The following is a 52457-nucleotide window of genomic DNA, read 5'->3' as shown; positions in this document are numbered from 1 at the left end:
CGACGATGGTCTCGCGGATGCGGTCGCCGGCATCGAACCACTGGACGTGCTCGCCCTGCGTGACGCCCTCGCGTTTCACCCAGTCGAGACCCGTCGCGAGGTTCTTCCGGTGGTTCGTGAGCAGCGTTCTGGCCTCGTCGAGCGCCCCGCCGCGGTCGCCGCGACAGACCGCAAGCCCGACGTCGGCCCGCTCGTAGCGCGCGGTCGCGTTGAGCAGCGTCGCAAACTCGCTTGCGTCGCGCAGCTCCGTGCCCTCCTGTTCACCTGTGAGCGTGTAGGTCGTCCCGACGAGGTCGTCGATGCGGTTCGCGGGGACGCCGCGCGCGACCGCCCGCTGCAACAGCGCGCTCGCCACTTCCTGTCGCTCGTCGCTCGTCAAATCGACCCAGCGCCGCCAGCCCCTATCACTTTCGAGGTCGATGTCGAGGTCCGAGAGAAGGCCGACCGCGCCGCGCTCGCTGCCCGAGATGCCGGGAATCCGGACGTCGTTGGCGTATTCGAGGAGTTTCGGCAGCGGACGGCTCTGCTTGCCGTAGAGCGCGAGGTCGGTCGTCTCGGCGAGCACACCCGCTTCGACGCCCTCGGCGACGATCTCTCGATTTGCGCCGACGAGTTCACCGCTTGAGTCTTGCATGTCGCCGACCGCGCCGACGACCGCCAGCGCCGCCAGATCGCGGTTGTCCGCTTGCGGTTCGTCGCTTCGCTCCCCTCCGCTCGCTCTCTCCGAGGCACGTAGCGCCTCGCTACCCAACGCCCGCGCGAGGACGTAGGTGGTTCCGGCTCCCGATAGCTCGGTCGCGCCGTTGAGTCCCTCAAGCAGGGGGTTCAGGTGGAACTCGGTCTCGGCGTCGGCCGGCTGGTGGTGGTCGGCGATGACCGGCGTGAACGCGCCCGCCGCCTCGTGGTCGGTGATGATATCGAGCTGGCCGCTGCCGAAATCGGTGAAGAGCACGGTATCGAAATCCGTCTCGGCGATGCGTTCGAGTGCGTCGTCGTCGAGCTGTTTCTCGAACACAGTTTCAAAGCGGATGTCGGCGCGAGAGAGCGCCTCGGCGGCGATGGCCGCGCTCGTCAGTCCGTCGGCGTCGATGTGCGAGGCGAGCAGCACCCGCTCGGCGCGAGCGAGGCGCTCGGCGCAGGCCATCGCGCGCGCGTCGAGCGCTGGAATCGGTCCACCCATCGTCGTCGGGTACGGCACAATCGTGTTTAAACCTCCGGACCGAGCTGTGGACACGCAAAATTCGACTGGCGGCCGTGCGCGCGGTCACGCCTCCGGCGCGACTCGTGCAAGGTCTGCGCGAGCTCAGCGAGTGCAGGCTCGTCAGAGTGGTTCGGAAGACGCTACGCGTCTTCTGTCATCACGGAAAAGCTTCGCTCTTCCGGACGACTTCGCTCTGACGGTGGATGAGCGAACGAGCGAAGTCGTTCGAAAGGCGCGCAGCGCCTTTCGTGATGACGAGACGCCGGAGGCGTCTCGAACCACGAACGAGCGAATCGGCTGGGGAGGGTGTGGCCGCCGCGGTGCGTGGCGGTCGTCCGCGGTTTCACTACGAACGAAACGGTGGCAAGACCCGCCCGCTGAATCGCGATGCAGTCGATCTCGTCGCCTACTCCGACAACTGCCCGACGGTCTCGCGCGCGAGCGTCTCGAACGAGGCGGTTTCTGGGACGACGTCGACGCTGATGCCCTCGCGCTCGGCGGTCGTCCGCGTCGGCTCGCCGATGGCACCCACGACCGCGCCGTTCAGCCCGGCGACGGCGGCCTCGCGCACGCCCCGCTCGACGGCGGCCGCGAGGAAGTTTTCGACCGTGAGCGAGGAGGTGAACAGCGCGCCCGCGAGATCGCCGCTCGCCGCCAGCGCGGCCGACTTCCCTGTCTCGGGCGGGCGGCGCAGCTCGTAGAGGACCGTTTCGTGAACGTACGCACCGGCGCGTTCGAGCCCGTCGGTGAGCGTCGGCGAGCCGTGCGTGCTCCGGGCGACCTCACAGCGTGCGCCCGCGATCTCGTCTTCGAGGTCGGCGACCAGTCCCGTCGAGGAGAACTCAGCCGGCACGCGGTCGACCTCGTAGCCCGCCGCGCGCAGCGCCGCCGCCGTGGCGTCGCCGATGGCACACAGCACGCCATCGGACTGCCAGCCCGCTGCCGCGGCGATCTCGACGCCGGTTTTGCTCGTGAGCACGGTGTAGTCGGCGTCGGTCCGCGGCGTCTCGCCCGTGGCTTCGACCGCGAGCATCGGGTCGAGAACCGGCTCGACGCCGAGCGATGCGAGCAGCTCGCCCGCGCGTTCGAGGCGCTCGTCGTCCGGCCGGAAGGCGGCGACGTTCATCACTCGGCCTCCCGGAGCTGTTCGCGCTCGCCAACGACCTGTCCGATGACCGTGACCGCGGGCGGTTCGATATCTTCGCGCTCGGCGACATCGACGATGGTTTCGAGCGTTCCCGTCGCCACCCGCTGGTCGGGTCGGCTCGCGCGCTCGACGAGCGCGACCGGGGTTTCACCACTCATCCCTGCCTTCCGCAGCGCTGCGGTGTAATCGGGGAGCTTGCCGACACCCATCAGGACGACGATGGTACCTCCGGTGGCGGCGAGCGCGTCCCAGTCCACGGCCGATTCCGCTTTCGTGGGGTCCTCGTGACCGGTGACGAACGACACGGTCGAGGCGTGTTCGCGGTGGGTCGTGGGAATACCGGCGAGTGCGGGCGCGGCGAGTGCCGAGGTGACGCCAGGCACGACCTCGAAATCGACGCCGTGGGCGGCGAGGTGGGCCATCTCTTCGCCACCGCGGCCGAAGACGAACGGGTCGCCACCCTTCAATCGCACCACCTGCTTTCCGTCGTTGGCGAGTTCGACCAGCCGCTCGTTGGTGTACTCCTGACTGGTGCGGTCGCCGCCGGCGCGCTTGCCGACGTCCTCGCGTTTGTCCTCGGGAATCGTATCGAGGATATCGGGACCCGGCAGTTTGTCGTGGAGCACCACGTCGGCCGCGTCGATGCGCCGGCGCGCCTTTATCGTGAGGAGTTCGGGGTCGCCCGGACCGCTGCCGACGAGGGACACAGTACTATTCATTCGGCTCGTTTCGCCTCCCCCTCGGTCTCGCGGGCCTGTGCGATGAGGTCGGCCGCGCCTTCCTCGGCGAGGTCGGCGGCGAACTCGCTGGCGGCCTCGGGATGGCGCTCGACGGGAAGGTCCCGCGTCGCGCTCACCTCCTCACGACCGTCCTCGCTCAGCACGCGGACTGCCGTGTGGACGTACTCGCCTTGGACGACCGCGTACGCGCCCATCGGGGCGACGCAGCCACCGCCGAGTTCCTCCAGAATCACGCGCTCGACGGTCGTCTCGACGCGCGTGCGTGGGTGGTCGATTGCTTCGTTGACCGTCCCGGCGAGCGCGCCGTCGGGGGCAGTCACCGCGAGCGCGCCCTGTCCGGGGGCCGGGACGAATCTCTCGGGAGGGAGTTCCTGCATATCGAGTCCGCGCTTCAATCCTGTGCGTTCGAGTCCCGCCGCCGCGAGCACGATGGCATCGAACTCTTCATCCACTTCGCGTTCGAGCGCTCGCCGCTCGATTTCGCGCAGGTCGTCGAACCACTCCTGTGGCGTGCGCTCGAACTCGTCATCACCCTCCTCGTCGGCTTCCATCCGTTTTTCGTGCTCGCGCTGGCGATGCGGTGCGAGGAGTTTCTCGATGCGGGTATCGACGTTGCCCCTGAGCGGTTCGATATTCAGGTCGGAGCGGGCGGCGAGCGCCTCGGCCTTCCGCCGGAGGCTCGACGTGCCGACGGTCGCGCCCTCCGGGAGTTCTTCGAACCTCGTGCCGTCGGGTGTGACGAGCACGTCGCCCGGGGTCGCCCGTTCTGGCACGCCCGCGACGACCAGTTCGTCCATGCCTTCGGTCGGAACGTCCTTCATCGAGTGAACGGCGGCGTCGCAGTCACCATTCAGAACCTCCTCGTCGAGCGCGCGAACGAACGCCCCCGTTTTTCCGAGGCGATGGATGAGTTCGTCGCGTATCTGGTCGCCGGTGGTCTCGACTTCGACGAGTTCGACCGTCCGACGGCGCGATTCGAGACGCTCCTTGACGCCGGCGGCCTGCCGGCGCGCGAGGTCCGACCCCCGCGTCGCCAGCCTGATGGCTCCCTCGTGTGTGCTCATGCCCACACTCGGGTGGCTGGGTTCATACCCCCTTCGAGAGGCGGCTCGCGCATCGGGGCCATCGGTGAACTGGCTGCCGGCGCTGCCGCCGGCCGGCGGCGGTTGCGGTGCGGTGGCTGCGCGGTTGCGGTTCCTCGGTGGATGAAGGGCGAGCGAACGAAGTGAGCGAGGGCTTCTGCGGTGCGGTTGCGGAAAGTGTAGCATCCGCGCGAACGGAGTGAGCGCGGTTCGCCGCTCGCGCGGTTTGCGAGCGGGAAGTTTTTAGCGTAGCTTTTTGCGAGGAGTGGTTCGCGCGAAGCGCGAACCCGACGAAGTAAAAAGGTACTACCACGGCTCGCTCTTCAGGCCGGCGCGGTAGGCGACGACGTTCGCGGTGACGTGAAACAGCGGCGTCAGGACGAGGACCACTGCGAGCACGCCGGGCGTGAACGTCGCGGTGAACCACGCGGTGGCGGCGAGTGCGGTGAGCGCAAGCGCACCCAACAGGAAGTCGAGTTGGTCGAGACCCGGAAACGCGGCCCCGCGCGAGCGACCCGTGCGCCGCTTGAGAAAGGAGGCGAGGGTGTCGCCGAGTATCGCCCCGAGGGGAAGTGCGACGATGGCGGCTGGCGGAAACGTCGGCAGCACCAGCCCGGTCGCGGTCACGACTGCGGGGGCGATACCGTTGAGGGCAAGCGCGAGCGTTATCCCGGCGAGCGTGCCGGCGGCCGCCCCGCGCCACGTCTTGCCGTCACCGAGGACGCGCGCGTCCTCGAGCGTTCGCCCGGCGTCGATGGGTCGACCACCACCCAAAAGCACGGCGGCGTTGTTCGGGACGTACGCCGGCAGCATCGTCCATATCGCGACGGCGACCGTCTCGACGAGAGTCACGGGTGGAATTCGACACGGGGCGGTCTTAATCGTCCGGTTTCGCCGCGCGAACGACAGTTCTTTGCCACCGTCGGCAAAAGTTGCGCGCATGATTCCGCCGATTGCGAGCCGGTTCGTCGCCGGCGAGACCGAGCGCGACGTCCTCGCACACGCCCGTGCGCTCGACGCCGAGGGTATCAATAGCATCTGTAATCTCCTCGGCGAGCACTACGACAGCCCCGAACCGGCCGCCGAGGACCGCGAGGCCTACTGTTCGCTCATCGAGGGCATCGGCGAGGCGGGTCTCGATGCTTCGGTCTCGGTCAAACCCTCACAGCTCGGTCTCGGCGTCTCCGAGGAGTGCTTTCGCGCGAACCTCGAACGTGTCGTCGAGCGGGCGGCCGAACACGGGGCGTTCGTCTGGCTCGACATGGAGGACCACACCACGACCGACGCGACCCTCGACGCCTACACCGACCACGTCGACGAGTACGAGGACCTCGGCGTCTGCGTGCAGGCGAACCTCAAGCGCACGCCAGAGGACCTCCATCGGTTGGCCGACCATGCGGGGAAGGTGCGGCTCGTGAAGGGGGCCTACGACGAACCCGCCGAGGTCGCCCATCGGGAGAAATCGCGCGTCGACGAGGCCTACCGGGAGTGTCTGGACGTCATGTTCGCGGAGTTCGACGGCGGCATCGCGGTCGGTAGCCACGACCCCACGATGGTCGAGTATGCCAAAGACCTCCACGACACCCACGGCACCGATTTCGAGATACAGATGCTGATGGGCGTCCGCGAGGACGCCCAACGCGACCTCGCCGAACAGTACGAGGTCCACCAGTACGTACCCTACGGCGACCGGTGGTTTGCGTATTTCTATCGCCGGATGCTGGAGCGCCGGGAGAACCTCCTCTTTGGGCTGCGCGCGCTGGTCGGTCGGTAGGTCGTCTCGACCCGCACGGGGCGACGGGCGTGCTCGGTCCCCGAGTTCGCCGGCAGTATGATAACGCTCGGGGAAATCATACGAGCCAATGGTCTCGTGGAAGCGCGATGCAACCCGTGGACTGGTCGTACTCGTGCCCATCATCGTCACCCTCTACGTGCTCGCCTTTATCTACAACACCATCGCCAGCCTGCCCTTCATCGAGGGCATCCAGCCGGCCATCGTCCGCGTGCCGCTCACGCTCGTGGTGTTCGCCCTGCTGGTCTTCGGCGTCGGCTACCTGATGCGCACCGCGAGCGGCCCGCTCGTGGAGGGGGCCATCGACGACGTGATGAACAGTCTGCCGGGGCTGCGGGTGGTCTACAACGCCTCGAAGATGGCGGTCGAAACCGCGGTCACGGGCACCGCAGACCTCCAAACGCCCGTGAAACTCGAAACGTGGAACGGCCTGCGGATGACGGCGTTCAAGACCGGCAAGCGAACCGACGACGGCCGCGACGTGCTCTTTTTGCCGACCGCCCCGAACATCACCACCGGGTTCGTCGTCGAGGTCGCGCCCGAGGAGTACGAGGAGACCGACGAGCGCGTCGAGGACGCCCTCACACGGGTCCTCAGCGCCGGGTTCGGCGAAACCAACGACACAGGCGTCCCTATCGACGTCGACGACGAACCGTTGTATCGCCGGCAGGAATCGCGCTGAAGCGATGATTCACACCGAACGGCAACAAAGCGCTGTCGCACCGTTTATCCCCTCTCCATTCGACCCGAGTGCATGACCGAGACGGAACTCATTACGGCGCTGCGGGACGCAGATGCGGTCGAGTTCGGCGAGTTCGAACTCTCTCATGGGGGTACGAGCGACTACTACGTCGACAAGTACCGCTTCGAGACCGACCCGGGCTGTCTCTCGCTCATCGCCCAGTCGTTCGCGGCACGGCTCGACGACGAGACCCTCGCGGGCGTCGCGCTCGGGGCAGTGCCCTTGGTGGCCGTGACGAGCGTCGAAACCGGCTCGCCCTACGTCATCGCCAGAAAGGAGAAAAAGGAGTACGGCACGGGCAACCGCATCGAGGGCGACTTCGAGGACGGCGAGCCGGTGGTCGTCATCGAGGACATCGCCACCACAGGAAAAAGCGCGCTCGATGCGGTCGAAGCGCTCCGCGAGGCGGGGGCAAGCGTCGAGCGCGTGCTCGTCGTCGTCGACCGCGAGGAGGGCGCACGCGAGACCCTCGCCGAGGCGGACGTCGAACTCGATGCGCTGGTCACCGCCACCGAACTGCTCGCCGACGAGTGAGTGCCCGCGACGCCAATCGCAAGCGATTCAACCGATGGGATACCCTGAACGCGTATGGCTTCGCTTCCGCCGCGGCGCTGGCTGCTCCGTGGGGCGCTCGCGCTCGCCGTCGGCGCGTTGGTGCTCGCGGCGGCCGTCTCGGCGGCCACCTACGAACCGACGAACCTCGGTCCCGGAACGGTCGACTCGCCCGCAAACGGCTCGACGGTCGTGAGCGTACAGGGGTTCCATTTCCAAGGAATCGGTAACGGAAAGAAACCGGCCCGGCTCGTCTCTGCGGGCCCGCGCGGAACAACCGACTGGGTACACAACGGCTCCGAGCAGGGTGCACGCTGGTTCTACGATGTCGACCCGCTGTCGAACGGCAACCTGCTCGTGACCTCCACGGTACCGGGCGACACCGTGGTGTACGAATTCGACCCGGAAAACCGCACCCGCGTCTGGAGCCAGCGATTCGACGCCGAGGACACCCACGACGTGGACCTCATCAACGGCGACCAGCTGCTAGTGGCGAACATGCGTCGGACGAACGATTCGGGGGTTCCGAACGACCGGCTGTTCGTCTACGACCGCAGCGAGGACCGAATCGTCTGGGAGTGGACGTTCCGAAAACACTTCCCGGAATCGACCGACGGTGGCTACTCCGCGGATTGGTCGCACGTCAACGACGTCGACAAGGTCGGTGAGGGCAAATACCTCGCCTCGCCGCGGAACTTCGACCAAGCCATCGTCGTCGACCGCGCGAGCGGGAACGTCACGATGCGCCTCGGCAGCGACGGCAACCATTCACGACTGTTCGAACAGCACAACCCCGACTACCTCGAAGGTCCCAACGGCACGCCCACGATACTGGTGGCCGACTCCGAAAACGACCGCGTGGTCGAGTACGCACGGACGGGTCCCGGCGAGTGGAATCGGACGTGGGAACTCTCCGGTGGGTTCAACTGGCCGCGCGACGCCGACCGCCTTCCCAACGGCAACACCCTGATTACGGACACGCTGAACCAGCGCGTGCTCGAAGTCACGCCGAGGGGAGAGGTCGTCTGGGAATATTACGCGCCGTGGGCACCCTACGACAGCGAGCGCCCGAGCGCCGCCAACACGTCCGTGAGTCAGAACGCCTCGGTCGGTGGCTCACACGGTCCGACGGTCGCCGAGATGAACGCCACGGGCAGCTACACCCTCTCGGGCAGTTCCGAGAGCGGTCTCGCCACCCAAACGAGCTTTTCGACGTGGGTCGCGGCGACCGCGGCGGGCACGCCCGTCCAAGACATCGTCCAGCCGGCCGCCGAGCGCTACTCCCATATCGTCCCGTTCGTCCGCCCGGTCTGGCTGTCGAGTTGGGCCTTCGCGGCGCTCGTCGGCGCGCTCGCCCTCGCGCTCGTCTGGGCGCTCGGCGAAATCATCTATCAGCGCCGCCACATCCGCCGGCGGGTCGGACGGACACTTCCCTGAGCGGTTCTGTGTGCTTCCCACACTATCGTGGCGTTCTTGAGGCTCGCACCCGTACCATCGGTGATGTCGAACCTCGAACTCTACGAGCTCGAAGGCTGTCCGTACTGTGCGAAAGTGAAGGACAAACTCGCCGACCTCGACCTCGACTACGAATCGCACATGGTGCCGAGTTCCCACGACGAACGCACCGAAGTCGAGGCGGTCAGCGGCCAAACCGGTGTGCCGGTGCTCGTCGACCCCGACCACGGCGTCGATGGCATGAACGAATCCGACGACATCGTCGCCTACCTCGACGAGACCTACGGCGACGCCGCGGCCTGAGGAAAACGGCTCTTTCGTTGTCCTGCTCGTCGATAGCGCCGCTTCTCAGTCGAAGTAGCCTTCGTCTTCCAGACCGGCCATGACGTCGTCGACGAGCGGGTCGACGTCCTCGTAGGGGAACTCCTGCCGGCCGCCGGCCTGTGAGTTGAGTTCCATCGCGGTGAAGCTCACGTCGCCGGACTCGAAGGTGGTCGATGGCCCGTTGGGAAGTGCCGGCACGAGGTCCATCGGACTCGATACGGGGTAGTCCGCGCCCTCGAAGCCGTCGTGGAGTTGCTGTCTGATTTCGTCTTTGTCGGACATCGCAGGCGGATAGTGGTGCCTTCGAGCCGTAGCTCTGTGGCCGCTCATACGGTGGGATTTATAACTATTCGCGCGCGCCGTCCATAACTCGCCGGTCGCCTTACTCAAGAAAACAGCTGTTCCATCAGCTTGGCTTCGGCCTTGCGGAGGTGCTCGTCGACCGTCGACCCCGAGAGGTCGAGCGCGGCCGCGATGTCGGCGTGGGTCGTTTCCCGGGGGATTTCGTAGTAACCCAGCCCGAAGGCCGTCTCGATGACCTCGCGCTGACGGTCGGTGAGCGCGGCCACCAGCAATTCGTCGGTTTCGCCGTCGCCCAGCCGCTCGACCGAACAGGTCGTCCCATCGGGGAGGCACTCCATCGCACGCTTGACCATCGCGGACGTGCCGATGACACTCAGGCGTAGTCCGCGAGCGGTGACCGCGACCGGCGGGTCGACGAGCAACCCCTGTTCGAGGAAGCACCGCTCGAACGTCTCTAGAACGCCGTCGACGCGGAGATACAGCTCGAACGTTCCCTCGTGGTCACCGATAACGTCGTAGTCGAGCACGTCCGAGCGCTCGTCGAGCACCCCAGAGAGGGTGGTTTCGTCGCCCCGTAGCCGGTAACAGAGCAGGCTCGTCCCTCCGTGGCTCTGGATATGGCTCAACGACTCCCGACTGCACTCCGGCGTGTCGGCGAGCGCGTCGTCGACGGGGTGGACGAGTCCGCGTCCCGGTCGGAGCGAGAGCGTGAATCGTCGGACGTGCGTTTCCCCCGCGGTCGATTGCCGCACGGGTCAGTTGTACGCGCTCTGTCCGGTGAGTTCCTTCCCGACGATGAGCTTCTGGATCTCGGTGGTGCCGTCGGGGATGGTCATGACGCGGGCGTCGCGGTAGTAGCGTTCGAGTCGGTTTTCGGTCTTCAGGCCCTCGCCGCCGTAGACCTGCAGTGCATCGTCGGTCACGTCCTTGCAGGTCTCTGCGGTGTAGCCCTTCGCCAGCGAGGACATCAGACGGGCGTCCTCGCTGCCGTCTTCGAGTAGCTCCGCCGCGCGCCGCGAGAGCTGGCGGGAGGTTTCGAGACCGGCCTTCATGTCGTAGAGCTTCTCGGTGACGAGTTGGTGTTCGGCGATGGGCTTGCCGAAGGTCTCGCGGTCGGTCGCCCGCTCCATCGCGGCGTCGAAGGCGGCCTGCATGATGCCGACGGACATGAACGACATCCCCGTGCGCATGAACGAAAAGGTCGCGTTCAGCGGTTTCTGGTCGAAAAATAACTGTGTGACGCTCTCGGGGAACGGCACGATGTCGTTCATGTCGTTGCCCGCCATGATGGCGTTCGAGAACATGTTCGAGAGTCGGTTGCCCTCGGGTACGCGCACGTCCTCGAAACTGATGCGGGCGTTCGAGACGCCCTTCCAGCCCATCTTGTCGAGTTCGCGCGTCTCGAAGGAGTTGTTCTCCCTGTCGACCATGAACATGTCCGAGGCCCCCGTCGAGTCGTCGTGGGCGACCACGAGCACGCAGTCGGCGTAGTGGGCGTTGCCGACCCACGTCTTCTCGCCGCTGATGAGGAACTCGTCGCCGTCCTTTTTCGCGACGGTGTTCGGTCGGGCCGTGTCGCTGCCACCCTCGGGTTCGGTGACTGCAAGCGCCGACAGGCAGTCGCCGTCTTCGAGTTTCGGCAACATCGCCTCGCGGGTCTGCTCGGAGGCGAACTGGACGAACAGGGCAGGAAACGACATCATCACGCCCACCAGCAGGCTCGGCCACGTGTAGCTGATTTCCTCGGCGGCGATGGTGAAGTTCCAGACGTCGCCGAAGAAGTTGGGCGCGGTCTCGGGGTCGAAACCGACGCCGAGTTCGTTCAGGTCGCTGATGTAGCCCATCAGTTCCTCTCTGTCCATCGGACCATCCCTGTCCGATTCGTCGACGATTGGGTCGATGGTGTCGTCGAGGTACTCCCGAAGGTCCCCGCGAAACGCCCGCTGCTCGTCGGTTAGCTCCATCTCACTCGGGCACCTGTTCGGAGAGGCTGTTCATGATGGGCGCGAGCTTCGTGCCCTTCTGCACAGGCCCGTCCATCTCGTACTGTTGCTGCATGAACCCTTGAATGGGGTCCACATTCCCAGTAATGAGGCCCACCAAGACGTCGGCGGGACCGGTGATGGTGATGTCGGCGTCGTCGAGTTGGCCCGCCCCGCCGGTGATGAGTTCCTCTTCTTTCTTGACTTCGAGGTGGCCCTCCATCGGGCAGTCGTCGGCCTCGAAATTGGTGGTGATATCCTCGTTGATCTGCTCTTTGACCTCGGGGTTCTGTTCGACCATCACGCGCATCCCCGACCAGAGTAGCTCCTGGAACTGGTCGGCGGTCTCGGGGTTCTCCGAGACAAACGAGGCGATGTCCATCTCCTCCATGCGCCCAAGAATGCTGGCCATCACCTGTGGGTGCTCGCGCACGAGCTCGTCGGTCTGGCCCTCCATATCGGCGAGGATTTCCGGAAGGTCGTCTTCGAGTTGGTCTTGGTCCTGTTCGAGCGAGTCCTCGATTCGCTGGATGAGTTGGTCGTCTGGCATTGGGTGGTCCGTGTCGGCGTCGCGGCCGACGTGTTACCGGGAATGGACGGGATGGCAATGGGCTTGCTTCGCCGTATAACTGGGTGTTTATGTACTACGGGGGAGCCGCGGGTCAGAAGAGAAACCGCGATTCGGTATCGGCGGCGATGTCGGTCAGCCGCACGGCGGCGTCGGAATACTGAAGGATTTTCTGCATATCTCCGTCGAGGTCCATCACGCCGCCCATGAGCTGGTCGATGATGCCCGCCTCGCCGCCGACGAGGTCCTTCCAGTCGTCGTACTCGCCGGTGATGACGAACCCGTATCCCCGTTCGTCGAGGCTCGTGATGACGTCGACCCCCCGGCACTCGGTGTCGTAGAGGTCGATGTACGCGTACACGGTGTCGCCGTCGACGATGTACTGGTCGACCTGCTCGATGAGGTCGACCAGCAGCGGCGGGACCTCTACTTCGAGTGCGGGCCACATCCAGTCGGCGATGTCGTCGAGCGATACCGCCATCAACTCGTCGTGGGCGGCCTCGCGGACGTCGCCGTCGCGGGCTTCGATGGCCGATTTGACGTCGTCGGGTGCGGCCGTGACGATGTCGTCTATCCGCTCGTCCGGGAGGCCCTCGAACGTCTCGTCTATCAGGTCGACGATCTCCCCGGGAAGGTCGGCGACCGTTCGTTCGGCGAGCGGCACATCGGTAATGTGAAAGATGAACGCGCCGTCGAAGTCGACCCCCCAGCCCTCGCTTTCGGCGGCGTACTCCTCGTCGGCATTGATCGCCTCGTGGTACTGCTGGAGCCACGGCTCGGTCGGAAAGAACTGCTCGGTTGCGTATCCTTGGATACTCATAGTTGTCTGACCCGTTCGCGGCGTCGTCACCGACACCACGGTGGCGTGTTGTGAGTTGGCATCTATCGCAATCAGCGTACTGCCGCCCATTACAGCCTATACATAAGAACCGTCCCCGCGCCATACCAGTATAAATAGCCGGCTATCGGGGCACCAATGCTTATCCCCGAGGGTATGATGCTCCCGACATACAGCATGACGGAGTGGTTCCCATCGCGCGAGTGGCTCGCCGCGTACCGGACGGCGCTGAACGACAACGAGCGGTATCGAGACGCCAGCGAGGGCTGGGGTGTCGATTTCGCGGGGGATTTCGTCTTCGAAATCACCGACGTTCCGACCGAAACCACCGTCGAGGACCTCCCCGAGGAGCTCTCCGACGACCTTCGTGAAAACCTCCAGTCGCTGTCCGGCGAGCGCGTCGAGGACCTCCTCGCCGACGCGCCATCGGCGCTCGAAGACCGACTGGCCGACCAGCAGGGCGACGACCACGACCGCCTCGTCGCGGCGGTGCTACAGATGCCCATCGCCGAGGCCCCTGCCGTAACGTTCCCGGCGCTCCGCGAGGAGTTCCCCGACGACCTCGATGACCTGCTCGACCAACTGGAGCAGTACCTCCACGACGACACCATCCATGCGTACATCGACCTCTACGACGGCGAGTGCCGCGAGACCGAGGTGCTTGCCGACCCGGGCGCGCGCGACCCCGGCTTCCGTATCGCTGGACCGTACGAAAACTGGAAGGACCTCCTGGAGGGTGCGGACGTGATGGAATCCATCTTTTCCGAGGACCTCGAACTCGACGGCTCGACGACCACGATTTTGCCCTACAGCGAGGCCGCACAGGAGTTGGGCGATACCGCTGGCCGAGTCGAGAGCCGGTATCTATTTTAAACACCGCGTATAGCAGGAACAACCGTCATACTTGTTCCCCGTTGTGTGTGGGTATGGCACAGCCAGCCGAACCGACCTACACCGGCCAGCGCATCGATACCGGGGACAAGTGGTATCAGCTGTTCCAGAAAGGCGTCGAGCTGGGAACGTGGAACGTCGAGAAGCTGTTCGACGAAATCGGCTTCGAGCAGGACAAAGAGACGTGGAAGTCACTCGAACCGAACGAGCGCGACCAGATTCGCTATTTGCTTTCGGGATTCCTCGACGGCGAGACCGAAGTCGCCGGCGACGCCGCCACGAACCTCTCGCGGGCGATGGGTGCCGATTGCTTGGAGGGCAACCGACAGAAGGAGATGTACATGACGATGCTCACGCTGACCGAGCACAAGCACACCCAGTTCCTCGATATCTACATGAACGAGGTGATGGACGACCAGGACAACTACACCGAACTCGACCCGCGGCGCGGAACGCGCGTCCCAATCGTCCAGACGACAGGACTGGGCGAGGTGTTCGAACACCAAGGACTCCTGACCGCCAAAGCCGCCCAGACGAAGGACCCGGTCGACATCGCTCGCGCGGCGACCAACTATCACATGAACGTCGAGGGCATCCTCGCGCGGGTCGGCTCCACGGCGATAAGCCGACTGCCCGAGCGGGCGAATCTTCCCCTCTTGAACTACGCCTTCAAGTTCGTCAGCACCGACGAGGGCCGCCACATCACCCACGGCGTCGAACTGTTGAAGGAACTCTTAGAAAAGGAACGCGCCGGCGAACCGGCCTATCAGGGCGTCGAGGCGGGCATCGTGAACACGCTCTACGAGGACGTTCCGTATATGGCCGACTTCGCGTACATGTACACCGACGCGGTGGGTGACCCGCTCGACCTCGACATCGACTCGACGCTGCTGCGCGGCGGGAACCTCATCGACGGGATGTACAACGAGACGCTCGGCTGTGACGTCGATTACATGCAGGTCATGGACCGCGTGAGCGACCGCTACGAGGAGATCACCGAGTGGGACCTCGACGCCCGGCTCGAAGCCCAGCAGGCCCACTACCAGCAAAAACGTGGCGTCGCCGCCGACGGGGGTGACGACTGATGGCCAAAGACCGCGAACTCCGCGAACTCGCCCGCGGCGCGTCGTTCACCGCGAGCGACGAGGAGGTCGAGGAGGCCATCGCCGAGGCCGCCGAGGAACTCGACGAGAGCGAGGAGGAAATCCGGGACAATGTCGCCTACATCATGGATTCGAGCTTCGAGGAGGAGGGCGTCAGCACCTCGTTCAACGAGATGATCAGCGGCGCAAGCCTCGACGACGACAGCAGTAGCACGGGCGACCCGCGCCTCGAAGCGCTTGAGATGTACAAACTCCGCCAACGCGTGTGAGCCACGAAGTCACCATCGAGTTCGACGGCGAAACCCACGAACTCGACGTGGACGACGAGGAATACGTCCTCGATGCCGGACTCGACGCCGGACTCGACCTGCCCTACTCCTGTCGGGAGGGCAACTGTACCACCTGTACCGGCAAGCTACTGGAGGGCGAGGTCGACCAGAGCGACGGGATGGCCCTCGACAAGGAGGACAGAGAGGAGGGGTACGTGCTCCTGTGCAGCGCGAATCCACGAAGCGAGTGTCACGTCCGGGCCGGCGATGAAATTCAGGAGGAACTGCTCGGACTCGACCTGTTCTGAGAAACTGTCAAATATATAGTCCCGGGCGGATTCGAACCGCCGTCAATGGCTCCAAAGGCCATTATGATTGGCCGCTACACCACGGGACTGCGCTCACTTCGTTCGCTTGTCCCGTGAGCCTCGCCTCACTACGTTCGGCGAGACACCACGGACTGCGCGTCACGATACCGCCGGAGCACACTTGAACGCTTCGAGAGTCCGGTCAGTCGGCAGCGCCGGTTTCGGCGTCGAGCAGCGCGCAGACGTCCTCGTCCGGTGCAAAGCAATCGGGACACTGCGGCTCGCGGTCGATGATGGTGTCGAGGCGCTCGGCGACCGTTTCGTCGATGACGCCCTCCAACTGTGCGGCCTCGGCACGAAACTCCTCGACGTCGAGGACTTCGACCAGGAAGCGCTCGATGATGCAGTAGGTCTGGAGCGACTCGCGTGCCCGCGCGATGCCCTCGTCGGTGAGCGTCACGCCCTTGTATTTCTCGTGGTCGGCAAGCCCGCGGTCTTCGAGCTTGCCGATCATCTCGTTTGCGCTTGCCGGACTCACGTCGAGGCTCTCGGCCAACCGCCCCGTGGCCGCCGGGCCGTTCTCGACCTGCTGGAGGAGATAGATGGCCTTCAGATACTGCTCTGCGGTGTTCACGGCGACCGCCTCCTGTGGTCGTCGTCGTGAGCCAGTCGAAGCGTCGCTTCGACGCTGTTCACGCGAATCCCTCCGGGATGAGCGCGGGGAGGAAGCACACGAAGCGTGCGACGATATTCATATGGACCACCCCGGACGGGAGCGATGCTGTGGAGCACTCATTCGCGTGCCTCCATCAGTCGCGTGACGTCCTCGACGCCATCGGCTTCCTCCTTGCGGATGGTCGAGAGGATATCGACGAGCCGGTCGCGGTCGATACCGAACGTCGCGGAACTCGCCTCGACCGCGGCGATGAGGTCGTCGTAGAACTTGTAGGCAGTCTCTTCGTTGCACAGTTGGTCGTAGAGAATCCCGTCGGTGTCGCGGTCGCGTTCGTAGTGGTCGGCGACGAGCGGCTCGATCTGCTCGAAGGGGATCTGCTCGGCGTCGAGGTCGTCGATGAGCGCCGCCAGCCGGTCGCGGTGGTCGGCCGATTCCTCGGCTGCGTGTCGCAGCAGCGCCTCGATGTCGGTATCGAGGTCCGCGCCGACGGACTGGTGGTGTTGGTGGGCGCGCGCCTCGACGACCTCCTCCAAAACCATGCCGATCTGGAGCAGGCGGGCGAGCTGGTGGTCGGAAGCCACCGGCTGGCTGACGCTCACGGAACACTCCCGAGCATAGTGCGGTCGAAAACCGACGCTTCGTTGGTGTCCATATCCAGACTGGGGAATCCAACCCCTTAAGCGATTACTCCCGTAGACGCACCGCCACGAGGTCGGCGAGGTCCTCGCGGAACTCTTCGACTTTGATCTCGTCCAATACTGGGACGAAAAAGCCCTCGACGAGCATGTTCCGCGCCGCCCGCGGCGACACCGCGCGCGAGGTCATGTAAAACAGGTCTTGGGCGTCGACCTGTCCGACGGTTGCCGAGTGGCTCGCCTCGGTGTCGTGGTTGTTGATGATGAGCTTCGGCGAGGCATCGGCCTCGCTCTCGTCGCTCAACATCAGCGTGTTCTCGCGCTGGTAGGAGTTGGTGTCCCACGCCGCCGAGCCCACGTCTTGAACGCCCTCGTAGACCGAGCGCGCCTCGTCGTCGAGTACGCCACGGGTCACGAGGTCGGCGGTGGTGTGTTCGGCCTCGTGCCAGACACGGGAAGCGACGTCGAAGTGCTGGTCGTTGTGGCCGAAGAAGGCTCCGACGATCTGGGACTCGGCCCCCTCGCCGAGCAGGCGCGTCTCGACGGAGGACTTGGTGAGCCGCGAGCCGACGTTGCCCTCGATCCAATCGATGGTGCCGTAGGTGTCGGCGTGGCCACGCTTGAGCGTGTAGGTGTAGGTCTCCTCGTCGACGTTTTGCAGCGAGCCGTACTGCACGTTCGCGTTCTCGCCGGCGTCGATTTCGACGAGTCCCGAGTAGTACCGCTCACCCTCGACATCCTCGCCCGTCGTCTGGCGTTCGAGGATCGTCACCGAACTCGACTCGCCCGTGACGACGAGCGTGTAGTTGAATAGCGACCGCGAGTTCATCCGCGTTCGGACTGTGACGTCCTCGGCATCGACGCCATCGGGAACGAAGACGACTGTCCCGGTCGAGAACAGCGCCGTCTGGAGTGCCGTCAGGTAGTTCTCCTGCGGGTCGATGACGCTCCCGAAGTGCTCGCGGACGAACTCCTCGCGCTCGTCGAGCGCCTCCGTGATGGACATGACCTCGACCTCTTCGGGACCGACTTGGTCCTTCTCCTCGGCTGCATTGAGGGGGTCGACGAACCCCTCGAAATCGAGGTTGTAGAGGTTCGTCCAGTTGCGCCCCGGCGTCCGAATCACGTCGGGCATGTCGAGGTCGGCAAGCGCAGCGAGCGCGTCGAGCCGCTTTTCGAGCAGCCACTCCGGCTCGTCGAGACTTGCGGATATCTCCCGAACCTGCTCCTCGGTCAGGTTCGCGTGTATCTGCGCACTCATCTATCCGAGCGACCCTTCCATTTCGAGTTCGATGAGCCGGTTGAGTTCGACGGCGTACTCGATGGGGAGCTCCTCGGTAATGGGTTCGATGAACCCGGCGACGATCATCTGCTTTGCGTCGTCGTCGTCCAACCCCCGACTCTGGAGGTAGAACACGTCCTCGTCGCCGATCTTCCCCACAGTAGCCTCGTGGGCGACGTCGACCTTCGATTCGTTGATCTCCATGTACGGCATCGTATCGGAGGTCGACTCGTTGTCGAACATCAGCGCGTCACACTCCACACTGGTCGAGGAGTTCTCCGCGCCGTCACTGATGTGGACGAGGCCACGGTAGTTCGTGCGCCCTCCGTCCTTCGAAATCGACTTCGACTCGATGGTCGATTTCGTCCGCGGCGCGTTGTGGTAGACCTTCGCGCCGGTGTCGATGTTCTGACCCTCGCCGGCGAAGGCGATGGTGATGTGGTTGTCGGTCGCACCGCGACCCTTCAGGATGGTCGAGGGATAGAGCATCGTGGCCTTCGACCCCATCGATCCCGAAATCCACTCCATCGTGCCCTCGCGCTCGCAGATGGCGCGCTTCGTGTTCAGGTTGTAGGTGTTTTTCGACCAGTTTTGCACAGTCGAATACTGGACGTGGGCGTTCTCGCCGACGAACACCTCGACGCCACCCGAATGAAGGTTGAACTTCGAGTATTTGGGTGCCGAACAGCCCTCGATGTAGTGGACTTCCGAGTTCTCCTCGGCGATGATGAGCGTGTGCTCGAACTGCCCCATCCCCTCGGAGTTCATCCGGAAGTACGCCTGGACGGGCATCTCCACGGTTACGTCCTCGGGAACGTAGACGAAGCTCCCGCCGGACCAGATGGCCCCGTGCAGTGCCGCGAACTTGTTGTCGCTCGGCGGCACGCAGTTCGTCATGAAGTGTTCCTTGACGAGCTCGGGGTGTTCCTGGACCGCCTCGTCCATGTTGCAGAAGATGACTCCTTTGTCCTCCCAGCGCTCCTGCATGTTCTGGTAGACGACCTCCGATTCGTACTGGGCACCGACGCCCGAGAGAGCGTTCTTCTCGGCTTCGGGAATGCCCAACTGGTCGAAGGTGTCCTGAATCTCCTCGGGCAGCTCCGACCAGTCGTCGACGCTGCCGCGCATGTCGACGTCCGGGCGGATGTACGGGACGATCTCCGCGACGTCGACCTCGGAGAGGTCGGGCTGGCCCGGCCAATCGGTCGGCATCGGCATCGCGTGGAACTGCCGGAGCGCTCGGAGCCGCCGCTCAAGCATCCACTCTGGCTCGTCCTTGTCCTCGGAGATGAGGCGGATGGTCTCCTCGTCCAGCTCACCCTTCTCGGCGGCAAAGGCCGCGTTCTGTTCCTTTTTGAACTCGAAGCGCTTCTCCGAGTCGGTCTCTCGTAGGTGGTCTTGGTCTGAACTCATTGTATGCTCAGTAGTGGTCGAAGCCTTATCAGGCTGTCTCGTACGCTTCCTCGCGGACCCAGTCGTAGCCCTCGTCTTCGAGCCTGCGGGCGAGGTCGGGACCGCCGCTTTTGGCGATCTTGCCGTCGAGCATGATGTGGACGTGGTCCGGCTCGACGTAGTCGAGAATCCGCTGGTAGTGGGTTATCTGGAGGATGCCAGCGCCCTGCTCGTCCCGCAGCGCGTTAATGCCCGTCGACACATCTTGGAGGCGGTCGATGTCCAGCCCCGAATCGATCTCGTCGAGCACCGCTATCGACGGTTCGAGGATCGCCGCTTGGAGCACCTCGTTCTGCTTCTTCTCGCCACCGGAGAACCCTGCATTGAGATAGCGCTGGGCGAACTCGGCGTCCATGTCGAGTTGTTCCATCTTTGCGGACATTATCTCCTGGAACTCAGCGACGCCGACCTCGCCTTCGTCCACATCGCCCTCCATCGGCGAGGTGTCGTAGCCCGTGTCCTCCTCTTCGTCCTCACCACCTTCGTCCTCTTCGAACAGCTCCTCGCGCTCTTCGAGTTTGGCGTTGAGTGCCGTGCGAAGGAAGTTCACCATCGTGACGCCCTCGATTTCGGCGGGATACTGGAAGCCGAGGAACACGCCGAGCGCCGCGCGCTCGTTCGGTTCGAGGTCGAGCAGGTTCCACGTCCGCATGTCGTCTGGAATCTCGACGCCGTCGAACTCCTCGGCGTCGAGGTGGATGAGCACCTCGCCGCCCGTGACCTCGTAGGCCGGGTGGCCCGCGATGACCTTCGCGGTGGTCGATTTGCCCGACCCATTGGGTCCCATCAGTGCGTGGATTTCGCCCGACTGGACTTCGAGGTCCACTCCGTCGAGGATCTTCTCGCCGCCCTCGGCGACCTCTGCGTGGAGGTCGTTCAGTTCTAAACGTGCCATTGTCCTGTCGTTCCCCTATTGGACTGTGGACCTGATAATGGTTTTCATTCACCCGTAACGATTTTCGATGAGGGAAAATGATTTTCCTGTGTGTGAAAGTAGCAGACGGTGAGAAGGGTATTCGATGGGTTCGATGTTCTCGCCGAACGGTGCTTCGCAACCCTTTTTCGCGGCGGCGCTGAGCCGGGCGTATGGACCCCTTCGGCGTACTGGCGAGCGCCATGTCGCTCCTCCAGCTCGCCACACCGAACGGGACCGGGACGAACGGGACGAACGACACGAACGGGAGCATCCAAGAGGGGTCACAGGAAGCCGTCGAGACCGCCAGCCGCATCCTTCCCGAATGGGTCCCGGAGTGGTCGGTGCGCGCAGTACTGGCGGCTCTGACGCTCGCGCTCGCGTGGTACGGTGGCAAGCTGCTCGTCAGGCTGATCGGCCGCCGCGTCGCCCGTCGCTTCCGCCGGCCGAGCGTCAGCCGGGCGGTGTTGCGCTCGCTGCGCGTCGCCGTCATGTTCGTCGCGGTACTCACGGCGGCAGCAACCGTCGGCGTGGGTCTCGGCGACCTCCTGCTCTCGGTGACGGTGCTCACGGCGGCCATCGGTGTCGTGATAGCGCCCATCCTCGGCAGCATCATCAGCGGCATGTTCGTCCTCTCGGACCAGTCGTACGAAATCGGCGATATGATTGAACTCGTTGAAACCGACGGCGGCACTCGCGGCTTTGTCGAGGACATCACCTTCCAGTACACCAAAATCTTCACGACCGACAACACCTTCCTCGTGATCCCGAACGGGACGATCCGCGACCGCGACGTGATCAACTACTCCGCCGAGGACCCGAGAACGAGGTTCTCGCTCGATATTTTGGTGACCTACGAAGGCGACCTCGCACAAGCACGGGACCTCATCGAGCAGTCGGCGCGCGAGGTCGATATCGTCATTCGCGGCGGGCCGGACATCCGCATCGGGAGCGCGCGCTATCCCGCCGCACCGACGTGTTACATCAACGAGTACGCCGACGACGGCGTGTTACTGACGCTTCGGTACTGGGTCAAAGAACCCACCGCCCACTCGTTCTTGACCGTACGCTCTCGAATACAGGAGAACGTCTGGGAGGCCTTCGAGGAAGCCGACATCGGCTTTCCGTACCCCCACCGGCAGGTGGTCTTCGACGAGCCGGACGAGGGTCCCGAGCGCCGTCGATAACTCACTCGGCCGGCGAGGCGGTGACGACCCGACAGTCGAGCTGTTCGCCCAGGAAGTCCGCCACGTCCGGCTCGTCGATGAGTCGGTGGACCATCCGCCGCCAGCGGCTGGCCTGTTTGCGGCCGATGACGACGATATCCGCACCTTCGAGCGCGATTTCGTCGAGAATCGTCTCCTCGACCAGAAAGCCCGGCCGGACGGCGTAGCGCGTGTTCGACAGCGGGCCGAACGCTTCCTCGACGGCGTCTTTCAGCGCCGATTGGGTGACGCGCTGACCCGACTGATAGAGGTCGATGTGCAGCACGCTGAGGGCCGCGTCGTGTTCGTCGGCGACGTCGATTGCGGTTTCGAGGGTCCGTCGTGAGTGCTCGCTCAGCGGATACCGGACGGGCACGACGACCAGCGTCATTTATCGAAAGGAAACATCGAAGACGCCTGAACGTTTCCATTCCGGTCGGACCCAGCAGTCACTTGCCGCTTGAGGGGCTACCCGCTGTATGGAAGCGACAACGACCGACGGGCGGACCCTCTATGTCGACCGCGAGGAGGCAGAGCGCGGCTCGAAAGGCCCGTTTTTCGTCGTCTATGCCGACGAGCGCGCCGAGCGGCGGTGGGGCTATTTCTGCGGGAACTGCCGGTCCTTCGACAACGCGATGGACGCGATGGGCCGCATCAAATGTAACCGCTGTGCGAACATCAAAAAGCCCGACGAGTGGGACGCGGCCCACGAATAGCGACGGTAATACGGCCGCGCATCGCAGGCCCCTGTGCGCCGTCTGCGCACGAACGCTTATTGTGCCGGGGTGAGTATATTCGTCCACATGGGGACTGTTAGCACGACCCCGTCCGAGGAGGCCCGGTCGATATTTTCCGAACTCGGCTACACGGTATCGGGAAGTGGCCGCGAACTCAGAGCCGAGCGCAAGTGGCGCGTCGTTCGCGTCACGGCCGCCGACGAGGCGACCGAACTCCCGGAATCGGGCGAGCTTCGCTGTTTCGTCGCGTGGATGGATACGGCCCACGACCTCAGGGAGCGCCTGCTCGATGCCAAACCCGATTACGACTGGGCGGTCATCGGCGTCGATAGTTCGGATGAGTACGAGGTGCTCCACCCCTCCGTCGGGCCGTCGCTGGTCGCCTAGAGTTTCCGTCGCGCCGCTGCGAGACCCGCGTCGGCGTCGATTCCTTCGTCTTCGAGCACGTCGCCGAGCGCCGCGAGCAGTTCCAGGACGTTCGCCGGGCGCGCGGAGTGACCCATACAGCCGACCCGGAGCACGTCGCCCGAGAGGTCACCTAGCCCGCCCGCGACCTCGATGTCGTCGCCGTCGAGCAGTCCCTCGATGACCGCCCCGTCGTCGACGCCACTGGGCAGGGCAACGGTGTTCAGGCTCGGGAGCCACGACTCGCTGGCGATGCCGAGACCCATCGTCTCGATGCCGGCCCGGAGCGCGCTAGCGACCCGCTCGTGGCGCTCCCAGCGCGCCTCGATGCCCTCCTCGGCGGCGAGCCGCAACGCTTCCCGGAGCGCATAGACGTTCGTGATGGGCGCGGTGTGGTGGTAGGCGCGCTCGTCGCCCCAGTAGTCGGTGAGTTCGGTGAGGTCGAGATACCACGACCGAACGTCCGTGTCGCGGTCTTCGATTTTCCTCATCGCCCGTGCGTTGAGCGTGAGCGGGCTCGTCCCGGGCGGCGCTGAGAGACACTTCTGGGCGGCCGAGTACGCCACGTCGATGTCCCAGTCGTCCACTCTGAGCTCGACGCCGCCGAGGGTGGTCACCGCATCGACGATGACGAGCGCGTCGTTGTCGTGGGCGAGCTCGGTGAGTTCCGGCACGTCGGGCTGAAGCACGCCGGTACTCGTCTCGCCGTGGACGAACGCCAGCAGGTCGGGGTCGTGGCTGTCGAACGCTGCGCGTACGTCGGCGATGTCGAGCGGTTCGCCCCACGGGGCGTCGACTTCCACCACTTCGCCGCCCGCCCGCTCGACCATCGACGCCATCCGTCCGCCGAAGTAGCCGTTGGCGGGGACGAGGACTGTGTCGCCCGGTTCGGTGAGGTTTCCGATGGCGGCTTCCATCGCCGCCGAGCCGGTTCCACTGACTGGAATCGTCCACTCGTTATCGGTGCGGAAGGCGTATCGCAGGAGTTCCTGCACCTCGTCCATCAGGTCGACGAACGCGGGGTCGAGATGGCCCACCAGCGGCGTGGTCATCGCACGGCGGACGCGTGGATGGACGTCGCTCGGGCCGGGCCCCATCAACGTTCGGTCTGGCGGGGTGAGTTCACCCACCGCGGGTCGTTCCATACCGGGGTGACTCGGCCGGCCGTGAAATGCCGTTCGTTTCGTTGCGCCGACGACCGGCCACGAACGGTTTATGCGCGCCGAGTCCGTCAGCAGTGGTATGTTCGTCGGCCACGCAGTGGGGGCGTTCGCGGCCGTCGCGGGCGGTGCGCGCCTGTTCGGCTGTTCGCGCGAGCGCTCGCTGGCTCTCGGTGCGTCAGCGGGTGCGTTCGCCGCCGCCCCGGACGTCGACATCCTCTATGCCCCCGTGGGTCTGGCCTCGGCCAGCGGCGTCGCCGACGTTGCCGAGAGCTTCTGGTCGGCCGGCAACCTCGTCCACCGCGCGGTGACGCACTCGTTGGTCGTCGGTACCGTCGTGGCCGTCGCGCTCTGGCTCTGGAGTCGCGCGCGGAGTGGGAAAACGAGCGACGAAGCTGGCGTGTCGCTGCTGAACACCGGCGGTGCTAGCCCGCTGCTGAGTGCCGAACGCGGTGGCGCGCTGCTCGCCCTCGGCGGACTGGTCGCGGTCGCCGGCGTCGTGAGTGGACCGCTCGGCGCGCTCGTGATGGGCGCGTTCGCGCTCACGAGCCTCGCCATCGCCGAACTCGGCGCACACTACGGCGACCTCGGTCCGAAAGCGGTGTTCTTCACGGCGCTCGTCGGCTTCGTCAGTCATCCGTTCGGCGACCTGTTCACCGGCGAACCACCGCATATGCTCTATCCCTTCGCCACTCGGCTCGTGAGTGACCGATTCGTCCTCGCCGCCGACCCGACGCTCCATCTCTTGGGCGCGTTCTGGCTCGAACTGCTCACCATCTGGCTCGCGGCGGTCGTCTACTGCGAACTCACCGGCCGCAGCCTGACGAGCCATATCCATGGCCGTGCGACCCTCGGCGTCGCCTACGCGGCGGCCGCGCTCGCGGTGCCCGCGCCGACGGTCGATTCGTCCTACGAGTTCGTCTTCAGCGTGCTCGCGGTCGGGGCGGTCGGACCGGCCCCGCTCGTCCGCCGCGTCCGCCGGTCCCGGCGAGCGCTCGATGGGGACCGCACACTGACAGCCGTGCTCACCGGACTGGCTGCGGTGACGCTGGCGTCGGTCGCCTACGCCGCCGCCTATCTCGCGCTCTGACGCGAGGGGTAAAGTCCCCCGGCGACGAAGGCCGGCCCATGTCACGCGCGGACCTCGGTCGACTCGTCGAGAGCGAACGGGCGAACGCCCTGCTCGCGTGGACGCTCGTCGCGTTCGTCGCCGCCGTCGCGGTGGCGTCGCTGTTTCGCGGCAACCTGCTGTGGGCGGTCTTCACGGCGGGCGTCGTCGTCCTGTCGGTGCTGCCGGCCGTCGCGGTTCGGTCGCCACGGGCGATGGTGCCGTGGGAGGTGCTCGCCCTCGCCGCCCTGCCGACGCTCGCCCGCGCGTTCGCCCCGCCGGTCGCCGAAATCGCCACGTACCTCGCGGTGGCGGCGCTCGCGCTCGTCGTCGCGGTCGAACTCCACCTCTTCACGGGTGTGGAGATGAGCTATCGCTTCGCCGTGGCCTTCGTCGTGGTCGCGACGCTTGCGACCGCGGGCGCGTGGGCGGTCACCCGCTGGGTCGCCGACCTCTATCTCGGCACCGGGTTTCTGGCCTCCGAGGACGAACTGATGTGGGAGTTCGTCGCCTCCACCGTTGCAGGCATCGGTGCCGGCCTCTTCTTCGAGGGGTACGTCCGCCGCCGCCTCCGTCCCGAGCGCCTGCCGGAGGTGGTTCGATGAGGCTACGTGACTGGCTCGGACTCTCCGAACGCCGCCAGCGCCAGCTCACGTGGGCGATGGAGGTCGGTCTCGTCTGTATGTTCCTCCTCGGCGTGCTTCGAGGGAGTACGACCGTCATCGTCAACACGCTGCTCGCGCTCGCGGCGACGCGACTGCCCGGGATTCTCGAACGCGATTACGGGATTCCGATGGACGCGGGCCTGACGCTATGGATCACGAGTGCCGTGTTCCTCCACGCCTTCGGCAGTGTCGGACTGCCGTGGACGCCGCTGTCGCCCTACCAGTCGCTGTGGTGGTACGACCATCTCACACATGGACTGTCGGCGTCGGTCGTCGCCGCCGTCGGCTACGCGACCGCCCGCGCGCTCGATGTCCACAGCACGGACGTCACCTTCCCGCCGGAGTTCATGGTCGTGTTCATCTTCCTGTTCGTGCTCGCTTTCGGCGTGCTCTGGGAGGTCATCGAGTTCGCCGCCAGCGCCCTCTCGACGCTCGTGCTCGCCGAACCCGTCCTCACCCAGTACGGTCTCGAAGATACAATGTTGGACCTCATCTTCGATACGGTCGGTGCGGCCGTCGTCGCCGTCTGGGGCGGCGCGCGACTGAGCGGCGTCGTCGATGCCCTCGCCGCACGCCTCGACACCCGCGAGCGCGAGACCGGCTGACGACCCACAAAACCCCCGCCTGCTGCGGGCGCAGTTTTATACCCCTGCCCGTCGAAGCGCGTGTTGCGATGGTCTACAAGAAAATCACGATGATCGGCACGAGCGACGAGAGCTTCGAGGCGGCCGTCGACGACGCCGTCGACCGCGCCGAGGACACGCTCAACAACGTCAAATGGGCCTCCGCCGAGAGCTTCGGCGTCGAACTCGCCGAAGTCGACGACCGCGAGTATCAGGCCGAAGTCGAGATCGCCTTCGAACTCGACGAATAGGACTTTTCAGGCGAGGCTTGCGCCGTCGAACTCGCCGCGGTCGTAGTCGATTTCGAGCAGGTCGAGCAGCGTCGGCGCGATGTCGAAGAGGTCGGTATCGCCGCCGACGCGCGCGTTCGCGTCGTCGACCAGCAGCGTGGCGTTGTCGAAGCTGTGCATCCCGTTGCGCGGACCGGTGTCGAAGACCTCCTCGTGACCCGAGAAGCCGGCCTTCAGGTCGAAGCCGTGATTCGGAATCGCCACGAGGTCGGGCGCGATGTCGTCGTGCGCTCCTCTGAAGGCCTCGTCTTTCTCGACGACGCGCTCGCAGACCTTCCGGCCATCGGGACCTTCGAGGGTTTCGAGCGCCTTCTTGAGCTGGGTGCGTTTCTCCTCGTAATCTTCCTCGGGAACCCCGCCACGTGGCTCGCGCCCTTCGAGGTTGATGTAGAAGCGTCCCGGGATGAAGGCGTAGGCGTCGGCCTCGTCGGCGATGTCCGTGAGACTGTCGTGGTCGTCGCTCTGATAGGAGAGCCAGCCTTCCTGCTGGAGCCACTCGTTGAAGTGGACCTCGTAGTCGAGACTCGTGAAGCCGTGGTCCGACGCCACGACCATCGTCACGTCCTCGGGCAGGGTTTCGCGCAGACGACCGAGGTAGTCGTCGACCTTGCTGTAAAAGTCAAGGAACTCCTCTCTGTACTCGCCGTCCTCCTCGTAGTGTTTGAACAGGAAGTGGTTCAGCCGGTCGGTGGTCATGAACACGCCGAAGAAGAGGTCCCAGTCGTCCTGTTCGATGTAATGCGAGAAGCCCTCGAAGCGTCCATCGAGGGTGGCGTGGGCGTCCTCGATGAACTCGCTCTTGTCGTCGTCGTGGCCGAGTTTGGCGTTGTTGTCGATGCGGTAACTCGTATTTTCGAGCGTCTCGCGCAGCTCGTCGGGGTAGGCGGCCTCCTCGACGCCCGGCGAGAGAAAGCCCGAGACCATCCGCTGGACGTCGCGTTGGGGCGGGAAGGTCACGGGGACGTTCATCACGGTGGCGTTGCGGCCGTCGTCCTCGACCCGATCCCAGACCCGGGTCGCCTGGACATCGCGTCCCATCGGTACGTAGGTCTCGTAGGAGCCGATCTCCCGGTCTTGAAAGCCGTACACACCAGTTTCGCCGGGATTCACGCCCGTGGTGAGCGAGGGCCAGCACGCGCTCGATTCGGGTGGTACAATCGAGTCGATGGGGCCGGCACTCCCCTCTTCGGCGATGGCCGTGAGGTTCTCGAAGACATCGGGGTTGTCCTCGATGAGGCTATACGGAACCCCGTCGATGCCGAAGAAGGCCACACGGGGCGCGTCGTCGCCGGTCAGGCGGTCGAACAGTCCCATGAGTGGGCCAGTTCGGGCGGGCACAAAGATGGTTCGTTTCGATCTGCCTACTCGTGGTTGGCGAGCGGCCGGCCACAGGCCGGACAGCGCACGACGTGCTGTTCGTGCTCGTCGGCAGGGCTATCGGGGACCACCGTGGGATGGTTCAGGGCCACCGGGGTTCGTTTCGCTGCCATCACGTCCATTCGTACAGTCCACACACGCAAAAGACTACCCATAATTCTAACACATTCGGGGCGAGCGCCTGATAACCGCAGGGAATATGAGGGTTTATGACGTTCGAATGTGGAGGGAGGGTGTGTTCGGGAGAAACGTCGGCGGAGCGGACCGCCTCGTGCGCGGCGTGCTCGGAAGCGGTCTCCTCACGGTCGCCATCGGCGCGCTGCTCGCCGAGCGGTGCTCCGCTGGCGTCGCCGCCGCGGTCGGCAGCGCGGCGCTGCTGTTCAACGTTACGACCGGTCGCTGTGGGATGAACAAGTTGCTCGGTATCAACACCTGCCCGAACGAGTGACTGCTGGATGAATCGGTTGGCGGCAGTCGGAACCCTCGTCATCGGTCTCGGTCTCGTTGCCGGCAGTGTGGCAACTGAGACTGGTGCTTTTGACGAGTTCGGGGTTCCGGTCGCACTTCTCGTGCTGGCGGGTGGAATGATAACTACTGTTGTCGGAATCTACCGCGACAGAGAGTGATAGCGCCTCGCGGGTTCAGCCGAACTGCTCCTCGTAGAGGTCCTGGGCGTGTTCGATGGCGTCGTAGGCGGCCTGCCGGTCCTCCCAGCCCTGCGTCTCGACCTCCTTGCCCGCTTCGAGGTTCTTGTAGGTCTCGAAGAACTCGTCGATCTCGTCGAGTTGCTGCTGGGCGATGTCCTCCAAGTCCTCGATGTGGTCGAAGCGGGGGTCCTCGGTGGGCACGGCGATGACCTTGTCGTCCTGCTCGCCGTCGTCGTCCATGCGCATCAACGCCACCGGTCTGACTTCGACGATACAGCCGGGGAAGGTCGCATCCTCGACGAGCACCATCACGTCGAAGGGGTCCTCGTCGTCGTAATAGGACTGTGGAATGAACCCGTAGTCGTGGGGATAATGTACTGTGGAGTGGAGCACGCGGTCGAGGACGACACCCGGAACGTCCTTGTCGTACTCGTATTTGTTGCGCTCGCCCTTGAGACACTCGACGACGGCGTAGATCTCTTCGGGCGGGTTCGGGCCGGTTTCTACGTCTTCCCAGAGGTTCGTCATACTCCCCGTCCGACGAGGCGGGAAAAAAGCGTTTGCTATCGTCCTTCCATGTCGCCGGTGGCCCGTCGATTTTCGGTCGAATACCACCCGGTTGTGGCAGGTATTGTGACTATCGTACCGATTCGTCGTTATGGTTGCGAAGTATTAAATATCCGGGTGACATCTTGCAGCGTGATGCCAGAGGCACAAGCGGTCCAAGACAGCGGTATCGCCCGCGATTTGACGGCGTTCCAACAGAACATCCTCGCCATCCTTTCGGACGAGCCGATGTACGGACTGGCCATCAAGCGCGAGCTCGAATCGTACTACGATTCGGAGGTCAATCACGGCCGGCTCTACCCCAATCTCGACGACCTCGTGGAGGCGGGGCTGGTCGAGAAGAGCGAACGCGACAAGCGCACCAACGATTACGCGCTCACCGACGAGGGCTACGAGGCGGTCGTCGACAAGCTCGATTGGACGCTCGGGAAGTTCGTCACCGACGACGACCGCGCCGAGACGGTCAGGGACCTCATCGACAGCCAGCGATAACGCGATAGCTGATTTTATTCGTCCGCCGCATCGAGAGCGTCGGCCTCTGCGAAGACGAGCGACAGCGAGGTCTCGACGACGTCGCGCTGCTCGTCTGTCGGCCATGCGTTGCGGACGAAATACTCGGTGTGGAACTCCTCGATTTCCCTCTCGGTGGCTGATTCGACGCGACGCGCGTAATGGTTGCTCATGAAATCGGCGAACGCCCGCGCGTTCGCGCCGTGCGTCTCTCCATGAGCGGCGACCGCTTCGACGACCCTATCGTTGTGCGCCGCAACGCTCTCCCAGTCGTCCGGGTCGCCGGCTCCCGACAGGGAGCGCTCGACGGCGCGGCCGGTGTCTTCGATGCACTCCAGTTGTACGTCGCCCTCCACGACCCACTCGTCGGGATGGCAGACGAGCGTGTCGTCGGCCTCGCGGACGCGTGCCGTGAAACCGTGGTCGGCGAGCAGTTCGCGGCGGCGCTCGCGGTAGGCCGTGCGCTCGTTGTCGTCCACGGCTGCTCGCATGAGCCGTGTGAGCCGTTCGGCCTCGTCGACGACCTCCTCGGGCAGCTCACTCATCGAAGGCCTCGTTCGCACGGGCATCGGCCCGCTCGTTCACTTCCCGTGGGACGTGCTCGATGGACCAGTCGTCGAACCGGTCGAGCAGTTCGCGCACCCGAACCCGGCGCTCGCGGAGTGCGGGGTCGTTGGTCTGCCATGCACCCCGGACCTGTTCGACGACGAGCTGTGAGTCGCCGCGAACCTCGACCGTCGAAAATCCGTAGTCGGCGGCGCGTTCGAGCACCCGCACGAGGGCGTCGTACTCGGCGCGGTTGTTGGTCGTCTCGCCGACGCGCTCGCCACCCTCGGTGACGATGCCATCACTATTGACGATGACCCAGCCGATGGCCGCCGGACCGGGGTTGCCCCGCGACGCGCCGTCGAAATAGCAGTGTGCACGCCCGCCGGTCTCCCGGAGCAGTCCTTCGAGCTGGGCCGGCTCCGCGCCCTGTATCACGACCTTCCCGTCGTAGGCGACGGCGGTCGCTTCGTCACTAGCTGCCCGCCAGCGCTCGTGGTCGGTGTTGCCCCCATCAACCGCGACCCCGGCGGATTCGAGGCGTTCGCGGGCGGTCTCGACGTCACACTCGATGACCGGCATCGTCGACACTCGCCACAGCGTTCGCATAGCGGTTGCGGTACGAGACGCTCGAAGTGACTCCGTCCGGACGACTCGGGACGATTGTCACCCAGTTCGGCATGAATTCGGTGAAAAACGACGATATACCCCCAAGAGTTTATACGCACTGAGGATACTACTATAAAAGTGCAATGACACGGTCCACTCGTCAGCGGGAGCGTCAGGCCGAACCGGAGCAGGTGGACGACGAACGCGAGGGGGTGCGGAGCTGTCCCGAGTGTGAATCGGACAATCTCGTCAAGAGCGCCGACCGTGGCGAGCTGGTCTGTGAGGACTGCGGGCTGGTCGTCGAGGAGGAGAACATCGACCCCGGCCCCGAATGGCGGGCGTTCAACCACGCCGAACGCCAGCAGAAATCCCGTGTGGGTGCGCCGACCACCCAGACGATGCACGACAAGGGTCTCACCACCACCATCGATTGGAAGGACAAGGACGCCTATGGGCGGTCGATCTCCTCGAAGAAGCGCTCCCAGATGCATCGGCTGCGCAAGTGGCAAGAGCGCATCCGGACGAAGGACGCCGGCGAGCGCAACCTCCAGTTCGCCCTCTCGGAGATCGACCGGATGGCCTCTGCATTGGGTGTGCCTCGCTCGGTACGGGAAGTCGCCTCGGTCATCTACCGGCGCTCGCTCGCCGACGACCTCATTCGCGGACGCTCCATCGAGGGCGTCGCCACCTCGGCACTGTATGCGGCCTGTCGAAAGGAGGGAATCCCCCGGAGTCTGGAGGAAATCTCGGAGGTGTCGCGCGTCGAACGCAAGGAGATCGGCCGCACCTATCGCTACGTCTCCCAGGAACTCGCGCTCGAAATGCGCCCCGTCGACCCGAAGAAATACGTCCCCCGCTTCTGCTCGGAACTCACCCTCTCGGAGGAGGTCCAGGCGAAGGCCAACGACATCATCGAGACGACCGCCGAGGAAGGCCTGCTCTCGGGAAAATCACCCACCGGCTACGCCGCCGCCGCCATCTACGCTGCGTCCCTTCTGTGTAACGAGAAGAAGACCCAGCGCGAGGTCGCCGACGTCGCCCAAGTCACCGAAGTGACCATCCGCAATCGCTACCAAGAGCAGATCGAGGCGATGGGCATCCATAGTTAGAACCACCCTATTTACATCGTCAGTCTACCCGTGAATCGTATGGACAAGGCGGCGGTGCGGACGATGCTGAAGGGGTTCGATGGTGGACCCGTCGGTGCGCTCGTCGCGGGACTCGCCTCTTTTTGTTTGGCTTCTACGATAGCCAACCAGGAGGTAACGGCCGGTACGCTCGTCGCTGCCGCAGTCGGGACCGGCATTGGTCTCGGTCTGACCGAGCAGACGGATGGAACGTGAGGGTGTCCGCGAGCACTTCTCAATCGGTGGTCGAATTCCGTGCCTCCGGCTGCTCCGCGTCGGCCGAGTGCCGCCCGGTCGGGAACCCAACGGTGAACTGAATCCCGGCGAAGACGACGACGAATCCGAGCGTAGTGAGACCGAACCCTCGAAATATCGCCGTGTAGGCGAAGCCCGCATCGAGCAGCGCGCCCACGACGACGCTGCCGAGCGCACTCAGCGTGATGATGCCCGCGCTGAAGACGGCATAGGCGCTCGCGCGGTGGGCATCGGGCAACGAGTCGAGCACGTAGGTGTCCATCGCCGGGAAGATACTGTGGATGGCCAGCCCGAGCGCGACGCTCACAGCGACGAGTTGCACCGTCGTCGTGGCCACCGTCAGTCCGAGCAACGAGGCGGCGAAGGCGGTGATGATGGCGAGCACGAGCGGGACATAGGGCAGGCGGTCGGCGAGGCGACCGGCGAGGGTGAAGGCAGGAACGCCGGCGGCGAAGACGACCGACAGCAGCATGCGGGCAGTTCCCTCGGTGACCGGCTTCTCGCTGATGAGGTACGATACGTAAAAATTGAACACGCCGTTCCACGCGAGGTCGGCGAATCCCGCGAGTGCGATGGCCCCGAACACGAGCTTCCACTGTCTGCGGACCGCGCCGAGGAAGTTCCGACTCTCTGCTTCACCATCCGGCACGGAACTGCTGCGAGCGATGAGGAAGAAGGCGAGCGTCGCGGCCGCGGCGGCCCCGCTCATGAGCATGAAGGCCGTGCGCCACTCGCCCACGAGTAGGACGGCGGTGACGAACAGCGGTGCGCCCGCTGCGGCGAGCTGGCTCGCAGTGCCGTGGACGCCGACGGCGGTGCCGATACGCGTCGGAAAGAGGTCGCTCAGCAGCGGTTTGGCCGCGATGAAGTACATCCCGCTCGACAGCCCCATCAGAAAGGCACTCGCCCAGAGCACCGGGAGCGAGGGAGCCGTCGCGGCGAGTAGCGGCGAGAGGGTGAGCATCGTGCCGGCCGCGAGAATCACCGCGTGTCGTGGAAGGCGCGTGAGCAGATAGCCCGTCGGCAGGCGCGGCATGGCGCTGCCGAGCCACGCCAGCGTCGCCAGCAGGCCGACACCCGTCGCCGACGCGTCGAACGCCGTCCCGATTGGTTCCAGCAGCGGGGCGAAGACCACTCGTGCGAGGTTCACCAGCAACACTATCGAACACAGCGACCCGAACAGCCGTCGTCGTGACACTCCCCGAAGCGAGGCGTGCGGTCGGTTCAAACCTTTCGGCTCCCTCGACACCCGATTTCGACCGGTAGCGGAGGGTTCAAACCCCTGAAACCCCTTGCTCTACTGATGCGGCTCGACGAGTATTTCGAGGAAATCGAGCGCGACGAGCGCGCCGAGCGCCGGCAGTTGGTCCGGGAGAAATCCTACGCCATCACGGAGTACCTCGACGATGTCGAGCACGAATTCGAACGACGGGTCTCCGACGATGCGCTGCTCGGCAGCACCTCACCCACGATTTTCGTCGGCCGGTCGTCCTATCCGAACGTCTCGACGGGCGTCCTTTCCCCTGTCGGCCACGAGGAGCGCGCCGCCGACTTCGAAACCGGCGGTCACTGGTACGACCGGAACTTCTCCATCGAGGACGTCTTCCAGCATCGCACCGGGTTGGTCAACACGTCCAAGACGACCGCCGTCGGCAACGTCGCCGACGCGTGGACCGGGTTTCTGGGCACCCAGCGCGAGGTCGCCATCGCCGACAGACCCGTGGACGTCGAAATCGGTCTCGATAGCTCGCTCGATGTCGATTTCTCGCTATCGGCACAGGACATCTCCTCGCCGACCGGGCCGCGCGCACGGGCCGAGAGCGCGACCCTAACGGAAAATCCGCACGTCCCGCGACCCGTCAAGAAGACGCTCGAAGACGACGACTGGCGCGCCGAGGGCGCGATGAACTACCTCTACAACCGCGGCTTCGACGTCTACGACATCAACACCATCCTGTCCGCCGGTGCGCTCGGCGAGGGCGACAACCGGCGGCTCGTGCCCACGCGCTGGTCGATTACCGCCGTCGACGATACAGTGGGAAAATTCCTCAGAGGTGGAATTCGAAACGCAACGGCGGTGGACAGACCCGAACTATATTACAACGAGTACCTCGGCAATCGCTTCTGGATACTGCTCGCACCAGGAAATTGGGAGTTCGAACTCGTCGAGTGCAAAGCGCCCGGCAGCGTCTGGAACCCCGACCCCGATAGAGGAATGTGGCTCGCTGCCGACCGCGAGGGCCACGAGGGCCGGACGGGCTATGTCGAGGAGACCGCCGGGGCGTACTACGCCGCCCGGTTAGGCGTGCTCGAACACCTCACGGAGCGCGACCGGCAGGCGTCGGTGCTCGTGGTGCGCCACGTGACGCCGGAGTACTGGGGACCCACAGGGGTGTGGCAGGTCCGCGAGACGGTCAGGGATGCCTTCGAGGGCGAGTTCGGCACGGCCGAATCGTTCGGCAACGCACTCCGCCAGCTCGAACCTCAACTACCGGTCTCGCTCGCGCGCCTCCAACGAAAATCCTCGCTCGCGGCGGGCGTCCAGTCCAGTCTGTCGGCCTTTGACGACTGAAGCCGGAATCCTTTCGCCGCCGCCCGTCTCACTGATGCTATGAGCAACACGGATACGGGTCGTCTGCGTGCGCTCGGCGTCGCGCTTGCCGCCGCGATTCTCGGTCTCTTCGTGGCCTTCGTCCTCGGTGCCGTCATCATCCTCCCGCTGGGTTTCGTCGGCATCGAACTCAGCGCGCTGACGCTACTGGTGATTTCGCTGATTACGGGACAGGGCATCGCCTTCGGCGGCACTGCACTGCTGTATCTACGTCTGCGCGGACTCGGACGGCGATACATCGGCATGCGAATCCCCTCGCTCCGGGACGCCATTGCCGCTGTGAGTGGCTATCTGCTCGCGTTCGTCGGTCTGCTCGTCGGAACGGCGCTGGTCGCGCTCACACAGGTCGAGACTGCACAGAATCAGGTCGCTCAAATCGCCACCCAAAATCCCGAGGTGCTCCTCCTGCTGATTCCCGCCTCGTTCGTCCTCATCGGTCCCGGCGAGGAGCTGCTCTTCCGCGGTGTCGTGCAGGGGCGAATACGGGAGGCGTTCGGTCCCGTTCCCGGGGTGCTCCTCGCGAGCGCCATCTTCGCCGCGATACATTTCACGGCGCTGACCGGCGGCGTCGGCGGGCGGCTGGCGACCATCGGCGTGCTCTTCTTCCCGAGTCTCGTCTTCGGCGCGGCCTACGAGTTCACCGACAATCTCGTCGTGCCGGCGTTCATCCACGGCGCGTACAACGCGACGCTGTTCACGCTGCTCTATATCTTCCTCAAAACCGGCGGCATGCCAGCCGGGGCGGTCTGATTCGTCACACCGGCACCGGCAGCCACCGCAGCCAGCCGGTCACCCGCTCGGGCGGGAACAGTGGCGGGTGGAGCACGAGCCAATCGAGCAGCGTCAGCCCGAACCCGTGGGCGACGACGGAGGGGAGAATCGACCGGCTTCGATAATCGACTGCGCCGAAAAGCACGTCCGTGGGTCCTGACAGCAGCAGTTCGATTGGTGGCTTGCTCGCGTGCTGGAGGGCATAGATGACGGGGCTGATGAACACGCTCTTGAACCCGATTTCGCGCACGCCGACACAGAGCAATCCACGAAAGTAGGTCTCGGCGGCGAGCACGATCACGAACTGCCCGACAGCGTGCGGGAGAAACGACGACAGCGCCGGCTTGACGCCCCACATCGGGTAGTACGTCCGTACTGTCGGCAGCGACGAGCCGACGAGATAGAACGGAAGCACGAACAGCGCGAGCAACAGGGTGTTCCGCAGCGCTCGCCGGTCGACGCGCCAGCCGAGACGCCGGCCGTACAGCCGTGCGAGCGCCATCGGCCCGACGAGATAGAGCAGCCCATCGCGGACGGCGCGCGCCCACAGTCCCACACCCCCGCCCCGTTCGAGAACCATCCACACGGCCGCAAGCACCGCTCCCCAGAGCAGGGCAAGCGCGACCCACCGTCGCCCCGACGGCTCGGTCACTACTCCTCGGTCTGGACGGGACCCGTCCCGATGACCTCGCGCACGCTCGCCTCGAACTCCTGGCGGCGCTCGAAGTACGTCTCGTCGACCTCCGCGAGCACGTCGGCCAGTTCGGTCGGACCATCGGGCGTCCGAATCTCGACGTCACCGACTCGCCGTTCGAGCGCCGACCGTTCCATCCCCCACGTCAGCCGCGAGGTGACGCGCGCCAATGGCACGCCCTCGACGGACGCACCCTCGCCAAGCTCGACGACTGGTCCCTCGTCCTCGACTTCCTCGTCGGCTTCGTCATCGGCCATACGAACACCGCGTGACGGCCCGCTTTGTGTTTTACGAACCACTTTTTAGCGGGGGTGTCGCGCGCTCGCTACGCTTGCGCGGACGCTACCGCTCACTACAACCACAAACCGCACAGCATGCCGAAGCCCTCGGCACGCGCTCCCTACGGTCGCTCGCGTGCCTCGCCCTTCATCCGCCAGGAACCGCCGCCGCAACCGCGCTGCTGCGGCCGCGCCGTGACCGCACCGCGGCCACGGGTCCCACGAGCCGAACGAGTTTTCGCCCGCTCGGGCCGAGGGCGGGCATGGACTTCGACTCGTTCGTGCTCGCGGCGGCCACCGCCGACCTGAGCGACGAGCCGGCCGCACGCGCCCACGCCGACGCCGTCGAGTTCCGCATGGACCTCGCCGAGGACCCACTCGACGCGCTCGCGGCCTACGACGGCGAACTCCCGCTGATCGCGACCAATCGCACGGTCGAGGAGGGCGGCGATGCACCCGCAACCCCCGACCGGCTCGCCGCGCTCGAACACGCCGCCGACTGTTCGGCTGTGGCGGCAATCGACATCGAACTGGCGACCGTCGAGGATGAAAAATGGCTCGCCGAGCATGCCCGTGAGCACGACGCCGCCTGCATCGTCTCGACGCACGACTTCGACGCGACGCCATCACGAGCGGCGATGGAGGAGACCTTGGAACGCGCGAGCGAACACGGTGCGGTCGCGAAGCTCGCCGTCACCGCTCACACGCCCGCGGACGTGCTCGACCTGCTTGCGGCAACGCATACCCTCGACAGCGACGGCAAACGGGTGGCGACGATGGCGATGGGCGCGGTCGGCGGCCACTCGCGGGCCATCGCGCCACTCTACGGTTCGCGTATCGCCTACGCACCGCTCGACCCCGAGCGCGCGACCGCTCCCGGCCAGTACGACCTCACGACGCTCGCCGGACTGCTCGATACCCTCGATTAGTCGGCGCTCTCGGGACGCTCGTCGGCCGCGCTCGTGCCCAGTCGCATCGCAATGGCGACGCCGAGCACGCTCACGAGCACTCCCGTGACCACGAACGCCGCGAGGCGAGCGTCGCCACCGATGGTGAACCCGCGCACCGAAACGATGCCGAGGCTCGTCGCCGGCATCCGCAGCGAGTCGATGACGCCGGCGCGTTCGAGGAAGTAGGCCCCGAATCCCCGAACCACGAGACCGACCGCGACCAGCACGAACGGCAGGTTGAGCGCAGCGTTGCCGACCCGGCCGCTGTGAACCCTCTCGTCGGCGACCCGGCCGGCGCTCGCGGTCAGCGCCGCCGTCGTCAGCCACGGGACGCTATGGAACAGAAAGGCCATGACCGTCACGAGCCCGCTCGCCTCGCCGGCAAGCGGCGTGGCGCTGATGGCACCCGCGACGAGACCCACGAGCGCCAATCCCGCGGCGATGACGCCGGTGACGACCGAGAGCCGCCCGGTGTAGAGACCGTCACGCACACCCGTGAGTGCCCCGAGCGCATCGTCGACACCCAGTCCCTTATAGAGGACGAACAAGCCTGTAATGGCGGCGACGGCCGCGACCGCATTCCGCAGGCTTCGGGCGAACAGCACGAACGCCGGTATCGCGAGCAGCGCGACGCCGATGGGCACTAGCACTGTCTGCCGGAGGTCCTCGTCGGCGAGGAACTGCTTCAGCAGGTAGTAGGTCGATTCGAGGTCGCGGGCCTGCCGGACGACCACCCGCGAGACGCCGTCGACGCGCACCCGACTTTCGACGACGTGGACGACGCGCTCCTCGGTCGTGCTGTCGGTGACGACGACCGCCGACTCGATGGCATGGTCGGCGAGCACCCCCTCCAACTGGCGGGCGAGGTCGCGGTCGGCATCGACCGACTCGTCCACCCCGGAGACGACCGCCACTACTGGGTCCTCGCCCGATTCCCGCAGCTCGCCGGCGAGGCGCAGCCCTTCGAGCAGACAGTTCACGCGGCTGCTCTCGGGGTCTTCGAGACCCACGTTAGTGACCAACGAGCGGACCGCCCGCTCGCCGACCACCGGCAGCTCGTCGGTGAGGGCGGCGACGGTCTCGTCGCGGTCGATGCAAACGACGAGCGTGCTCACGGCTGGTGGTCACGACCGCGGGATGAAAACGCTCGCGGTGGCTTCATCGTCGGTTACAGCCGTAGCTCGAACTCCTCGCTGACGCCGAGAGAGTCGGCCATGCCCGCGCCGAAGGCGTAGGCCACACCCTGCGATTGCCCTCTGAGCCGCTCCATCAGGCTCTGTTTCGGCGTGAACTCCTCGACCTCGACGTCGTGGCCGAGGCGCTCCTCGATGCGCTCCTCGACGTCCTCGCGGGTGCCGAGTTCGTCCACGAGACCGTTCTCGGCGGCGTCGGAGCCGAGATAGATGCGCGCCTCGGTCTCTCGAATCGTCTCTTCGTCGAGCCCGCGGCCCTCGGCGACGCGCTCGACGAACGTCTCGTAGTAGTCGTCGACGATGCTTTGGAGGTACTCCTGGTCGTCCTCGTCGGGTTCTTTCAGCGGGAAGCCCGCGTCTTTGTACTCACCGGCGTTGAGCGGCTGGTATTCGAGACCCAGTTTGTCCGCGAGACCTTTCGCGTTCACGTTCGAGCCACGGACGCCAATCGAGCCGACGATGCTCGCCTCGCGCGCCCAGAGTTCGTCACAGCCGCTTGCGATCCAGTAGCCGCCGCTCGCGCAGGTGTCGGTCGCATAGGCAATCGTTGGGCCGTCGAATTTCTCGGCCGCGAGCCGGATGTCCTCGCTCGGGAGGACCTCGCCGCCGGGCGTGTTGAGTTTGACGACTAAGGCCTCGGCGTTCGGGTCCTCGTCGGCACGTTCGATCTGTTCGACGATCTTGTCGGCCGGAATCGAGCGCCGCCGGTTCCCCGGCAGGCGACTCCCCTCGCGCGTGATGGGTCCCTCGACGGCGACCTCGACAGTATTATAGCCGTTCTCCGCTCGGGCACGCAGCCGTTTGATGGTCCCCCAGACGCCGGCTCCGGCGCTCGCACCGATGGCTGCGCTCATGAATCTCGTCCGCGAATCGGTCGGCATACCTACTCATCGGATGGGCGGCGGATGAATCGTTCGCTCGCGGCGTGGAACGTGGGTTCTTCGTGTGGTCGCGGTCGTTTAGAGCTTGCCCGCTTTCTGCAGTTTCATCAGGTCCTCGGTGTCGAGGGTCTCGCCCTGCTTGAACTGCTCGTAGATCTCTTCGGCCTCGGCTTCGGCCTCCTCGCGGCGCTGGTCGCGCTCGGATTTGCGCTCCTGTTCTTCCTCTTTGTCCATCTCGCGCAGGCGCTTCTGTACTTCGACGAAGTCCTCGTGGTGGCGGTCGGCGGCCTCTTGGGCCTCGACGAACTTCTCGTGCCACTCGTCGGCCTCGTCGCGCACGTCGTCGGCCTCACGATAGGCCTCTATCATCTGATTGTGGTGCTCTTGGGCCTCGTCGGCGAGTTCGGTCACCTTCTCGTGGTGCTCGGAGGCTTCGGCGCGAATCTCCTCGGCTTCGGCTTTGACCTCTTCGAGTCCGTCGGTGTCGTCGAGCGCTTCCTTTCGCTCGCGGTACTGCTCGCGTTTGTTCTCGATTTTCTCGATGAGTTCGCGCTCGTCTTCGGTCGAGAGCACCTCGGTCTGCTGGCGGAACTCCAACTTCTCGATTTCCTCTTCGAGTTCGTCGAGGTCCTTGCTCTCGTCGAGTTCGAGGTCGCCTTTCATCTCCTCGACCTCGTCGAACAGCTCGTTGGCCTCGGCGTTGAGCTCGTTGCGCTTTTGTTTGTGTTCCTGTACCTCGTCGTTCAGCTCGTCGCGCTTTTCCCTGTGTTCCTGTGCGAGGTCGACTTGCTCTCGGGTCTTCGCGTTGAGTTCGTCGCGTTTGGAGGCGCGTTCGGAGGCCTGTTGGTTCAGTTCGTTACGCCGGTCGCGGAGCTTGCCGGCGAGTTTTATCAACTGTCCTTTCGAGTCGCTTTCGAGGTCGTCGTCGGTGAGTTCGACGTTCGCTGATTGGTCGATTGTGCTCATGGTTCTGTTGCGATTCCAGTCGCGCCGGCGCGTGGTCGCCGCTCCCGGTCGGTGGCTGACGCCTGAGGAGAGGTCCGTATCATTCTGTGTGCGATACCACGGTGAACGCCGGCGGCGTTCTGGCATGTACTGATACTGCCAGAACCGATTTAAACGTTGTGGTCGTGTGAGATGTTCCCTGACAGCACCGCTGTCAGCGCTCGTACTCGTTGCTCACCTGCCACTCGTCGGTCACGAGCGACAGTTCGACGCGCTCGGCGTCGGCCGGCAGGTCGACTGCGCCGACCGACTCTCGCGTGAGCGCAGCGACGTCGACCGATAGCGTTCCGCTCTCGGTGCCGGCCGTCCAGTCGAGGTCACCGGCGACCGGTTCGGTCGTGTCGTTCACGATGACGACCGCTGGTTCGGTCGCTGTCGGGTCGTCGAGCAGTGCGTTAACTGGCTCGAACGCCGCATCGATGGCGTCGTCCGTCGCCGTCGGTGGACGAAAGGCCGTGATCATCGAGTCGTTCGACAGCCGTAGCGCCTCGATTGCCCGTTTGGCATGGGTAGCCGCCTCGCCGTCGGCTTCGGGGACCACGTAGCGTGTCCGGGCACCGCTTTCGGCACGTCCGTCGAGCACCCACGATGCCCCCTCCCTGCCGGCATCGAGACCCGGCGTCGGAACCACTCCCGTGTCGTCCGGTAGTGCTGCCGTGGCCGCCGTCGCGGTCGCCGCACCGCCGTCGCCCGTCGAACGGCACACGCGCCAGTTCTCCGCCTCGGTCGTGACGTCGAACTCGTGGGCGTCGTCGTGAACCCCGAACGCGGCGAGGCTCGGCCGATGACCGACCGCTCCGGCGAGCGTGCGCGCGACCGACCGGGCGCGTTCGGCGTCGAGCGCGCCCGACCCCATCGGGACGTCCTGCATCACGAGGACCCCAGCCGCGTCGGCCGCCTCGTAGAACGATTCCGGCGGCACGTGGCCGTACCAGCGAAGGAGGGTCGCGTTCGCCGCGACCGCCCGCTCGACGGTCCCCGTGGCGTCCTGCCCGTCGACTGGCAGCGACACGAGACCACGGACCGGCACGCGGGTTCCGTTGACCGACATCCCCGCGGCGTCGTATTCGACGGTGCGAAAGCCGGTCGTCGCCGTTCGTTCGTGTTCGCCGAGTGACGCCCGGACCGTGTAGCGATGCTGTGGACCGACCCCGCGCGGCCACCACCTGTCGGGGTCGCGCACCGACAGCCGACCCTGCACCGTGACGCGCTCGCCCGCGCTCGCGGTGACGCCGACCTGACTCAACGCGCTCGCGCCCGCTGCCCCTTCGGGCCGGAGCGAGAGCCGCACGCGACCGTCGAGGCCGCTGCCGGCGTCAATGGTCACGATGGCGTTGACGCCCGCATCATCGCCGCTCTCGTCGGTTCGAATCGTGAGGTCGGTGATGACGCTCTCGGGGACTCCCTCGACGCGAGCACCCCACCGGATGCCGGGAACCCGCTCGCTCTCGGGGACGAGCGATGTCTCGAAGACGCCGCCGAAGCGATCTGTGGGCGCACGACACTCGACGAGGAGCTCGTTCTCCGCCTCGGGGTCGAAGGTCGTCCGGAAGGGCGTGAAGTAGGTGTCGTGGCTCCCGACGAACTCGCCGTTCAGCCAGACACGGGCGTGGGCGTAGAGACCGCGAAGGGCGAGCAGTGCCCGCTCCTCGCCGTCGCGTGGGTCCGGGAACCGCGTGCGGTAGGCGACGGCGCGCTCACCCGCAAAGCGGTCCGGACTCGCGGCACTCTCGATGGCTCGCCAGTCGTCGGCCTCGGGCGGGTCGTCGCTGGGGTCGACGGCGGCGGCCGTCCACTCGCACAGCTCCATATCTGGTAGGGTGTGGGCCGCGGTCATAGCCCTTCTGACCCACTCGCGTGCCCGACAGGCTTCACTTTCGCTCCGGGGATGGCTCTGGTTCATCCGTTTCGCGGCCGTCGTTCCGCCGTGTTCGACGAACTCACACCCACCTGCGAGGCGACCGACTGCGACCGCGAACTCACCACTCCGGCGCTCGTCTTTCGGAACGGGTGCGGTGAACGTCGTGCCTACGAGTGTGCCTGCGGCGCGGTCACGGTGACGGTCGCAAAGACACACGCCTAAATGCCGTCCCAGCCGAGGGCGGTCATGGAAGAGGTCGTCCGTGCGCGCGGTCACGAGAACGTCAGCGCGCGCCATGCGAGCACGCTCGAACTCACGAGCGATGAGTATCTGACGCCGACGGGCGACTGTATCCTCGGTATCGAAGCCGACCGCACGCCCGCCGAGTTCGGTACCGGGTTCGTCGAGACCTGTCGTGACGGGAATGCGACGATCTCCCTGACGCTCGACGCCGGCGACCACACCGAAATCGTCACCGGTCGCGGCCATCCCGAGTTGACCTTCGAGAACGAGCGCAGCCTCGTCTGTCGGACGAGCGAGTACGTCGACGACCGGACCGTGATGGTCGACGCCGACAAGGCGGCCGCCGACCTCGATAGGGCTTTCGTCGACGCGCTCGCCGAGGGCGCGGAACTCACGGGAACTCTCCGCGTCGACTAGGGTTTTGTGGCCGGCGCTCTTTCCACAGTCATGAGCGAAGACGAACCGCCGGAGAACATCAGCGGCGGTCCCGGTGGCGGTGGTCTCGCCGAAGAGTTCGACGAACGCGAGGCCGAAACCCGTGCCGAGGCCGTCGTGGACCGTCTCGGGGAACTGTACTGGCAGAAAACGTATGGGGGTCAGGACGCCTTCGAGTGTCTCGTCCGCACGATTTTGAGCCAGAACACTTCCGATAAAGCGAGCCAGCCCGCCCACGACGCGCTGCTGAGTCGCTACGGCGGTGCGGACACGGACCTCGCGGTCGCACTCGCCGGATCCGACCAACCGACACTCGCCGAAACCATCCAATCGGCCGGTCTCTACAACCAGAAATCGAAGACGATGACGACCATCGCCGAGCGTGTGATCGAGGAGTACGGTGGTGCTGACGGGTTCGACGAGTTCGTCACCGGTGAAGACCCCGCGACGGTGCGCGAGACGCTGCTCGATTTCTCCGGCGTCGGTCCCAAAACCGCCGACTGCGTGCTCCTGTTCTCGGGCGGGCGTGCGGGCGTCTTCCCGGTCGATACCCACGTTCACCGCATCTATCGCCGACTCGGTATCGCGCCGGCCGATGCCGACCACGAGGCAGTTCGAGCGGTGTTGGAGGAGCAGGTTCCAGCCGAAAAGTGCGGATTCGGCCACACCGCGAGCATCCAGTTCGGCCGGGACTACTGTACTGCGCGTAAGCCAGCTTGCTTGGATGATCCCGATGCTTGCCCGATGGCCGACTACTGCGAGCAGGTCGGTGTCTACCCCGAGACGGGCGAGGTGGTCGACCCGGCCGACGCGACGGCGGAGTGATTGATTATCGGAGCAATCCATAGTTCTGTGCGAGTTCTTCCCAGCAGTTGGGAGATCCAGCGTGCGAGATACACAGCGCATATCTTGCACATCGGGTCGCAAATGGTGTTTTCTCGGGTGACTGAATCGAGCTAGTTCGCCGTTTGATATAAAGCGTATTTTCACTTTCGCTCCGATAGGATGCCGTATTTTACTGTGGCCTGCATTGTCGATATCGGGGTCCAATATCCAATGAACGCCAAAGCCGCTGATTTCGTTATCAACACCGTTACTGACCTCTCTGAGTCAGTGTCGTTCTATCGAGACACCCTTGGACTAGAGCTTGAGATGCTCAATGAAGAGGGAGGATTTGCGGAGTTTGCGCTTCCACCAACCACGCTCGCGCTTGGTGAAGCAACCCCTCAGATGCCCGTCTCTCCGGGAGAAGGCGGCACTAGTGTCGCAATGGCAGTCGATGATGTCGAAGCTGCCGCCGAAGAACTCCGAAATGATGGAACAACTGTCCTGATGGACCCCATCGAAACTGGCGTGTGCCACATGGCGATGGTTGCCGATCCGGACGGTAACCCAATTATGCTTCACAAGCGAAATGATGGCACACACGGACGGGTTGATCCATTTCCTTGATCTCCGAGTGTAGCCGGGAGCTGTTCGCTGACTACATGCTCTGAGCCGGTCGCGCTGCTTTCAGCGATACAGGAACCTCTCACGTTAGAACGTCCGAACACTTCTGCGAATCACTACGAGTTAGCGCCCGCGGAGCGCGACCACCAGGGCGAGCGAAAGCAGCACGAACGCGACCAGCGAGAGGTTTGGAATCGTCAGCCCGAGCAGCCGAAACTGGACGGACCCACAGCCGCCGACCGTACACGTCGTGGACTCGACCGCTACCTGCACGTAGGAGTGGTAGGCCGCGACAACAGTTCCGAGGGCCGACAGCGGCAGCGCGCTGCGATAGACATCGGGCCGGTCTTCGAGCGCGGCGACGCCCACAACGAGAACGAGCGGGTACATCAGGATGCGCTGATACCAGCAGAGTTCGCAAGGAATCAGGCCGAGAACTTCGCTGAAGTAGAGGCTCCCGGCGGTGGCGACCACGGCGACGAGCGTACCGGCGGCGAGCACGGGTCGAGTGTCGATGCGTCGCATTCACCGATTCATCGTACAACCGGAACGTAGTGGTTGCGGTGCGGTCGTAACTTACTGGATCAGCAGAGAGCGAGGCACTCGCACCAAGCGAGCGCGGGATTTCATTTGAATCTGAACGTTTCGAGGTTCTTCGGCGCGAACGTTCGCATGTTGTAGTTGTGATAGAGCGCCGACGAGAAGTCCTGGACGCTCTGCTCGTCGCCGTGGACGCAGAGCACTTTCTCCGGGCGGGGATTCATCGTCTTCACGAAGTTCTCCAACCCTTGCCGGTCGGCGTGGCCGGAGAAGCCATCGACGGTCTCGACGTTGAGTTCGAGGTTCAGCGTGCCAGAGCGCCCGCGTCCCCCGTTCATCGGAATCTCGTCCCAGCCGTTCTGGATGCGCCTCCCAAGGGTTCCTTGGGCCTGATACCCCACAAACGTCATCGTGGTGTCGGGGTCGCCGCCGAGGTGTTCGAGCCACGACATGATTGGTCCGCCAGTGACCATCCCCGATGTCGAGAGAATGATGGCGGGGTCGCCAGCGGCGATTGCCTCGCGTTCGTCCTCGCCCTCGTCGATGTGGTTGAATTGCGGGGCGAGGAAGGGGTTCTCGTCGTCGTGGAAGATCCTATCTCGAAGGTCGTCGCGCAGGTATTCGGGGTAGGTCGAGTGGATGGCCGTCGCCTCCCATATCATCCCGTCGAGGTGGACGGGCATTTCGGGGATCTTCCCGCTTCGCATCGCCTCTTCGAGGACGAGCATGATCTCCTGTGACCGACCCACCGCGAAGGATGGAATCAGGACCTTCCCGCCGCGCTCGACGGTTTCGTTGATGACCTCGATGAGGCGCTCCTCGGAGTCCTCCTGGTCGGTCTTGTAGTCGTTGCGCCCGCCATAGGTCGATTCCATCACGAGCGTCTCGACGCGGGGGAAGTCGTTGACAGCGCCGTTGAACAGTCGGGTATCGTCGTAGTGGATGTCGCCCGAGAAGGCGACGTTGTAGTAGCCCTCGCCGATGTGGAAGTGCGCGACCGAACTCCCGAGAATGTGGCCGGCGTTGTGCAGCGTGAGTTTCACGTCCGGGGCGATGTCGGTCACGTCGCCGTATTCCACGGGAATGGTGTGTTTGACCGCCTCGCGCACCATCGAACTCTCATAGGGCGGACTCCGGCCCTCCTTGGCCGCGACATCCAGATAGTCCAGTTGGAGGAGTCCCATCAAATCTCTGGTAGGTTCGGTGGTGTAGATGGGACCATCATATCCGTATTTGAACAACAGGGGAATCAGTGCCGAGTGGTCGAGGTGGGCGTGAGTGAGGACGACGGCGTCGAGCGAGTTGAGTGGGTTGGCCTCCGGAACCTGCAAGTACGGTGCGTCCTCGGAGCCGGGCTTGTCGCCACAGTCGATGAGAATCCTGGTCTCGGGCGTCGAGAGGATGAAGCTCGCTCGACCCACTTCCCGACAGCAGCCCAGCGTGGTGATGCGCACCCACTGGTCGTCGGACATCTCCTCGCGGTGGATCTGGCGGCCAACCCGCTCCAGAATGTCCCGGCGCTCCTCGCGCTCCTGTTTGAGGAAGTTCCTGACGTTCGAAACTGTGGAGGACTCGATGGGCGGCGTGCGGACGACCTCGGGCGTCCAGCCGACCTCTTGGGTGATCTCCCGGAGGGTGGAGCCATGCCGACCGATGACCATCCCCGGCTTTGCGGCCTCGATGACCACCTCGCCGGTGTCCTCGTGGAAGTCGACGTTCGAGACGTCCGCTGCGTCGGGGATCACCGACCGTACCGTCTCGCGGGCGCTCTCGGGCGGCGTGAGCGCGTCGGGTTCCGGGCGCACCGTGATGCGCTTTCTGAGCTGGCCGGCGAGGTCACGGATGAGGTTTCCGTTGCGCGCGAACTTCTTCGGGTCGCGCGTGTAGATGACCAGTTCCGGTCCCTCGTAGGTCACGTCCGACACTGAAATGTCGTCCGGCAGTTCGTCCGTTATCGTCGATGCTATCTCGTCGAGTTGCTTATCTACCGTGCTCATACTGAGACTCGGTCCATGTGAGATGGGTGCCCGAGGGGCCCCGAGCGACCGCCAGTCGGCAACGTTTCGTCGCTCGCCGTCGTTGAAACAGCGCGTATCCTATGCGGTGCGCTCTGGAGGGTTTCGACCCATCGGGGTTTCGGGTTCGGACCTCGCGTTCGGCGCTGAGAGTCCGGAAAACCCGTGTGTATTTCGAAGTATAGGATGGCGATTATAAAACCTTTCGCAAAGCCGTAACCCGCTCGCCACCGTCGACCGACCATGCGAGTGACACCGAAGACCGTGGCCGCAGCCCACGAACGAACCATCGAACGCGCCCCGACTGTGGTCTCGCTCATCAACGAGGTTCGTGCCGACCTCGGTGATGCCTTCGACACCGAGGTGGCGAGCGTCACCGTCGAGGAATATCGCAACGAGGCCGATACCGTCTTCGCCGACGGCGACCGTGCGGTCAACGTCGCCGCGCTGTTCGACATTCTTGAGAACCTCGACGTCGAGGACGACTACCCGGGCTTCGTCGTCGACGAACTGCTCGGCCGCGAACTCGCCGGGATGATCGCCGGCCCGCAACCACTCAGACTGCTCGGCGAGGCGACCTTTCACTACGCCGACGTGAGCACCCATATCGATGGTCCCGCCGGCGCGGACGACGCGCTCGCGGCGCTGGCGGCGGGCTTTCAGACGCGACTGCCGGGCTGGGAGTGGAACGAAAAGCCGAGTCCGTTCGCGGTCGATTAGGCGTCGGCCGCCGCCTCGTCGCTCCCGTCGGTCGGTTGGCTCTCGGGACCCATCCGTCGGCGATTGGCGAGCGCGAGCGCGGCGAACAGCGCGCCGCCGACCGCACGCAGCGCGAGGTCGAAGGTGAGCGTGTTGAACGAGACGGCCATCCCGAGCGCCGTGAGGACGCTCTCGACGCTGTTGAACAGCAGGCCGGGAGCCATCAACAGCAGAGCGGCGAGCGCGAACGCGGCCCGCTCGGACCACGACACGGGACTGTAGAGGAAGCCGATGACCGTCGCGCCGAGCGCGACGACCCCGAGGAACACGCCCGCAACCGGAATCAATACTTCAGGAACGAAGTAACCGATATCGAGCACGTCGGCGAAACTGATGACGCGGTAGGTCTTTTCATCGGTGGGTAGCGCATCGGCGTTCGGCAGCCGCCGCAACAGCACGATGCCCGGAACGAGGACGAACGCGAAGGGGACGATGGCCTTGTTGAGCGACAGCGAAAAGGCCTCCACCCCAGTTTGAAACGGGTCGGATTTCGCCACGCCCGATGCCGCATACGCCGCGACCGCTACTGGCGGCGTGATGTCGGCGATGACGCCGAAATAGAGGATGAACAGGTGCGCGGCCAGCAGCGGCACCTCGAACTGGGCGATGGCCGGACCGAGCAGCGAGACGAGAATGATGTAGGTAACTGTGGTCGGCATTCCCATCCCGAGAATGATCGAGGAGATAGCGGTGATGATCAGGAGCAGGACGAGCGAGCCGCCCGCGACGTTGAGAATCAGCGTCGTCAGATTCGGTCCCAACCCCGTCGTACTGATGACGCCGGGGATGATGCCGGCGGCGGCGACCGCGATGACGACAGGAGTGGCGGTGCGCGCGCCCGATTCCATCGACTTCTCGATGAATCCGAGGAAGCCGACCGCCCGGTTGTCCGCGAGCTGTGGTCGGTCGAGCGCTCCGGTGATGGTCCCGACGGCGTCGTCGACCTGGTCGTCGTAGTTCAACAGCGGCGACTCGCCGTGCGGACGGACGGCCAGCGTGAGGAGACACACGGCGATGACGAGCCAGCCCATCGATCCCGCGACCGCCGTCGCGGCCGCACCGGGAGCCATCCCCGCCCCGCCTGCGCCGGTGAGTGCCGCAATCACGCCGACACCGGCGACGAGGTGGGCGAGGAACTCCGCGAGTGCAATCGTCCCGATGACGCCGACCAGCGGCCAGCGCGTGCGCTCGTTGTAGGCCGCGACGAACGCGATGAGCGCGACCATAGCGAGGATGGTGTACCACGCCGAGCGCGCGACCGTCAGCCGGACGACGATGAGATAGTACAGCAGGAGGAGAATGGGCACGAGATAGAACCAGCCGGTCCGCAGATGCGAGCGAAACGCGACGAGTTCGGCGGGGTCGACGCCGCCGATGCTTGCCCGCGAGGCTTCGAGGTGGACCATCACCCAGACGCCGAAGAAGAAGACGATTGCGGGAATCGCCGCCGCGACGATGACGTCCGCAAAGGGCGTCCCCGTGTACTCGACGATGAGGAAGGCCGCCGCACCCATCACCGGCGGGAGAATCTGCCCGCCGGAGGACGCGGAGGCCTCGACCGCGCCGGCGAACTCCGAGCGATAGCCCGTCTTCTTCATCAGTGGAATCGTGAACGCTCCCGTGGTGACGGTGTTGGCAATCGATGACCCCGAAATCGTTCCCATGAAACCCGATGCGAGGATGCTCGCCTTCGCCGGGCCGCCTTTCCGTCGCCCCGTGGCGGCGTAGGCCAGATCGATGAACCACTGACCCGCGCCGCTCATCTCCAGGAAGGCCCCGAAGAGGATGAAGATGTAGATGAACTGCACGCTCACCCTGACCGGGACGCCGAAGACGCCGTTTGCGGTGTTGTACCAGAGGTCCTGAATGATGGCTGACCACGGACTCGGCGGAATGCGACCGAGCACGCCGATGAGTACTGCGTTATCCGGAATCAGGTAGCCAAAGCGCGCATAGACGATGAACATGCCGACGATGGCCATCAGGTAGAACCCGAGCGTGCGTCGTGTCGCCTCAAGCACGAGCAACACGCCGAGCGCGCCGAGAACGAACGCATACGAGGTCTCGTCGAGTGGGATGCCGAGCGTCGAGAGCGCCTGGACCGGAGCCGCAAGCAGCGGTAGCACCTCGGCGGTCGTCCGCCCGGAATCGAGACCGAGCGAGCGCAACTGCTGTATCTCTTCGAACTCCAGCAGGATGTAGAGCGTGCTCAGTATCGCCCCGACCATCAGAACGATATCGACGGGCGTGACGCGCTCGCGGTCAGGGTCGAGCAGCAGCCAGCGAACCGCGCCGCGAACGCCGTGCCCAACGCGCGTCACCGGGTTCGACTCTCCAAGCCGGTCTTCGAGCGCCGGCACGACCCGCGCCAGCCGCCGTGAGAGGAAGCCATCGCCCTGTGTCGCCGGAAAGAGCAGAAAGGTGAGTAGGAGTCCGAACGTGACGTGGATGCTGTTCACCTGCAGGGACTGGAGCGCGCCGAGGTTGACCTCGCCATAGAGTGGGAGCGAAAACCGGAAGATGAACCCGCGGGCGGCCAGCCATAGCTGAAACGCCGAGAACGCGACCGCGATGACGATGACCGCCAGTGCCCCCACCCCACGGAGCGAGCGCCGGCGTTCGAGTTCGTCGATGAGCTCGTCGGTGTCCTCGGCGGTTTGCTCCCCTGTGACGCCTGCTGTGTCGTCGGATGTATCAGTGCTCATTAGTCGAGAGTATCGAGTGTCGTGCTCAAAACGGAGCGTTCGGTGATGTGTAGACGGACGCCCTCGGCGTTCGAGAGCGCCACGAGGTCGTAGCTGCGATTACCGACTCGAAGCCGGTGGTCGGCGGTCCGACCCGGTTTCACGTACAGCTCCTCGTAGCTCCCCTGCGGGTCGAACGTGAACGAACCGTTCTCGCGGGAGACGTTCGCGCGGGCGGGCAATCCCCAGCCGTAGGACTGAAACTCCATGCGCGTCATCACGAGCGAGCCGTTCCGGACGACGTAGATGTCGTGAACGGGCGTCTTCTCGACACTATGGGTGTAGGTCAGCACGACCGGCGTTCCGTTCGAAACGGGAGTAGCGAGCAACTGTTCGCCGCTGCTGGCGTCCTCGACGACGAGCGCGCTGCCGGCCGGCGTCGCTGCGGCGACGGCAGTGAGCGTCAACGCGATAGCCGCCACCACGACGAGTGCACGAACGGCCCGTCGCTGTCGGTCGGTCATCGATAATCGTGTTCAGTCATTGTCGGTGTTCGGCGTCCGATTCGCGGCTGGCTGTTCGACGGGCTAGGACGAGGTTGTTCCGCCACCCATCGTCGTCTCCCCGCCCGTCGCGGTGCCGCCGGACCCGCCCATCGTGGTCCCGCTCGTGCCGGTCGCATTGCCCGAGCCGCCCGCCGAGTCGAAGTACGCCGCCGCGCCGGGGTGGAGCTTGATCGGCATCCCTTCTAGGGCGGAGCCGGCGGAGATGAACTCGGTTTTGATGGTCAGGTCGGAGACATTGTCGAAGATCGCCGCCGTCACGGTTTGGACGGTCTCTTTCGGAACCTGCGTCGTCGTGGCGATCATCGCCTGCACCGCAACCGTGGGCTTGGGTTCGTTGACACCTTGATAGGTACCCGCGGGGATCTTGTCGTTGGCGAAGAAGCTCGCAGCCTGTTTGACCTGCTGGCGCTCCTTGCCGTCGATGGCGACGATGCCGATGGAACTCGTCTCGGCGAGTTCGGCGATTGCCCCGACCGGCCAGCCGCCGACGACGAATGCGGCGTCGATGTCGCCGTTTTGGATCTGTTCGGCGGCCTGCGAGAAGTCGGTGTTCTGCTCGGTGTATTCGGTGACGCCGACCGCCTGTAGGATCTTCTTCGCATCGACCTGCGTCCCGCTGCCGAGGTCGCCGGTGTTGATGGTCTTGCCGCTCAAATCAGCCACTTCTTGGACATTGCTGTTGCCGGGCGTGACGATGGTGATCGTCTCGGGATAGAGCGTCCCGACGCCGCGCAGGCTCCCGACAGCGTTGCCTTTGAATGCGTCGATGCCCGTGCCGTTTTTCGCAAAGGAGGCGATGTCGTTTTGAATCAGCGCGAAATCGGCCGAACCGTCCGCGAGGCTGCCGACGTTTTCGACTGATGCGCCCGTCGAGCGCACCTGCAGACTGAAGTCGGTCTCCGATTGGACGACCTGCTTGATCTCGTTCGAGAGCGGGTAGTAGGTCCCACCGGTGCCGCCGGCGTCCCAGACGAGGTTGTTCCCACCGCCGCCCCCACCACCGCCGGAGCCGTTGCCGCCACCGCCGCTCCCGCCGCCACTCGTGCCACCGCCGGAGCCGTTGCCGCCACCGCTACCACCGGAACAGCCAGCGAGACCGGTCGCGCCGACGACGCCGAGCGCACCCGCCGTCCGCAGGAACGTCCGCCGAGAGGCGTCCGTGGAGGTCGTCTTCGAGTCCCGATTACCGTCAGTTTTTGCCATGCAATAACCGAGTCGGCTCCGACGGTATTAACCTTATTGTAGGCACTAATTCCTCTTCCTCAACGAACACCAGAGTCCGCCGATAGGGGCTAGCGTAAGCTATTGACTTCCAGAAATCGGTCAATCCAGTCGACAGCGAAGCTCAGACGATGCGTCAGTTCGAGGAACGTCCCCTCAACGAGAGCGCGGAAGTCGTCCGCGCTCTCGGTCGAAATCGGCGAGATGGCACGCTT

63 protein-coding genes and 1 tRNA gene (1 of these 64 running past the window's edge) are annotated in these 52457 nt (G+C 65.0%); 29 read left to right on the top strand and 35 right to left on the bottom strand.

The window, feature by feature from the left end:
- From ACQUQO_RS12445 to ACQUQO_RS12425, 5 genes are all read right to left on the bottom strand, one after another.
- Window positions 1–1180, bottom strand: partial view of a DHHA1 domain-containing protein gene (locus ACQUQO_RS12445; protein ID WP_435078340.1) — the 5' portion only. Its footprint begins 284 nt before the window's first position; the window shows 1180 of its 1464 coding nt (coding positions 1–1180); it begins with the start codon at window positions 1178–1180; the stop codon falls past the left edge of the window.
- A gap of 427 nt (window positions 1181–1607) precedes the next feature.
- Window positions 1608–2327 carry a uroporphyrinogen-III synthase gene (locus tag ACQUQO_RS12440; RefSeq protein WP_435078339.1) on the bottom strand — a complete coding sequence of 240 codons (720 nt, stop codon included), beginning with the start codon at window positions 2325–2327 and terminating at the stop codon, window positions 1608–1610.
- On the bottom strand, window positions 2327–3067 hold the full coding sequence (cobA, locus tag ACQUQO_RS12435; RefSeq protein ID WP_435078338.1) for a uroporphyrinogen-III C-methyltransferase: 741 nt from the start codon (window positions 3065–3067) through the stop codon (window positions 2327–2329). Before cobA ends, ACQUQO_RS12440 begins: the two co-directional genes overlap by 1 nt.
- The gene (gene hemC, locus ACQUQO_RS12430; RefSeq protein ID WP_435078337.1) at window positions 3064–4152 is read right to left on the bottom strand and encodes a hydroxymethylbilane synthase; all 1089 of its coding nucleotides are present in this window, start codon (window positions 4150–4152) and stop codon (window positions 3064–3066) included. The genes cobA and hemC overlap by 4 nt, the downstream gene beginning before the upstream one ends.
- A 324-nt stretch (window positions 4153–4476) precedes the next feature.
- A complete protein-coding gene (locus tag ACQUQO_RS12425) occupies window positions 4477–4983 on the bottom strand; it encodes a CDP-2,3-bis-(O-geranylgeranyl)-sn-glycerol synthase (RefSeq protein WP_435078371.1) in 507 nt (168 codons plus the stop codon).
- Window positions 4984–5110: 127 nt separating this feature from the next.
- Between ACQUQO_RS12425 and ACQUQO_RS12420 the strand changes: the two genes are divergently transcribed.
- The 5 genes from ACQUQO_RS12420 to ACQUQO_RS12400 all read left to right on the top strand — a co-directional run bounded on the left by ACQUQO_RS12420 (window position 5111) and on the right by ACQUQO_RS12400 (window position 9014).
- A complete protein-coding gene (locus ACQUQO_RS12420) occupies window positions 5111–5944 on the top strand; it encodes a proline dehydrogenase family protein (protein ID WP_435078336.1) in 834 nt (277 codons plus the stop codon).
- Between the two features lie 88 nt (window positions 5945–6032).
- Complete coding sequence (locus ACQUQO_RS12415) at window positions 6033–6644, top strand: DUF502 domain-containing protein (RefSeq protein WP_435078335.1); 612 nt, start codon at window positions 6033–6035, stop codon at window positions 6642–6644.
- 72 nt (window positions 6645–6716) lie between these two features.
- Window positions 6717–7238, top strand: a complete 522-nt coding sequence (pyrE, locus tag ACQUQO_RS12410) for an orotate phosphoribosyltransferase (RefSeq protein ID WP_435078334.1) — start codon at window positions 6717–6719, stop codon at window positions 7236–7238.
- A 54-nt stretch (window positions 7239–7292) separates the two neighbouring features.
- Window positions 7293–8693, top strand: a complete 1401-nt coding sequence (locus ACQUQO_RS12405; protein WP_435078333.1) for an aryl-sulfate sulfotransferase — start codon at window positions 7293–7295, stop codon at window positions 8691–8693.
- Window positions 8694–8756: 63 nt separating this feature from the next.
- On the top strand, window positions 8757–9014 hold the full coding sequence (locus tag ACQUQO_RS12400) for a glutathione S-transferase N-terminal domain-containing protein (protein ID WP_435078332.1): 258 nt from the start codon (window positions 8757–8759) through the stop codon (window positions 9012–9014).
- Window positions 9015–9059: 45 nt separating this feature from the next.
- On the opposite strand, the gene ACQUQO_RS12395 is transcribed toward ACQUQO_RS12400, so the two are convergent.
- The 5 genes from ACQUQO_RS12395 to ACQUQO_RS12375 form a co-directional block, all read right to left on the bottom strand.
- A complete protein-coding gene (locus ACQUQO_RS12395) occupies window positions 9060–9317 on the bottom strand; it encodes an MTH865 family protein (RefSeq protein ID WP_435078331.1) in 258 nt (85 codons plus the stop codon).
- Window positions 9318–9421: 104 nt separating this feature from the next.
- Window positions 9422–10090, bottom strand: a complete 669-nt coding sequence (locus ACQUQO_RS12390; protein ID WP_435078330.1) for a helix-turn-helix domain-containing protein — start codon at window positions 10088–10090, stop codon at window positions 9422–9424.
- A gap of 3 nt (window positions 10091–10093) precedes the next feature.
- Window positions 10094–11302: an acyl-CoA dehydrogenase family protein gene (locus ACQUQO_RS12385; RefSeq protein WP_435078329.1), complete on the bottom strand. Its 1209-nt coding sequence runs from the start codon at window positions 11300–11302 to the stop codon at window positions 10094–10096.
- Between the two features lies 1 nt (window position 11303).
- The gene (locus ACQUQO_RS12380; protein WP_435078328.1) at window positions 11304–11870 is read right to left on the bottom strand and encodes an SCP2 sterol-binding domain-containing protein; all 567 of its coding nucleotides are present in this window, start codon (window positions 11868–11870) and stop codon (window positions 11304–11306) included.
- A 112-nt stretch (window positions 11871–11982) separates the two neighbouring features.
- Entirely contained in the window at window positions 11983–12708 is a 726-nt protein-coding gene (locus ACQUQO_RS12375) for an SCP2 sterol-binding domain-containing protein (RefSeq protein WP_435078327.1), read from the bottom strand.
- Between the two features lie 195 nt (window positions 12709–12903).
- Between ACQUQO_RS12375 and ACQUQO_RS12370 the strand changes: the two genes are divergently transcribed.
- The 4 genes from ACQUQO_RS12370 to ACQUQO_RS12355 are packed head-to-tail and all read left to right on the top strand — an operon-like array spanning window position 12904 to window position 15297.
- Window positions 12904–13599 carry a sterol carrier protein gene (locus ACQUQO_RS12370; protein WP_435078326.1) on the top strand — a complete coding sequence of 232 codons (696 nt, stop codon included), beginning with the start codon at window positions 12904–12906 and terminating at the stop codon, window positions 13597–13599.
- Between the two features lie 53 nt (window positions 13600–13652).
- Window positions 13653–14702 carry a ribonucleotide-diphosphate reductase subunit beta gene (locus tag ACQUQO_RS12365; protein WP_435078325.1) on the top strand — a complete coding sequence of 350 codons (1050 nt, stop codon included), beginning with the start codon at window positions 13653–13655 and terminating at the stop codon, window positions 14700–14702.
- The gene (locus ACQUQO_RS12360; RefSeq protein ID WP_435078324.1) at window positions 14702–14989 is read left to right on the top strand and encodes a hypothetical protein; all 288 of its coding nucleotides are present in this window, start codon (window positions 14702–14704) and stop codon (window positions 14987–14989) included. The genes ACQUQO_RS12365 and ACQUQO_RS12360 overlap by 1 nt, the downstream gene beginning before the upstream one ends.
- Complete coding sequence (locus tag ACQUQO_RS12355; protein WP_435078323.1) at window positions 14986–15297, top strand: 2Fe-2S iron-sulfur cluster-binding protein; 312 nt, start codon at window positions 14986–14988, stop codon at window positions 15295–15297. Before ACQUQO_RS12360 ends, ACQUQO_RS12355 begins: the two co-directional genes overlap by 4 nt.
- Before the next feature lie 16 nt (window positions 15298–15313).
- On the opposite strand, the gene ACQUQO_RS12350 is transcribed toward ACQUQO_RS12355, so the two are convergent.
- The 6 genes from ACQUQO_RS12350 to ACQUQO_RS12325 form a co-directional block, all read right to left on the bottom strand.
- Window positions 15314–15386, bottom strand: a tRNA-Gln gene (locus ACQUQO_RS12350).
- 113 nt (window positions 15387–15499) lie between these two features.
- Window positions 15500–15931: a metal-dependent transcriptional regulator gene (locus tag ACQUQO_RS12345; protein WP_435078322.1), complete on the bottom strand. Its 432-nt coding sequence runs from the start codon at window positions 15929–15931 to the stop codon at window positions 15500–15502.
- Between the two features lie 158 nt (window positions 15932–16089).
- Window positions 16090–16572, bottom strand: a complete 483-nt coding sequence (locus ACQUQO_RS12340; RefSeq protein WP_435078321.1) for a ferritin-like domain-containing protein — start codon at window positions 16570–16572, stop codon at window positions 16090–16092.
- An 85-nt stretch (window positions 16573–16657) separates the two neighbouring features.
- The gene (gene sufD, locus ACQUQO_RS12335) at window positions 16658–17869 is read right to left on the bottom strand and encodes a Fe-S cluster assembly protein SufD (protein ID WP_435078320.1); all 1212 of its coding nucleotides are present in this window, start codon (window positions 17867–17869) and stop codon (window positions 16658–16660) included.
- Complete coding sequence (sufB, locus tag ACQUQO_RS12330) at window positions 17870–19303, bottom strand: Fe-S cluster assembly protein SufB (RefSeq protein WP_435078319.1); 1434 nt, start codon at window positions 19301–19303, stop codon at window positions 17870–17872.
- Window positions 19304–19331: 28 nt separating this feature from the next.
- Entirely contained in the window at window positions 19332–20237 is a 906-nt protein-coding gene (locus ACQUQO_RS12325; RefSeq protein ID WP_435078318.1) for an ABC transporter ATP-binding protein, read from the bottom strand.
- A 191-nt stretch (window positions 20238–20428) separates the two neighbouring features.
- On the opposite strand from ACQUQO_RS12325, the gene ACQUQO_RS12320 reads away from it, so the two are divergent.
- The gene (locus tag ACQUQO_RS12320; RefSeq protein ID WP_435078317.1) at window positions 20429–21442 is read left to right on the top strand and encodes a mechanosensitive ion channel family protein; all 1014 of its coding nucleotides are present in this window, start codon (window positions 20429–20431) and stop codon (window positions 21440–21442) included.
- A gap of 1 nt (window position 21443) precedes the next feature.
- Here the strand turns inward: ACQUQO_RS12320 and ACQUQO_RS12315 are convergent, their stop codons facing one another.
- Window positions 21444–21851, bottom strand: coding sequence for a universal stress protein (locus tag ACQUQO_RS12315; RefSeq protein ID WP_435078316.1), 408 nt, complete (start codon window positions 21849–21851; stop codon window positions 21444–21446).
- 88 nt (window positions 21852–21939) lie between these two features.
- Here ACQUQO_RS12315 and ACQUQO_RS12310 point away from each other — a divergent pair, with 88 nt between their 5' ends.
- A complete protein-coding gene (locus tag ACQUQO_RS12310; RefSeq protein WP_435078315.1) occupies window positions 21940–22176 on the top strand; it encodes a DUF5816 domain-containing protein in 237 nt (78 codons plus the stop codon).
- 87 nt (window positions 22177–22263) lie between these two features.
- On the top strand, window positions 22264–22584 hold the full coding sequence (locus ACQUQO_RS12305; RefSeq protein ID WP_435078314.1) for a DUF7116 family protein: 321 nt from the start codon (window positions 22264–22266) through the stop codon (window positions 22582–22584).
- Here ACQUQO_RS12305 and ACQUQO_RS12300 read toward each other — a convergent pair.
- Window positions 22581–23747, bottom strand: a complete 1167-nt coding sequence (locus ACQUQO_RS12300) for a pyridoxal-phosphate-dependent aminotransferase family protein (RefSeq protein ID WP_435078313.1) — start codon at window positions 23745–23747, stop codon at window positions 22581–22583. The two genes, ACQUQO_RS12305 and ACQUQO_RS12300, sit on opposite strands and share 4 nt — an antisense overlap.
- Window positions 23748–23844: 97 nt before the next feature.
- Between ACQUQO_RS12300 and ACQUQO_RS12295 the strand changes: the two genes are divergently transcribed.
- From ACQUQO_RS12295 to ACQUQO_RS12280, 4 genes are all read left to right on the top strand, one after another.
- Window positions 23845–24852, top strand: a complete 1008-nt coding sequence (locus ACQUQO_RS12295; protein WP_435078312.1) for a metal-dependent hydrolase — start codon at window positions 23845–23847, stop codon at window positions 24850–24852.
- Window positions 24853–24890: 38 nt separating this feature from the next.
- Window positions 24891–25475 (top strand): hypothetical protein, encoded by a 585-nt coding sequence (locus ACQUQO_RS12290; RefSeq protein ID WP_435078311.1) that lies wholly within the window; start codon window positions 24891–24893, stop codon window positions 25473–25475.
- The gene (locus ACQUQO_RS12285) at window positions 25472–26140 is read left to right on the top strand and encodes a hypothetical protein (protein ID WP_435078310.1); all 669 of its coding nucleotides are present in this window, start codon (window positions 25472–25474) and stop codon (window positions 26138–26140) included. The genes ACQUQO_RS12290 and ACQUQO_RS12285 overlap by 4 nt, the downstream gene beginning before the upstream one ends.
- A 68-nt stretch (window positions 26141–26208) precedes the next feature.
- Window positions 26209–26409 (top strand): dodecin, encoded by a 201-nt coding sequence (locus ACQUQO_RS12280; protein ID WP_435078309.1) that lies wholly within the window; start codon window positions 26209–26211, stop codon window positions 26407–26409.
- Between the two features lie 6 nt (window positions 26410–26415).
- On the opposite strand, the gene ACQUQO_RS12275 is transcribed toward ACQUQO_RS12280, so the two are convergent.
- Entirely contained in the window at window positions 26416–27762 is a 1347-nt protein-coding gene (locus tag ACQUQO_RS12275; protein WP_435078308.1) for an alkaline phosphatase family protein, read from the bottom strand.
- A 47-nt stretch (window positions 27763–27809) separates the two neighbouring features.
- Window positions 27810–27938, bottom strand: coding sequence for a hypothetical protein (locus ACQUQO_RS12270; RefSeq protein WP_435078307.1), 129 nt, complete (start codon window positions 27936–27938; stop codon window positions 27810–27812).
- A gap of 122 nt (window positions 27939–28060) precedes the next feature.
- Here ACQUQO_RS12270 and ACQUQO_RS12265 point away from each other — a divergent pair, with 122 nt between their 5' ends.
- Together ACQUQO_RS12265 and ACQUQO_RS12260 are read left to right on the top strand one after the other, a co-directional pair.
- Window positions 28061–28273 (top strand): YgaP family membrane protein, encoded by a 213-nt coding sequence (locus ACQUQO_RS12265; RefSeq protein WP_435078306.1) that lies wholly within the window; start codon window positions 28061–28063, stop codon window positions 28271–28273.
- Between the two features lie 7 nt (window positions 28274–28280).
- Window positions 28281–28451 (top strand): hypothetical protein, encoded by a 171-nt coding sequence (locus ACQUQO_RS12260; protein WP_435078305.1) that lies wholly within the window; start codon window positions 28281–28283, stop codon window positions 28449–28451.
- A 15-nt stretch (window positions 28452–28466) separates the two neighbouring features.
- On the opposite strand, the gene ACQUQO_RS12255 is transcribed toward ACQUQO_RS12260, so the two are convergent.
- A complete protein-coding gene (locus ACQUQO_RS12255) occupies window positions 28467–29000 on the bottom strand; it encodes an inorganic diphosphatase (RefSeq protein WP_435078304.1) in 534 nt (177 codons plus the stop codon).
- 174 nt (window positions 29001–29174) lie between these two features.
- On the opposite strand from ACQUQO_RS12255, the gene ACQUQO_RS12250 reads away from it, so the two are divergent.
- Window positions 29175–29531, top strand: a complete 357-nt coding sequence (locus ACQUQO_RS12250; protein WP_435078303.1) for a PadR family transcriptional regulator — start codon at window positions 29175–29177, stop codon at window positions 29529–29531.
- A 14-nt stretch (window positions 29532–29545) separates the two neighbouring features.
- Here ACQUQO_RS12250 and ACQUQO_RS12245 read toward each other — a convergent pair whose 3' ends face one another.
- Both ACQUQO_RS12245 and rnhA read right to left on the bottom strand, forming a co-directional pair.
- Window positions 29546–30094, bottom strand: coding sequence for a DUF7108 family protein (locus tag ACQUQO_RS12245; protein ID WP_435078302.1), 549 nt, complete (start codon window positions 30092–30094; stop codon window positions 29546–29548).
- Complete coding sequence (gene rnhA, locus ACQUQO_RS12240; protein ID WP_435078301.1) at window positions 30087–30677, bottom strand: ribonuclease HI; 591 nt, start codon at window positions 30675–30677, stop codon at window positions 30087–30089. The genes ACQUQO_RS12245 and rnhA overlap by 8 nt, the downstream gene beginning before the upstream one ends.
- 170 nt (window positions 30678–30847) lie before the next feature.
- Between rnhA and ACQUQO_RS12235 the strand changes: the two genes are divergently transcribed.
- The gene (locus ACQUQO_RS12235) at window positions 30848–31813 is read left to right on the top strand and encodes a transcription initiation factor IIB (RefSeq protein WP_435078300.1); all 966 of its coding nucleotides are present in this window, start codon (window positions 30848–30850) and stop codon (window positions 31811–31813) included.
- A 39-nt stretch (window positions 31814–31852) separates the two neighbouring features.
- Window positions 31853–32047 carry a hypothetical protein gene (locus ACQUQO_RS12230; RefSeq protein WP_435078299.1) on the top strand — a complete coding sequence of 65 codons (195 nt, stop codon included), beginning with the start codon at window positions 31853–31855 and terminating at the stop codon, window positions 32045–32047.
- Window positions 32048–32066: 19 nt separating this feature from the next.
- Here the strand turns inward: ACQUQO_RS12230 and ACQUQO_RS12225 are convergent, their stop codons facing one another.
- Window positions 32067–33284: an MFS transporter gene (locus ACQUQO_RS12225; RefSeq protein ID WP_435078298.1), complete on the bottom strand. Its 1218-nt coding sequence runs from the start codon at window positions 33282–33284 to the stop codon at window positions 32067–32069.
- 105 nt (window positions 33285–33389) lie between these two features.
- Between ACQUQO_RS12225 and nreA the strand changes: the two genes are divergently transcribed.
- A complete protein-coding gene (nreA, locus tag ACQUQO_RS12220) occupies window positions 33390–34658 on the top strand; it encodes a DNA repair protein NreA (protein WP_435078297.1) in 1269 nt (422 codons plus the stop codon).
- A gap of 39 nt (window positions 34659–34697) precedes the next feature.
- Entirely contained in the window at window positions 34698–35447 is a 750-nt protein-coding gene (locus ACQUQO_RS12215; protein WP_435078296.1) for a CPBP family intramembrane glutamic endopeptidase, read from the top strand.
- A 4-nt stretch (window positions 35448–35451) separates the two neighbouring features.
- Here the strand turns inward: ACQUQO_RS12215 and ACQUQO_RS12210 are convergent, their stop codons facing one another.
- Window positions 35452–36048: a CPBP family glutamic-type intramembrane protease gene (locus ACQUQO_RS12210; protein WP_435078370.1), complete on the bottom strand. Its 597-nt coding sequence runs from the start codon at window positions 36046–36048 to the stop codon at window positions 35452–35454.
- 71 nt (window positions 36049–36119) lie between these two features.
- A complete protein-coding gene (locus tag ACQUQO_RS12205) occupies window positions 36120–36419 on the bottom strand; it encodes a DUF5789 family protein (protein WP_435078295.1) in 300 nt (99 codons plus the stop codon).
- 284 nt (window positions 36420–36703) lie between these two features.
- Here ACQUQO_RS12205 and ACQUQO_RS12200 point away from each other — a divergent pair, with 284 nt between their 5' ends.
- Window positions 36704–37369, top strand: coding sequence for a type I 3-dehydroquinate dehydratase (locus ACQUQO_RS12200; protein ID WP_435078294.1), 666 nt, complete (start codon window positions 36704–36706; stop codon window positions 37367–37369).
- Here ACQUQO_RS12200 and ACQUQO_RS12195 read toward each other — a convergent pair.
- The 4 genes from ACQUQO_RS12195 to ACQUQO_RS12180 form a co-directional block, all read right to left on the bottom strand.
- Window positions 37366–38505, bottom strand: coding sequence for a DUF373 family protein (locus ACQUQO_RS12195; protein ID WP_435078293.1), 1140 nt, complete (start codon window positions 38503–38505; stop codon window positions 37366–37368). The genes ACQUQO_RS12200 and ACQUQO_RS12195 overlap by 4 nt on opposite strands.
- A 53-nt stretch (window positions 38506–38558) precedes the next feature.
- Window positions 38559–39464 (bottom strand): signal peptide peptidase SppA, encoded by a 906-nt coding sequence (gene sppA, locus ACQUQO_RS12190; protein ID WP_435078292.1) that lies wholly within the window; start codon window positions 39462–39464, stop codon window positions 38559–38561.
- A gap of 78 nt (window positions 39465–39542) precedes the next feature.
- Complete coding sequence (locus tag ACQUQO_RS12185) at window positions 39543–40430, bottom strand: coiled-coil protein (protein WP_435078369.1); 888 nt, start codon at window positions 40428–40430, stop codon at window positions 39543–39545.
- A 193-nt stretch (window positions 40431–40623) separates the two neighbouring features.
- The gene (locus ACQUQO_RS12180) at window positions 40624–42279 is read right to left on the bottom strand and encodes a glycoside hydrolase family 2 (RefSeq protein ID WP_435078291.1); all 1656 of its coding nucleotides are present in this window, start codon (window positions 42277–42279) and stop codon (window positions 40624–40626) included.
- A 117-nt stretch (window positions 42280–42396) separates the two neighbouring features.
- Between ACQUQO_RS12180 and ACQUQO_RS12175 the strand changes: the two genes are divergently transcribed.
- The 4 genes from ACQUQO_RS12175 (at window position 42397) to ACQUQO_RS12160 (ending at window position 44460) form a co-directional block, all read left to right on the top strand.
- Window positions 42397–42552 carry a hypothetical protein gene (locus ACQUQO_RS12175; protein ID WP_435078290.1) on the top strand — a complete coding sequence of 52 codons (156 nt, stop codon included), beginning with the start codon at window positions 42397–42399 and terminating at the stop codon, window positions 42550–42552.
- Window positions 42553–42576: 24 nt separating this feature from the next.
- Window positions 42577–42990, top strand: coding sequence for a DUF371 domain-containing protein (locus tag ACQUQO_RS12170; RefSeq protein ID WP_435078289.1), 414 nt, complete (start codon window positions 42577–42579; stop codon window positions 42988–42990).
- Between the two features lie 30 nt (window positions 42991–43020).
- Window positions 43021–43833, top strand: a complete 813-nt coding sequence (locus ACQUQO_RS12165; RefSeq protein WP_435078288.1) for an endonuclease III domain-containing protein — start codon at window positions 43021–43023, stop codon at window positions 43831–43833.
- A 231-nt stretch (window positions 43834–44064) separates the two neighbouring features.
- Window positions 44065–44460 carry a VOC family protein gene (locus ACQUQO_RS12160; RefSeq protein WP_435078287.1) on the top strand — a complete coding sequence of 132 codons (396 nt, stop codon included), beginning with the start codon at window positions 44065–44067 and terminating at the stop codon, window positions 44458–44460.
- A gap of 120 nt (window positions 44461–44580) precedes the next feature.
- Here ACQUQO_RS12160 and ACQUQO_RS12155 read toward each other — a convergent pair whose 3' ends face one another.
- Window positions 44581–44982: a disulfide bond formation protein B gene (locus ACQUQO_RS12155; RefSeq protein WP_435078286.1), complete on the bottom strand. Its 402-nt coding sequence runs from the start codon at window positions 44980–44982 to the stop codon at window positions 44581–44583.
- Window positions 44983–45083: 101 nt separating this feature from the next.
- Window positions 45084–46994, bottom strand: a complete 1911-nt coding sequence (locus tag ACQUQO_RS12150) for a beta-CASP ribonuclease aCPSF1 (RefSeq protein WP_435078285.1) — start codon at window positions 46992–46994, stop codon at window positions 45084–45086.
- Window positions 46995–47255: 261 nt separating this feature from the next.
- On the opposite strand from ACQUQO_RS12150, the gene ACQUQO_RS12145 reads away from it, so the two are divergent.
- Window positions 47256–47732 (top strand): hypothetical protein, encoded by a 477-nt coding sequence (locus tag ACQUQO_RS12145; RefSeq protein ID WP_435078284.1) that lies wholly within the window; start codon window positions 47256–47258, stop codon window positions 47730–47732.
- On the opposite strand, the gene ACQUQO_RS12140 is transcribed toward ACQUQO_RS12145, so the two are convergent.
- The 3 genes from ACQUQO_RS12140 to ACQUQO_RS12130 form a co-directional block, all read right to left on the bottom strand.
- Window positions 47729–50476, bottom strand: coding sequence for a TRAP transporter permease (locus ACQUQO_RS12140; RefSeq protein ID WP_435078283.1), 2748 nt, complete (start codon window positions 50474–50476; stop codon window positions 47729–47731). The genes ACQUQO_RS12145 and ACQUQO_RS12140 overlap by 4 nt on opposite strands.
- Window positions 50476–50979: a DUF1850 domain-containing protein gene (locus ACQUQO_RS12135; protein ID WP_435078282.1), complete on the bottom strand. Its 504-nt coding sequence runs from the start codon at window positions 50977–50979 to the stop codon at window positions 50476–50478. The genes ACQUQO_RS12140 and ACQUQO_RS12135 overlap by 1 nt, the downstream gene beginning before the upstream one ends.
- A 63-nt stretch (window positions 50980–51042) precedes the next feature.
- A complete protein-coding gene (locus tag ACQUQO_RS12130; RefSeq protein ID WP_435078281.1) occupies window positions 51043–52224 on the bottom strand; it encodes a TAXI family TRAP transporter solute-binding subunit in 1182 nt (393 codons plus the stop codon).
- Window positions 52225–52457 lie beyond the last annotated feature (233 nt).

The sequence above is a fragment of the Halococcus sp. AFM35 genome (assembly GCF_051195015.1).
In the GTDB taxonomy this organism is placed as follows: Archaea; Halobacteriota; Halobacteria; order Halobacteriales; family Halococcaceae; genus Halococcus.
The sequence above is the reverse complement of the archived record's forward strand: the minus strand, read 5'-3'. Positions and strand labels throughout refer to the sequence as shown.

Excerpts from the sequence above, each read along its gene's own strand:
- ACQUQO_RS12385 (WP_435078329.1), bottom strand. The coding sequence starts at position 11,302 with ATGGAGCTAACCGACGAGCAGCGGGCGTTTCGCGGGGACCTTCGGGAG.
- ACQUQO_RS12290 (WP_435078311.1), top strand. The coding sequence starts at position 24,891 with ATGTCACGCGCGGACCTCGGTCGACTCGTCGAGAGCGAACGGGCGAAC.
- ACQUQO_RS12420 (WP_435078336.1), top strand. The coding sequence starts at position 5,111 with ATGATTCCGCCGATTGCGAGCCGGTTCGTCGCCGGCGAGACCGAGCGC.
- ACQUQO_RS12440 (WP_435078339.1), bottom strand. The coding sequence starts at position 2,327 with ATGAACGTCGCCGCCTTCCGGCCGGACGACGAGCGCCTCGAACGCGCG.
- ACQUQO_RS12270 (WP_435078307.1), bottom strand. The coding sequence starts at position 27,938 with ATGGCAGCGAAACGAACCCCGGTGGCCCTGAACCATCCCACGGTGGTC.
- ACQUQO_RS12140 (WP_435078283.1), bottom strand. The coding sequence starts at position 50,476 with ATGAGCACTGATACATCCGACGACACAGCAGGCGTCACAGGGGAGCAA.
- nreA (WP_435078297.1), top strand. The coding sequence starts at position 33,390 with ATGCGGCTCGACGAGTATTTCGAGGAAATCGAGCGCGACGAGCGCGCC.
- ACQUQO_RS12180 (WP_435078291.1), bottom strand. The coding sequence starts at position 42,279 with ATGGAGCTGTGCGAGTGGACGGCCGCCGCCGTCGACCCCAGCGACGAC.
- ACQUQO_RS12320 (WP_435078317.1), top strand. The coding sequence starts at position 20,429 with ATGGACCCCTTCGGCGTACTGGCGAGCGCCATGTCGCTCCTCCAGCTC.
- ACQUQO_RS12310 (WP_435078315.1), top strand. The coding sequence starts at position 21,940 with ATGGAAGCGACAACGACCGACGGGCGGACCCTCTATGTCGACCGCGAG.
- ACQUQO_RS12255 (WP_435078304.1), bottom strand. The coding sequence starts at position 29,000 with ATGACGAACCTCTGGGAAGACGTAGAAACCGGCCCGAACCCGCCCGAA.
- ACQUQO_RS12285 (WP_435078310.1), top strand. The coding sequence starts at position 25,472 with ATGAGGCTACGTGACTGGCTCGGACTCTCCGAACGCCGCCAGCGCCAG.
- ACQUQO_RS12185 (WP_435078369.1), bottom strand. The coding sequence starts at position 40,430 with ATGAGCACAATCGACCAATCAGCGAACGTCGAACTCACCGACGACGAC.
- ACQUQO_RS12425 (WP_435078371.1), bottom strand. The coding sequence starts at position 4,983 with ATGCTGCCGGCGTACGTCCCGAACAACGCCGCCGTGCTTTTGGGTGGT.
- ACQUQO_RS12250 (WP_435078303.1), top strand. The coding sequence starts at position 29,175 with ATGCCAGAGGCACAAGCGGTCCAAGACAGCGGTATCGCCCGCGATTTG.
- sufB (WP_435078319.1), bottom strand. The coding sequence starts at position 19,303 with ATGAGTTCAGACCAAGACCACCTACGAGAGACCGACTCGGAGAAGCGC.
- ACQUQO_RS12245 (WP_435078302.1), bottom strand. The coding sequence starts at position 30,094 with ATGAGTGAGCTGCCCGAGGAGGTCGTCGACGAGGCCGAACGGCTCACA.
- ACQUQO_RS12300 (WP_435078313.1), bottom strand. The coding sequence starts at position 23,747 with ATGGAACGACCCGCGGTGGGTGAACTCACCCCGCCAGACCGAACGTTG.
- ACQUQO_RS12210 (WP_435078370.1), bottom strand. The coding sequence starts at position 36,048 with ATGGTTCTCGAACGGGGCGGGGGTGTGGGACTGTGGGCGCGCGCCGTC.
- ACQUQO_RS12150 (WP_435078285.1), bottom strand. The coding sequence starts at position 46,994 with ATGAGCACGGTAGATAAGCAACTCGACGAGATAGCATCGACGATAACG.
- ACQUQO_RS12205 (WP_435078295.1), bottom strand. The coding sequence starts at position 36,419 with ATGGCCGATGACGAAGCCGACGAGGAAGTCGAGGACGAGGGACCAGTC.
- ACQUQO_RS12200 (WP_435078294.1), top strand. The coding sequence starts at position 36,704 with ATGGACTTCGACTCGTTCGTGCTCGCGGCGGCCACCGCCGACCTGAGC.
- ACQUQO_RS12230 (WP_435078299.1), top strand. The coding sequence starts at position 31,853 with ATGGACAAGGCGGCGGTGCGGACGATGCTGAAGGGGTTCGATGGTGGA.
- ACQUQO_RS12315 (WP_435078316.1), bottom strand. The coding sequence starts at position 21,851 with ATGACGCTGGTCGTCGTGCCCGTCCGGTATCCGCTGAGCGAGCACTCA.
- rnhA (WP_435078301.1), bottom strand. The coding sequence starts at position 30,677 with ATGCCGGTCATCGAGTGTGACGTCGAGACCGCCCGCGAACGCCTCGAA.
- ACQUQO_RS12160 (WP_435078287.1), top strand. The coding sequence starts at position 44,065 with ATGAACGCCAAAGCCGCTGATTTCGTTATCAACACCGTTACTGACCTC.
- ACQUQO_RS12370 (WP_435078326.1), top strand. The coding sequence starts at position 12,904 with ATGACGGAGTGGTTCCCATCGCGCGAGTGGCTCGCCGCGTACCGGACG.
- ACQUQO_RS12235 (WP_435078300.1), top strand. The coding sequence starts at position 30,848 with ATGACACGGTCCACTCGTCAGCGGGAGCGTCAGGCCGAACCGGAGCAG.
- ACQUQO_RS12405 (WP_435078333.1), top strand. The coding sequence starts at position 7,293 with ATGGCTTCGCTTCCGCCGCGGCGCTGGCTGCTCCGTGGGGCGCTCGCG.
- ACQUQO_RS12380 (WP_435078328.1), bottom strand. The coding sequence starts at position 11,870 with ATGCCAGACGACCAACTCATCCAGCGAATCGAGGACTCGCTCGAACAG.
- cobA (WP_435078338.1), bottom strand. The coding sequence starts at position 3,067 with ATGAATAGTACTGTGTCCCTCGTCGGCAGCGGTCCGGGCGACCCCGAA.
- ACQUQO_RS12400 (WP_435078332.1), top strand. The coding sequence starts at position 8,757 with ATGTCGAACCTCGAACTCTACGAGCTCGAAGGCTGTCCGTACTGTGCG.
- ACQUQO_RS12295 (WP_435078312.1), top strand. The coding sequence starts at position 23,845 with ATGTTCGTCGGCCACGCAGTGGGGGCGTTCGCGGCCGTCGCGGGCGGT.
- ACQUQO_RS12165 (WP_435078288.1), top strand. The coding sequence starts at position 43,021 with ATGAGCGAAGACGAACCGCCGGAGAACATCAGCGGCGGTCCCGGTGGC.
- ACQUQO_RS12305 (WP_435078314.1), top strand. The coding sequence starts at position 22,264 with ATGGGGACTGTTAGCACGACCCCGTCCGAGGAGGCCCGGTCGATATTT.
- ACQUQO_RS12145 (WP_435078284.1), top strand. The coding sequence starts at position 47,256 with ATGCGAGTGACACCGAAGACCGTGGCCGCAGCCCACGAACGAACCATC.
- ACQUQO_RS12395 (WP_435078331.1), bottom strand. The coding sequence starts at position 9,317 with ATGTCCGACAAAGACGAAATCAGACAGCAACTCCACGACGGCTTCGAG.
- ACQUQO_RS12260 (WP_435078305.1), top strand. The coding sequence starts at position 28,281 with ATGAATCGGTTGGCGGCAGTCGGAACCCTCGTCATCGGTCTCGGTCTC.
- ACQUQO_RS12415 (WP_435078335.1), top strand. The coding sequence starts at position 6,033 with ATGGTCTCGTGGAAGCGCGATGCAACCCGTGGACTGGTCGTACTCGTG.
- ACQUQO_RS12365 (WP_435078325.1), top strand. The coding sequence starts at position 13,653 with ATGGCACAGCCAGCCGAACCGACCTACACCGGCCAGCGCATCGATACC.
- sppA (WP_435078292.1), bottom strand. The coding sequence starts at position 39,464 with ATGCCGACCGATTCGCGGACGAGATTCATGAGCGCAGCCATCGGTGCG.
- ACQUQO_RS12155 (WP_435078286.1), bottom strand. The coding sequence starts at position 44,982 with ATGCGACGCATCGACACTCGACCCGTGCTCGCCGCCGGTACGCTCGTC.
- hemC (WP_435078337.1), bottom strand. The coding sequence starts at position 4,152 with ATGAGCACACACGAGGGAGCCATCAGGCTGGCGACGCGGGGGTCGGAC.
- ACQUQO_RS12375 (WP_435078327.1), bottom strand. The coding sequence starts at position 12,708 with ATGAGTATCCAAGGATACGCAACCGAGCAGTTCTTTCCGACCGAGCCG.
- ACQUQO_RS12360 (WP_435078324.1), top strand. The coding sequence starts at position 14,702 with ATGGCCAAAGACCGCGAACTCCGCGAACTCGCCCGCGGCGCGTCGTTC.
- ACQUQO_RS12135 (WP_435078282.1), bottom strand. The coding sequence starts at position 50,979 with ATGACCGACCGACAGCGACGGGCCGTTCGTGCACTCGTCGTGGTGGCG.
- sufD (WP_435078320.1), bottom strand. The coding sequence starts at position 17,869 with ATGAGTGCGCAGATACACGCGAACCTGACCGAGGAGCAGGTTCGGGAG.
- ACQUQO_RS12215 (WP_435078296.1), top strand. The coding sequence starts at position 34,698 with ATGAGCAACACGGATACGGGTCGTCTGCGTGCGCTCGGCGTCGCGCTT.
- pyrE (WP_435078334.1), top strand. The coding sequence starts at position 6,717 with ATGACCGAGACGGAACTCATTACGGCGCTGCGGGACGCAGATGCGGTC.
- ACQUQO_RS12170 (WP_435078289.1), top strand. The coding sequence starts at position 42,577 with ATGGAAGAGGTCGTCCGTGCGCGCGGTCACGAGAACGTCAGCGCGCGC.
- ACQUQO_RS12325 (WP_435078318.1), bottom strand. The coding sequence starts at position 20,237 with ATGGCACGTTTAGAACTGAACGACCTCCACGCAGAGGTCGCCGAGGGC.
- ACQUQO_RS12275 (WP_435078308.1), bottom strand. The coding sequence starts at position 27,762 with ATGGGACTGTTCGACCGCCTGACCGGCGACGACGCGCCCCGTGTGGCC.
- ACQUQO_RS12280 (WP_435078309.1), top strand. The coding sequence starts at position 26,209 with ATGGTCTACAAGAAAATCACGATGATCGGCACGAGCGACGAGAGCTTC.
- ACQUQO_RS12130 (WP_435078281.1), bottom strand. The coding sequence starts at position 52,224 with ATGGCAAAAACTGACGGTAATCGGGACTCGAAGACGACCTCCACGGAC.